Raw genomic sequence first — 52,529 nt, 5'->3', positions numbered from 1 at the left:
TTCAGCTTTATTTAGTTCTTTTAATAATCTTATTTCAGCCTGTAGCCTATCCCATTGTTCAATGTTAACTAAAGCAGCTTTTCCAACACCATTCTTAGTTAATATAATTGGTTTTCCTACATCTAAATCATCTAACACTTTAGAATAATTTCGCAAAATTGTTGCAGGTTGTGTCAGTTCCATAAAAATCACCTCGTATACTTATAATCTTATATAATTATATCATCATCAGCTGCAAATTTACAGCAAATGATTTTATTAAAGAATAAGTAAGTTAACAAGCCATAGATAGTTATTAGAGAGTAAGAGAATAATAATAGTAATTTAACAGCTATTAGAGAATAAATTGATAATGATAAGTTAGATAGCTGTTAGATAGTAAAACGGTTACTTATAGACAATAAAAAATCCCCTCAGTTGAAGGGGATTCTGTATTTCTATTAGGAACCTATATCACTACACATATTATAACAAACGTTTTAGTTCATTAATATCTTTTTCAAGTCTAATCTAGTCTTTGGCCTTCCTTTTATAGTCTTGCTACCCCCTCTTGTATCTTCTCTTGCAATTTTTTGTTCTCTAAATCTTTTTGCTCTAATTTCTTCTGTAATTGTTCTATTAACTGTTTTTGCATATCAATCATCTGATCTTGCTCATCAATTATTTGATCCCTTAATTCTATCAATTCATTCTCCATTACTCTATTCTCCAGTCTTAAATTCTAATTTTTATTTTTCCTTTTCTTACGTTTCATAATCCCTGTTAAACCTAAACTAGCAACTATACTTGCTAAACCTGTCGCAATCAAACCACTATTTCTCTTTTCTCCTGTTTGTGGTAACTCAGTTGTTACAAACTTAGATTGAACTTTCGCTTGTTTCTTAGGAGTTGGAAGCGTTACTTGTTGCTTATTAGAAGCAACAGCTGTTTCTTTATCTGGAAGTTTTGTATACTCTACTTCTACAGTTTGGCTAGTTGTATCATAAGTTACTTCTTCTTTTTGAACTTGATTGATACTTGATTTGTGTACCAGCATTTGAATCAACAGAATTATTAACTATAGGCGTTGTTGATTCTGTAGTTTGATCGGCAGTTGTATTTTCCTGAGTTGAACTTGAAGAACTAACTGTTGTTGGTTTAGTTGTAGTAACATCTGTCGCTGTATTTGGTAAGCTATCAGCTTTTGCAGTGTTAGCCCCCATATAAAGAGTTGTTGAAATTAAAACTGAAGCAACTCCTACACCTACCTTACGAATTGCGTAATGCGGAGTTCTATTAGCAGTTTGTTCCATCTTGTTTCTTATATTATTTTTAGAAACCATAAAAAAATCACCTCTAATATATTTGATATAGAAACTATAACTTGAATTTCAAAAAGTACCATTTTTATGACAAAAGCAACATTGTACTACATATAAAAAAACAGCCCAAATTGAGCTGCTTTTTCCTATTCATCAATCTCTTTAGCTTGAATATGGCTTTTTTGATTGAAATACATCATTCCTTGTTGAAGTTTTCCTTGTGCTTTTTGGAATGATTCTTTAGATTTTTGATATTGATTATTAGTCTTCTTATCCTTATTTAAATATTGATTTACATGCTTATTATTTTTAGGTGGTTGTGTAGGTTGTGATTTATTTACTCCATTTCCTCCGTCATTTTGAGATGGTTGAGAACCATTTACTTCATTATTCTGAGGTGGCTGTGAACTATTTGTTCCATTCTCTCCATTACTTTGAGGTGGTTGTGAGCCATTTATTCCACCATCTACATTACTACTTTGAGGTGGTTGCTGGTTACTTATCCCACTCTCTCCGTCATCTTGATTTCCACCATCATCTTTTGAAGTACCGCCACCTGTGTCATTTCGTTCATTCATTCTATTTAGGCGATTTGCTGGACTATTAGCTCCATCATTAGCTCCTGGTTGATAGTTCTTAGTTCCGTCAGGATTGTATGTCGTAGTAGCCTGATCTTCTAGTTGTTGCCGTTTTGCATCGTCAGAGGTGCCTGGACTATTAGACATTTTTGAAGTATCAGGCCCAGGGGGATCAGCTTTCCCTTTTAAAACATCATCAGCACTTGGAGAATTATTATTTACTGCTTTACTCCCAGATTTTACACCTTGATTGTAAGAATCTTTAATGCCGCTTCCTGATTTTTTAAACTGCTCAGCTTTATTAGAAATTCCTTTTGACGCTTTATTAAAGGCGTTAGTAGCCCCAGAAGACATTGTTTTTCCTAATCCTTGTTGAGCAATCTTATTACCAACACCTTGAGCAGCTCCTATGCCACCAGCTGCCTTATTTGCAAAGTTTCTTGCCATACCTGGTAAAGCTTTTGTACCTCTACTTACACCACTAGCAGCACTACTTGCAGCTCCAGCTCCTAAATGACCTAAACCACTTGCAGCTCCACCAGCAACACCAGCTAACATCATGGCTCCCATCATCTGTTGCATTTGTTCATTATGACCAGTTGAAACACCTAACCAGCGTTCAACAATTGTAATTCCTTGCATTGCACCAAAGAATATACCTAGATAGATGATAATTGCCATAATCCAATTTTGCCAACTTGATAGTCCGTCAAAAACTTTTAAGTTTGGTAAATCTCTTAGAATTTCAACTGTCATTCTTAAAGTTAAAACTTCAAAGAATATACCTGCAATTCCACCAACAACTGCACCAAGTAGTTCTTTAACTTTTTTATTTCCTTCTACTTCTGTATAAGCAATCAACGGAGCAATCACTGATGTAAAGAAAACTTCATAGATTGATTTTACAATTTTAATCGACATTGATAGTAATAACACAATTAAAACAATATATTGTGCATATACTGCTATCCAGTTAACTCGATAACGTGGATAAATATTTTCTAAGGCATTAGCACTCTTCATAAATCTATGTTCAGTAATTGCAATTACTTTATCGTCAGTTGAGTTAGGCTCATGTTCAAATAAACCTTTCAAGCCTTTATGAGCTTTATCTAAAGAATTTCCTACATCAGTATCAGAAACACCTAAAGACGCACTAAAGTTAACATTACCTACATAATCACTGGTATTTACCTTCTTCTTACTATCGGTTATATTATTTGCTTTTTTGATATTTTTTAAATAGCCCTTACTATCTAATGGATATGTTTTCTCGTCAAATCCATTTTCTGCTAATACCTTTAAATCAACTGTATTATTTCGAATAGGTTGAACAGCTAATGAACCTAGACTTTTAGATTTAATCGTTGTCCCAATATCTTTTTGAATTGCAGTACTAAATTGAGTGATTCCCCAGGGTAAAGCTCCAATTATAAAACTAGCTGTAATAAGTCTGACCATAATATCTTTATATTTAGGTCTGCTAGTAAATAAACTGATAATTATATACCCAACTAATAACATAATAAAAAGTGAAAGTCCTACAGTTTGTAAACCATGATAAACAGTGTAGAAAATTCCACCTTGTTTATTGTCACTAAGATAGCCAAATAATCCAAACAGGTTAAACAAATTCTCGTAAATATTTTCTAAGCCATTGACAAAACCATATAAAACTTTAGCTATCGTTCCTAATACTCCGTTTCCTAAAGCAATATATACTGGAGAAGCCTTTAAGTATTGTCCCCAGTGATTGTAATACCACAATGCAGCGTCAGTTGGAGGCCCTTCTTTTAAAGTCCCGTTAAACGAACCAACTGTCTTCATTAATTGATCAAAACTTGTGAAACCTGAAGTCTTGTCGGCTGCTAAAGCCGTTATTGGAGTAAAAATACCGAATATCAATAAAAATGCTAGTCCCAGCCATATAATCTTTTTATGCTTGACTTTAGGCAGCCTAATTTTATTAAATATTTTTCTACTCGATTTAAACTCATTTTTCACATTTGTCACCTCACATTCTTAATTAATACGTCAAGCATACCGTAGAAAATAAAATTTACTATTTTAATGACAACTATATTTAATTTGAAATAGTTAAACTAATTCATTAAAATTAGCTTTCTACAACAATGTTTTCAGGAATTTCTTCAATATCTTCTACGGTTTTTTCAGGTCTTTCTCTCAAATATTCCTGATAAAGATTTTTTCTAGCTCTAAGCTTGGCATTTTGAATATTTCCTAAATCACTCCGCCATGCCTTTAATTGCTCGTAAACATCTCTAGAGTCAAGAGCGACTTGTCTTAAATCAAGATTTCTATGCTTACTTTCAACAGGTATATCACTTAAAGTCATTGATTGATCAAACTCTTTATTCAAAAACATATATCTATAAGGCATTTCGGTTTTCCCATGTGCAAATATTGGATCTGGTGTAACTTTTTTACCATATCTATCCATTGTTTTAACTCCACGAATAATAACCATTTCCCCTGCTTGTAAATTTCTTAATTGTGTAACAGTCATTAAAGCTTGTTCTGGGTTTTCAGTTCTAATATTGGGATTAGCTTCATCTAAAATATTAGTTGACTTACCACGTTTGGTTATTGTCTTCTTACCTAACTGCTCACTATAAAAGCTTAGCGTATCTTTAACGATTGCTTTAATTAAAATGTTTAATGAACAGGCTGCTAAAATTCCATCAGCACTTTCTTTACCATACTTATCTACTAATTGAGTCAACTCTTGCACAAATAACATAAATTGAATATTTTGCCCCAATCCAATGTTTAGTTTTTCAGACATTTTAGGAATTGGTGGTAAATTACCAAATTCGTCTAGAATAAACTGTATTCTAATTGAAGTTTTCCTTCCTGCCTTTAAAGCTACTTCATAATTTGCATTAAAAAGTTGGTCAATCAATAAGGAACTCATTGAATTATATTCACTTCGGTTAGGAGGAGTTACTAAAAATAGTGCTGTTGGCTTATCTGAATAAATTAGATTAATATCAGTAAATTCATCTAATTCAAATAACCCCTGTGTACTTCGAATATCGACTTTAACGTCTTTTAATTCATATCTGCCAGTTATTTCATCTTTATCTTTGGAATAACGCTTGCGTCCTGCTAACTTGCAACGATCGTTAATAATCTCACGTCTATTATTGCGATCATTAAAGTTAATTTCGATAATAAATTTATCAGACAATGGTTTTTGAATAACATAATTCAAGTAACCATTTCCATCTAGCAAAACCTTATCGCTACGTACAAAATATTTACGTTTACCTTTGATTCCTACTTTAGAGCTATAACCTGTTTGATAAATGCTAATGTATGCTGCTTGATGTACATATAAGTTAGGCTCACCTTTCATACGACTAGATCTAAAATGCACTTGTAATCTTCTAGGATTACCAACCGATTCCAAATCTAAGGAATTTTTAGAGGTTAATCTAGCAATATTATCTTGTAGAAATAAATTAATTCCTGAAAGCATTGAAGAATAAATATTACCTTTAGTTTCTTCTGAAGCAAAATCACTATTTCTTAAATTAATGTCTGCCATTTCTCTAAATTTAGAAAACTCTTTATCATTAATTTTTCTAAGTTGGTCAAAATACAATGTCAATTTAGATTTAGTTTTATATCTAATTCTAGGATCTGGAGTTACTACTTCTTCTCCATTTTCATTAACTGGAACAATTTCTGAACCTAAATCTATTAGAAACTTAGCTACATTTCTAACAGTTACTGTATCCCAGGCGTCTTTTTCTTGATCACTATTATATGTTTCATTTGCTCTATCAATTAGTGCAATTGTAATAGCGTTAAATAATGAAATTGCTGTATCTTCCCAATATTTTTCATTTCCTTTGGTAAATCCACCTTTAGATTTACGATAAATTGCTTCTGCTACGGCATTTACTCGTTCTTGAACTTTTTCGTAATATCCATGTTTAGCTGCTTCTTTAGCTAAAGCTAATGGATCGTATGACATTGACCAATCCATATCTTGAAAAGATAGAACTTGAACGTTATAGCCACGTTTACGTAATGTTTTATACGAAGCTTGATAGATTTCACCTTTAGGGTCAGTTACTACTAATGAAGATTTCTTCTTAGCTCGACTAATAGTATCAATTGAAGGATTAACTAAACTTTCACCTTTACCAGATCTAGTTGTCCCATTGACGATAATATTAATCGGTTCTTTAACTAATAAGTAGATTCCTGTAACTAATTTTGAAACTCCTGTTTTTTGCATAAGATCTTGCAAAAAATCTGTTACTTTTTTACTTCGATAACGCATTAAAGTACCTAGAGTTAATCCTGCTATATTTTGCTTATTAAGATGTAAAATCGGAATTCCACTTTCTCCTGAATATTCTTTATGACGATCAGGTGCAAGATAATATTGACGTTTTACCTCACTTAATTTAGCAAAACGGTCGTCACCTGATTCGTTGTTATTGTAATCACGATATTGTTCCCAATTTATCCAAGCAGACTTCCATACAACCCATGCTCCTATTAGTGATAATGGTATTGCTAAAACTGGAGAAACCAAAAAAACACTTATATTAAACAGATTCGTCCACCTTAAAACCGTCCAGTCAAAATTCACCAAATTCTTTGGATTAAGAATATTGAGATAAATACATGTAATTATCGCTCTAATAATGCTAACAAGATAATCTGTTAATAAGATTATTCCTAAATTAAAACCTATTCCCATAGCGAAAAAGGATCTCCATGTCTTAAAGCGTAAAAATGGTTTCTTCTCTTTAAAAAATCTTCTACGTTGATGGTTAACTATTTTCAAAGGATAAACTATCCGTAAGGCAATATCACTAACTAATAGGATAATTAGTCTGATTGGCAACACTAAAAGATCTACAATTAATGTTCCAATTACTTTCGTTTTTCCTTTGTCTTTCGTTTTTTCTTGCCAATTTTGCCTTAATTCATCTTGTTTTCTTTGTAGTTTATTAATCCATACCCTAGAAAATTTAAACTTTTCTCTAAAGTTATTAATTATTTTAATAGCAAATTTGATTTTAAATCTGAATGACAACCAAACTAAAATTCCTAATAAACACCCTACCAGTAAGACCAATTCGGGTAAGTTTAATATCCATAAAATTTGTGTATTCCAAATTACTACTAACATAAAACTAAGTACTTGAAACAACGATATGATTGAAATAGAAATTAGATTATAAATTATCAATATTAAAGATTTAAGCACAACCCAAATTATTTCAAATATCAAATTTATCCCTTCTTTCTCTTTGTGAATAAAGGGGATCAGCAAAAATTACTGATCCCCTTCTCTTATTTACTACTGGTAGTATTAGCACTGCTGGTAGCTTGATTAGTATTATCAAAATTGGAATTAGAAGAACTATTAGCCTTTGTAGAATCAAGTTTCTTGCTATTTGCTTTAGCTTGAGAACTTGCTTTTTCTTTTTCTTTAATTGCCTTGTCTCTTTGGCTTAAAAGGACTTTATTCTGGGATTCTTGAGATTCTAGGCGATCACTAATTCTCTGAATAGCAGCATTTTGTTGTGCTAAATGTTGATTATATGAATAAACACCAAAAGACCCTGCTGAAACACCTATACCTAAAAATACACCTAAAGCTACTTTGCCTAAACTAGACCCAGATGTTGAAGATTGTTGTTTACCCACACTTTTTTCTTCAACAGGTTCTTTAGTTTCAAGAACTTTTTGTTGCGTAGCTTGAGCTTGAAATTCTTTTAACATATTAGCGGTATGATTTACTGTTTCTTGTTTTTGATCAATTAACCTTTCAGCAGCAGCCTGTTTTTCAGCTTGTAAACGTTGATTATCTTGTTTAAGTTTTTGTACTTCATTTTTCATTTGTTCAGAATGTTCTTTAGCTTTAGCTACCAAATCAATATTTAAAGCTTCTTTTCTAGCTAAATTATGTTCTGTTCTTGCAACCTGATGTTCTTGCAAGTAACTCTTTTCTAAATCGCCTAAACGACTTTGACAACTTTCAAATAATTGTTGCCCAACCTTTTCAGCTGTTTCAGTTTTTTCTTGATTTAGAAAATCTAATCTAGCACTTTTTTCTTTGGCAATCATAGCTAATCCTTCGTCTGCAATTTTTTGTAAACCTGCAGTCAATGCAAAATATTTCTCCTGATATTCATCATGAGCAATTTTATAATACTCACTTTCAATCTCTTTAGTTCTAATTTGCTTAGCTTCTTCATAGTCAGCCTTAGCTATACGAACTTTCTGCTCATACTCTTCTTTTAGTTCTTCCAAGTTGCTCTCATGTTCCTGTTTTAAGTTAGCTAAACGTGATTTTAAATCTTTGGCTTGGCGTTTCTTTACCTCAACTAAAACTTCTTGCTTTAAATTATCTCTATGATCACTTTTAGCAATCTTATGTCCTAATGCTTCTTTTTCTGTATTTTCAAAAGCTTCAATTGCTTGTGATACAGACTTTTTCGCCCAACGCAAATTAATTTTTTCTTGTTGTTCTAAAAAGTCATTCCATTGTTTCTTTTGTTCATTTAGTTTCCAGGCTGGATATTCCGTTTCATAAGGCTCATAACTAGACTTTTCAAAAGTAACAATTTCAAAGCGTGGAAAAGTAAAGGATAGTTCTGTAGTAGAAACTGGTATATCGTTTAATTTAACATCAACATTACCTTCGAAACTATTAACATTATCCAAATTAGTCAAGTGTTTATTTTGACTATTTGATTCCCAACTACTAGCTAAATCATCTAGCAAACTACCTGTTTCTTCATCATTTACTGTTGAATTTGAAACTTGTTGTGTAGTAGTCTGAACTTTTTTCTCTGGCAAAACTGGTGGTTCTTGCATTTCTAGAGAATCATTCAGCATAACATTTTGGCCATGATCTTCTTCTACTATTGGTTGCGAGTCAGATTGATTAATGTCTGAGTTTGGCTCTTCAGTTTGATTTCTTACTCCATTTAAGTAGTGATTTTCGTCAGGATATTTAATTTTTAACTTAGTATTATTTACTTTAGCTGCTGTAACATCTTCTAAACTTGGTAAGATTGGTATATCAGTACTATCTATCTCCAGTTCATCTTCATAAAATGGAAAAATATTTTCTTGAAAATATTCAATCTTTGATTCATATGTTTGTTCATATGGTTCTTGATCAAAAACTGGTTCATTAAAAACTGTCGCAACTAAAGGTTTCAATAAATTACGATAGTCTTTGTTAATAACTAATTTATTAACAAAAGCTTGATTTTCAATACTTGCTGGGGTCTCTTCATCTTGATAAACAAGTTGTACTTTGTCTATTACAATATAATCATCTTCATTGCTTAAAAGATCATCACGAATTAATGCAAATAATTCCTCAGCGTTCTGAATAGTAATATATGGAAAATCTTTAATAACACTTTTGTTACTTCGACTTGCATGTTCTTGGTCTATTCTTTCAACCAAATTTTTTAATGCGTCCGTCTTTAAATTAAAATCTTCATTCCAATCTATTCTTAAAAAGAGCCTATCTTCAATTTTAGTTCTTATCTTTTTCCTGAAAAACCTCATACTCCCAGTCCTTCCCCAATTCAATAATTCTTACTATTTTTTATGACCAGCCTTGTTGTGCTAAGAAACTTTGTAACCAAAGTACAGCTGCAGTTGCTCCGAAAACAACACACAAAGCAAGACCTACATCAATCCATTTCTTTTTAGAACCAGTCTTTAATTCTTGGCCACCAAAAGAATAGGCAATACCAGTTACAACTAATACCAATACAAAAACGGCAGTTGCAACTAATTTAAATTTACCTGTTAAGCCATCAAACAAACCTTTGGCAGAACCAAATGGATCTCCTGCAGCAAAAAACATTGGTAATGTACCTAGTTTTAACTTAGTTGCTACGGCTGAAGCAGCAAAACCATTTAAAAAGTTCATCTTTTTTCCTCCTCTTATAAAAAATATAGTTTCTTCTTCAAGAAACATATCTAGCATATAGGATTTAAAAAAAAATACTAAATTTATGACACGAAAAAAGCACTCAACAAGTTTTAACTCGTTAAGTGCTAAAATAATTTAGTTCTCAAATGAATGACTAAATACATCTTATACTTGAGTGATATTGAGTACAGTTTCATAATACTTTCTCTAAAAATAAATTTCTATTTTATGACAATAACAACTGCTTAACTAATTTTCTAAAGAAACAACTCTAAAAATCATAATCTTCTCTTCAATTCTATCCAACTTAAATTCGAACCAACTTATTAATCCTGCACCTGCCAGGATAAAAATTAAGTCTATTAAGAGCATATAATTAGTATCAATACCAAAATGACTATCTTCAACAAGAGTAAATAAAATCATTGATATGATCACTATGTTATAGATCTCTGTTATGGATTTTTTTTGTTTCTTTATTTTTCTATATGCCTTATTCAGTTGCTTTTTGTGTACAAATAATTCAGATGGTGTAAGTGAATTTAGATAAAAGCGATAATTACGGTACCTAATTGGTTCTTGTTTATTAGTTCTAATCATTTAGATCCACCAACTTCTTCGTTACTTCAAAATCTAAAGTTCTACGATCAAGCAATTCACTTTTTTCAGTTGGAGCTTTACCTTTAACCACTACTTTAAATATGTACTCAACATTTTTTCTCTTAGGCAAAGTCAAAAGTTTCCTTGATATAGGAGCTAGTACTTTACGATTAATTAGTCTCATTAGTGGTCTTGCACCATTATTAACATCAGTACCGTTAAAAGCTAAATAGTCCAATAATTCTTCATTATAAACTAATTTAGCTTTTTGTTTTTGCATACGTTGATCTAAAATTTCTAAGTCTTTAATTGCTATTTCTCTAATAACTTCCTCACCTAGCATTTTAAAAACAACTTTATGATCAATACGGTTAATAAATTCGGGTCTAAATTCTGTCTGTAATTCAATATCCATACTCTCAATAAATTGATTATATTCACGTAAAGATAAGTTTTCTATATCACCTTTCAATTCCTCATTTAATTTAATTTTATCTGCACCGATATTAGTTGTCATAATAACAATTGTGTTTTTGAAGGATATCAGTCTACCAGTTCCGTCAGTTAAACGTCCATCATCTAAAATTTGCAAAAGTAAATCATGAACCTCTCGGTCAGCTTTTTCTAATTCGTCAAATAAAACAATTGAGTATGGACGGTGCTTAACTGCTTCTGTTAAAACACCTTTTGTTTTTCTAGTTCCTATTAATTTTAAAGAAGAACCTGGCTGTGAAAATTCAGACATATCTAATCTAATCATAGCATTTTCATCATCAAATACGACTTCCGCTAGTGATTTGGCCAACTCTGTTTTACCTACCCCTGTTGTTCCTAAGAAAAGAAAAGTACCTAGTGGTTTAGTCTCATCTTGTAGTCCAGCTCTAGAAATCGTTACAGCGTCAGATACTTCTTTAACTGCAAATTCTTGACCCTTAACTCGTTTTGATAAGCGACTCTCAATATTTTTTAACCGATCCTCTTCAGCTCTTAGAATCGTAGTTACTGGAATACCTGTTCTACGCTTCAAAACTTCAGCAATCTCAACTTCACTTACATTTGTACTATTTTGAGAACTAGCAATAGTACTTGCTTCATCTAACAAATCCAAAGCTTTATCAGGTAAAAATCTGTCAGGAATATATCGAACTGATAGATTAATAGCTGCTTTTAACGCTGACTCTTTAATTTTTACTTGGTGGAAATTTTCAAAACTAGGTGTTACCCCTTGTAAAATGACTAAAGCTTGTTCTTTAGTTGGTTCGTCAATTTGAATATTTTGGAAACGACGTTGTAAAGCTCGGTCATTTTCGATCGTTTCATGATATTCATCAATTGTTGTGGCACCTATCATTTGAATTTCACCACGAGCTAAAGCTGGTTTTAATACGTTTCCTGCATCTAAGGCTTGGCCGTTAGCACCAGCTCCCATTAAAGTATGAATTTCATCAATAAATAGTAAGTTTTCACCCTTAGTTGCAACCAATTCTTCGATAATTGCTTTAAACTTGGCCAAAAAACTTCCTTCTACGGTATCACTCATTAAACTAGATAATTCTAAAGACCTAACCGTTAAATCTTGTAAAGATTCAGGAACTTGATTTCTAATAATTCTTAGTGCAACACCTTCAACAATAGCTGTTTTACCTACCCCAGCTTCACCAATAAGTAATGGCGAATTTTTAGTTTTTCGCATTAGAGAAATAATAATGTCTTCAATTTCTTTTTCTCGGCCATAAACTTCATAATCATCTGGCCTACTTTGAGCCTTAATTGATAAATTAGTTGTATATTGATCCAAATATGGTGTAGGAAAACTTGTTTCGTTGTTTTCTGTATCATCTTCAACTACGATATTTTCCAAATCATCAATTTCATCAAAATTATCAATATCGTCAAAAAACATTTATCTTTCACCCCGTTTTTACCTTTAATCTTCAGGACTTTCTTCAATACCACTTCCTAAACTTCCAGCTAAACTACCAAGCATTGCTTTGTTAGCTGGATTCAATGTTTTCGATTTATTTTTCTTAGAAAGCTCTGGCAATTTAATCATTGTTTTATTTTTTTCATTCTTGTTTGTATCATTTTTATCTTCTTTAGCTGATGATTCAGATTCTCCTGTTGCAGTTTCAACTGTTGGTTGATCAAATTGAGTAAATTCACTCTCTGAAACATCTTCTAAATTGCTATCTACTCGTATATCCTTAGAAATAGGAATTACATTATCATCTACGCCATATAGGTCTTTAAGTTCCTCATCTGTCAACTTCATTGGTAGCTGTGGTTTAGGTGTACTTACCTGAATTGTTTGACTAGGTACTTGTTCTATAGTTTCAGTAGTAGCTTTTGCTGCTTCTGGTTCATTATCTACATATCTATCTTTATTCTTTTGCCAATTTAAAGGGTAGGCTTCAATATCTAAGCCTATCGTAGAACCAATACTTAACTCTTCAATAACTCCTTTCTCAACAGGAAAAATAAATTCTATTCCGTTAACGTCCAAAGTTAATAAAAGTAGACTATGTTTCCAATTTTCTTTTTTTGCTAATTCAACGTGTTTAACAATTCCATATACTTCCATGCAAATCCCTCACTTCTTTGAAAAATCAAATATGACTTTATTTCTATCAGCTGTTAAATCAAGTTTTAAAGCTGCTGCGAAACTTCCACCGTCTTTTTTCTTAAAACCGTTTATTTTCTTTGTTTTACCTTTTTCAATTAATTCTTTAGCATTATTATTTGTTAGTTTCTTACCTGCAATAATTTGAGAAAATCCAAACTTACAGCCTTCCTTGTACCGATCACAACCATAAAAACTTCGTCTTGGCTCTTTTTTGTTTTCTCGATACACAATTTTCCCTTTTTTACATAAAGGACAAGTTCCAATGACTTTATTATTGTTATTACTATTTTCTTTAATCTGCGTCACTAAATTTTGATTATCTTTAAGTTTAGTAGGAACGTCCCCAACTAGCTCTTGGATAAATTGCTTTACATTAGCTAAAAATTGTCTTTGTTCAAATTCACCATGACCTATTAGTTTTAATTTTTTCTCCCACTCAGCAGTCATTGAAGCAGAAACTAAAGTTTGAGAACTAGCAGCTGCTTGGCACAAAATACTGCCTTTAGGAGTAACGTGTAATTTATTTTTACTGATTACCAAATATTCTTTCTTCTTCAGTTCATCAATAATATTAGCTCTTGTTGCTTCTGTCCCAATACCTTCAACATCTTTTAAAATTGATTGTGCTTCTTTATCATCTAAAGTTTTTCCCGCCGTTTTCATAGCCGTAATTAAAGTTCCTTCTGTAAACGGCTTAGGAGAACTGGTTTTCTTTTTTACAGAAACTAAGTTAGCTTTAACAACTTGTCCTTCAATTACTTCAGGTAAATGTTTCTCATTTTCAGTGACTTTAATCATCTCATGCCACCCTTTACTAATAGGTATCTGACCACTTGCTTTAAATGTTAAATTTCCTACTTTAGTTATAATTATGGTCTCATCATATAAATACGGCTCCATAAACATTGCTAAAGTTGTTGCAACTACTAATGTATAAATCTGCAGTTCTAATTTATTAAAACTCTGAATTTGTTCGGCAGTTGGAATATTACGTGTAGGAATAATCGCATAGTGTTCTTGAACTTTCTTGTTGTTTACATATCTCTTGTCTGGCTCCATCTGCGTAAACAATGAAACATTTTTATTAAATAAAATAGCGTAATTATCTATGTTCTCTTTTAGATATGCAAATTCAGCCTCCGTAATATAATTACAATCACTTCGAGGATAGGATAGCAATTTCTTTTCATATAAACTTTGAACAGCCTTCAATGTCTCACTGGCAGTCGCTTTATAACGTCTATTAACTTCACTTTGTAGACTAGACAATGAAAATAAGCGTGGACTAGCACTATTCTTTCGTTTCTTTTCGACACTTTGAATATAACCGCCTTGTAATCCTTTTTGAGCGTTATTAGATTCTATGAATGTAATTAGACTCGATTCATTTTCAAATTGCTTAGAGGGTGTTAATTTTGAAACAAATTTTTCTGAATCTGTTAAAATTTCACTTTCAAGTTCAAAATATGGAACTGATTTAAAATTTTTTATTGCTAAATCTCTTTCATAAACTAAATTTAAAGTTGGTGTTTGAACTCTTCCAACTGAAAAAGTTGATCTAATTCCTTGTTGACCTAAAGCACAAGTAAATAAACGAGTTAAATTCATACCTACAAGCCAATCACTCAGTTGCCTAGTTTGTGCTTCAACAAAAAAATTATAGTAATCTTCATCATCTTTTAAATTTCTAAATCCCTCAAGTACCACACTTTTTTCTAAAGAATTGATCCACAATCTTTTAATATTTTTTTGTTGATTAGTGATGTGAACTTGATTTAAAATCGACCAAGCAATATTTTCACCTTCTCTATCACTGTCAGTAGCTATTACAATTGTATTTGCCTTATTCAAAAGTTCTCTAACAATATTGAATTGTTTGTGTTTTCCTTCGGCTACTTCAAAATGAAATGCTGTAGGGAAAATGGGTAATTGCTTTAAGTTCCAACTTTTAGCATAATCTGGATTATAGTATTCAGGTTTAGCTAAAGTTACTAAATGGCCAAAGCAATAAGTTACAAAAGTTTCATCATTAAAAATAGGATCTTCTACTTTAAAATAACCATCATATTTTTCGTAAGAATTAAACGATTCAATATAATTCTTAGCTTGACTAGGCTTTTCCGCCAAAATCACAGTCGTCATATACGTTCACGTCCCCTCTTAATTTTGAAATTTTTTCTGGATCAAATATTTTATATTTGTATTTCTTTAATATTGCCCATTAAAAAAGCCCCCTTCTAAATTTTTTTATCAATTTTGAAGTGGCTTTCTTACTAACCAAATTACGCTTAGTATCTGCGTAAATAGGATTCTTGTACGGCGTGTTCCACTTGTTATAGCGTTTCTTTTTACGAAAGACAATTTTCATAGAGATACCTCCTCAAAAACTTATAGTATAAGTCTATCTCTATTTGCTGAAATTGCCTTTTTTGTGACACTATTTAAATGTTCACTGCTCTAACAGGTTCTACATTTTGTACAAGATTAATATTCTGTTGTTGTTTAATTGCGCTTAGACTACGATCAAAAATTTTAGAGAATTTATTAGTTTCTTTTTGAATTTGTTTTAAAGATTTATCAAAATCTGTAGCTCTCAAATCGTCTAAACGAGTAGCCCAATTACCAATAACACCTGGAGTTACATTATCATGTTCAATACCCAATCTTTCTTTTAACATATATTCTGTCATTGAACTTTTTAGATTATCAACTTTCTTTCGCTTAGCTACATGCTTCATTCTTCTACTTTCAATTCTAGGATCGTCACTATGACCTACTCTGGAGGTGCTGTCAAAGGCAGCTTCAGATAAAAGTTTAATCTGGGCTTTAATTTTTTGTTCAGGACTAAGACTAGAGTTTAGATATATTTTCTGTGTTTTTTGATCATATTTGCCTGATTCGCCTTTTTTCAAAATTCCTTCATTATCATAAAGTACTGGAACTTTAATAGATTTGGAAATCTCACCTAAACTTTGCTGCATTGCAACAATATGTTTAGGATTACTTAAATCTACCTTGTAATTATTCAAAACTTTATCATATCTATCCTTCTTCAAACTTGTTTGTTCAATTCCATAAACTGCATAATCGCTATAAGTAACTTGACCTTTTTCATTTCTAATGAAATTTACATATTCTTTCATTCCTTCTTTATACATTTCGCCAGTTGCTAGTTTCTCTAATTCCAAACTAGAAGCTTGTTCTTTAGGTCGACAAATTAAAGCACCATTACTATTTCTCATTAACTTACCTTTATCATCTAAGCGTGGTACTACAACTCGTGTATTAGGTCTAAAGCACTTAACCTTGCTCTTTTCTTTTTGGAGAACCGTTAATTTACGGTTTTTAATTAGGGTTTTACCGTTTCTGGAAACAAAATGCCCTTCAACATCTGCTTCAGTTATACCCTTTTCAATTCCTAATTCTTGCCACTGCTTATAAGTTAAAGCCATTTTAGTTCCAGGTAATTTTTCCTGAATTAAAGCTGCATTCTTATAGTTTGTTCCTGGATTTAAGCTCATATAATCAAGGTAATTCTTAAAACCTTCAGGATCTGTAGCATATTTTCGAATGATTTTTTGAGCTTTATCATTTAATTGAATCATATTCTCTTTAGAATTTCGAATGTTTTTCCAGTTAGGATCAGCTATAACAGGATTGTAGTTTCCATGCCTACGTTTAGTATTTTGCGGTTCTTGTTGTCCTGCTTTAGATTGTACATTTCTAGTTACTTTAGAATTATCTTGAGTTACCTCTTGTTTAGAATTTTCTTGACGAATGCTATCATTTTGAGGAATTTCTTGTTGTTTTGGTTCTTCTTTAACTATTTTTTCTTGAGTATCAGTATTATTTACAGCTTTAGTTTTTTCTTGCGGCTCTTGTTCCTGCAACATTTCTTTAGATTGAGACTCGAATTGACTATTACCAATAATTTGGGCTTGTCTTTTTTCTAAGGCAATTTGTTCAGGAGCAAACTCTACATTATCCAACTCTTGCTCTAATGGTTTTCCTGATTGTTTTAATGCTTTTAGATAATCATTCCAGTCCATTTTTTCTTGTCCCTTAGCTTTAGGCGGAACATCTAATTTAATCGGAATATTAGGATACTTTTCAGATAATTTCTTATATAACTCTAATCCTGCTTTATCATTGTCTACGGCTAAAGTAATTGTTGCTCCTGTCTTTAACCATTGTTCATAGGCATTTTCATAGTTATTGGCAAGTTCATTAACCTTTTCCATATATTGTGCTGTCTTTCCATCATACTTAGGTGCCATAACCATTTGAAAAGCCTTGCTAACAGTACTTTCTTTTAATCCATTCATTGAAACTAGCATAGTATCTTTAAGTTGACGACGATTACCTTTTAGTTCAAAATAACTCATCATATCAATGTTAGATTCACATAAAATAACATTCTTTGGTTTTCCAATCGAGATATTAGTACCAACATTTCCGTCACTATTAGTAACAATCTCTTTTCTTCTACCATGATGTGTACCATAAATTTCAGGGTGTTGATCAATTCCTTCAAGATAAGCTCCAACAAATTTTGCATTTTCATCAAAGTTCTTAAACACAATAACTGGTTCGTACAAGTTATGTGCCTTATCAAATCTTGTAGCTTGAGCTAAAATACCTTTTTTAGCAAAATATTCAACTACTTTAGGATTGATTCCTCTTGTTTCACTCAAATATTTAACTGCTTTATCAATATTGTTTTCATCTCTTAAAAGATACGAGAACTCTTTTTTAGGTGCGTCATAAATAACAGGCTTAGCTCCTGTAAATTTATTTTTCAATAAGAACGAAATTGATTGATTAAAGTTTAATGGATTAGGTGTATCTCTTGTCACTGCTTGAACTAATGCAATTGGATCCCCATAATCTCCATGTTCTGGATTAAACCACTTAAACGAATTAGTCTTAGGGAAGATTGTAAGGGAATCATGTTCTACCCATTGGTAAGTATTACCTTGCCTTTTAAGCTTCATACCTAACATTTCGGCCACTTCTAAAATATCTCTGCTTTTAGCTGTCTGAATTGCTGAAGCTCTTTCAAGACTTCTATTTCTTACTTTACGGTTTGTATAATTAATTTGATTTTTACGTGCATATTTGTGATAACCTGGTCTGCGATTTACTGGCTTCCAACCTGGTTGTAGTGGATTACCATTTTCATCTAATTGTGATGTCGTTTCAACTTGTGTTTGACTCTCTTCAGAAGATGGATTTATATCTAAATCTTGTCCTTCATTATCTACATTATTTTCAACTATTTTAGCACTTTCGATACTATTTTCAGTATATTCAGGAAATTCATTTACGTTTAAGTATTTAACCGCTTGTTGATAGTTTAGGTTTTCTCTATTTTGAACTAAACTAATAGGATCTTCTTTATATAAATCTTTAGATCCCCAGGTAAACGAATTATTTTCAGGATTAATTTCGAAAGTTGGCTCATCAGACCAGTGATATACTGTATCGTGAGTTAAATTAATACCTAATGCTTGAGCTACATTTAAAATATTTTGTTCTCTAGCAAAAGCTATTTCTTTTTCTGTTATTCTAACAGCTCCTCTTGGAATAATTGGCTCGTTTACTTTGGTTTCCTGATTAGCAACATTATTTTGTACTTCTTGTTTTGGTTCTTCCTTTTTAATAGATAGTTGATCTAACAGATTCTTGACTGCCTCTTGTTCTTCAGGAGTTTTAGCCACATATTTTTCACTAGGTTTAAACGTACCATCTTCATTTATTTCTAAGGCAACTGCAGATTTCTTAAGCTCTTTAATGAAGAATACATTTGGGTGTTTCTTCCATTGTTTGAGTTTACCTTCTTTTAACATTTGTTTAGCTGCCTTACTTAATTTAATAGAACCTAATTTAGATTCTTGTTTTAAGTTTTCTAATTCTTTGCGGTATTTGTTGATTGTAGCCTTAGAATAAGCAGATTCTCCATTATCAAACTTCTTAATTTCTTTTTCGATACGGTCAATATTATCTACACTCAACTCTAGGCCATTACCTTGTCGATTAAATCCTTGATTAATGAACTCTTGTTGTTTTACTCGTTTCTTTTGCTTCTCAACTTGTTCCATCAAACTTCTAACTTTTTTTCCAAGTTGTTCAGATTGTTCAAAGAATGCCCTATTATCACTAGGCTTTCCATTAACGGAGTTAAAATGATCAAATACTGCTTGTTGTGCTGATTCCAATTCTTGTTCTAATCTAGCTAGTTTATTCTTAGAACGGCTTAAAGCATAAGACTCTTTTGTTTCTCCGTTTTCTTGAGTTTCATTTCTTGAAGTATTTTCTTCTGATGTTGATGGTTCAATTTCATTCTTAGAATGACCATTAATATCTACTTCAGTTACTTTAGGAGTCTCAATTTCTCCGTTAATTGATTCTATCTTGACCTTATCAAAATCAAAATTAGGAATCTCGTTATCATTTAAATATAGAACGGCTTCTCGATAATTAAGGCTTTCTTTTGCCTCAACTAAACTAATTACATTTTTATTGTAGATATTTTTATCTTTCCAAGTGAAAAGTTTTGTTTTGGAATTAATTTCAAAACTTGGTTCGTCTACCCAATGATACGCTGCATTACGACCTCTAACTAATTCAATTCCTAAACTTTGAGCAACCGCTAAAATATCTTGTCCTTCTGCTTTACTAATCATTTCAGTTGTTATTTTTCTTGGAGGAGTTTCGATATTATTTTCATTTGATTCAACTGTTACATTTTCTGCATCGGTATTGATATCTTCATTATTTTTGTCACTCATTTGATCTGACTCAATTGTTGACTTCTCACTATCTTGAGAGATTTCTTGACCTGATTCAGATTGTCTCTGCAATTCTAATAACTCATTAACAATTTCTCGTTCTCTATCCGTCTTGGGAGTATATTTTGAACTTACTTCAAGCATACCTTGTTCATTAATCACAAGAGCTACGTTCCTTAAACCTTTAACAAAATAAATATTAGGACGTTTCTTCCATTGAGATAATTTCCCGCTATCTACTACCTTCTTAGCCTCTGGAGCAATGCTATCGGCTAGTTTAGCAGATTGTTCTAATTTAACTAATTCTTGACGATATTTTTCAATTGTTTTTTTAGAATAATTAGACTCTCCCTTTTCAAAACGTTCAATTTCTTCTTGGATTCTAGGTATATTATCTACACTTAACTCTAAACCATTGCCACTACGGTTCAAACCTTCTGCTTTTCTTTCAGCACTAGCTTCTAACCTAGCAACTCTTTCTCGTTGTTCCTTAATTTCGTTATTTAATTTAGAGATTTTTTCTTCTAATCTGTTAGCTTCGTTAAAGAATGAATCGCTATTGCGTTTGTCATTCATAGGTTGACCATTGGTTTGAGTATAATGGTCATTTAAGGATTGGCTAGTCTCTTCAAATTCTTTTTCCAAACGTTGAAGTTTTTCTCTTGCTTTTCTTAACCTATAGTTTTCAGTTTCAGGAGTTTTATTTTCTTCTTGTGTTTGATTATTATTTGTTTTTTCATTGTTAATATTCGGTTCAATCACATTAGAATAAATAGCTGATACTAAATAATTTGCAGCTAAACTTTCATTATTTCCAGGTAGGGTTAAAATTTGCTCATTACCATTAGAATCAATATAGCTTAATGTCACTCCTACAGGACGTCCAACACTATTTTCAAAATCTCTTGTTCCCTGCTCCTCTACAGTAAACTCTGTTCCTAAAAAGTTTACTTTGTCATCAATATCAGCATTATTAATCTTTCGTAAGATACCTAAGTTTCTTTCAAAATTAAGAAAAGTCCTGTCATCAAAAATCTCTGTTAATTCAATTTTTGTTCCTTTGGCTTGTTCTCTAGCTAATAACTCAAGGTTGTCTTTAGTAATTTCAGAAAATTCTAATTTTGATTCTGAATTATCTGTGATTTCTTGATTACCAGAGTCACCTTTCAAATCTTTCTTCACTGCATTTAATAGTTCTTCACGAGATTCATCAAGTTCTTGATTCAATTTTTCAGATTTATCATTTTTAGGTTCATCTGAAACATTTTGATTAGTTAAATCTAAATCTTGTTGTTCAACATTTTTAATTGTCTTAGTATCTGCTTCAATATTTTGAATTTGTTGTTGTTTCTTGCTTTCAATTAGAGCATTATACTCTTTAATTCTTTCACGATATCCAGGAAACTTATTATCAAAATACTCCGTTATCTTTGCTTTAATATCGTCCGTAAAGAAAGTATATTGTAGTTCATTTTGATAAGCAGACTTGTCAAAAATTAAAGAATTATCTAGTCCAGCTTCGGAAGAATATATTTCAAAAGCCCTAGCAAAAACTTCTGTTGGTACCTTAAAATAATTAGCTAACCGATTAGGGAAAAATTCTTTTCCAACCATTTTTTGATGATTATCAATTTTGTGCTGCACTTGATACAAGATATCACTAAAATCATTTTGTAAAGATGAACTAATTCCAACTTCATGGCTAGTATTATAGTCTAAAAAGTGTCCGTATTCGTGGATAAATGATTGAATGCCTGTACCTGCGGGTTGATATTCCGTTTTTGATTTAGAACTTCTAAAATCAACCGCAATCGTGTTATTGTATGGAACAAATAACCCTAATGCTTTATGGTTACCTAATTTACGTAACCTTAAAATTGGTTTTTCTCTATTGGTTGATTTTGGTAAGAAATTCATCATTTCTTGAAATGTAATTTCCGCTTGTTTAAAACGGTCTAAATCTACACCGTTATCTAATTCCAATGATTCAAATGGAATATTTAGATTAGAATTATTCATAACTTCTAAAGTAGATTTATTGATATTCTTTTTAGTCTGCCAACTTTTAGCGTGCGTTTCCTTGTCGATATCATTTTCATATTCTACTTGTAAGGTTAGGTTGTAAGTATCTTTCAAATACTTATTCAACCAGTCAATAGTACGATTTCGAGCTTGGTGCCGTTCTGCCCATTTTAGGTTTGTCTTACCCCACCTAACACTTGCCATACCATCTGGATCTTGTGCAGCTTCCTGTCTCATTTCTGGTGTTATTTCAAAATCATACATTGTGTCGTGAATAAAGCCTTTAAAATTTCTTTTATCAGCTTGTATCAACCTATCCAAGAAATAAAATACATTTTCTTTAGTAAATCCAGTAGGCTTTTGTTCATCAAACTTGTTAATAACATCTGAAAAAAGCTTGTCATAGCCAATAGCTCGATTTAAATTACCCATCATAAAACTCTTAGGTAAACCCTCAACTTCTATTGTTCTGTTGAAAGCATACATATGCTTAGTTCCAACTTTATTGTCGGAATCTAAAAGGATAGTAAACTCGTTTACTTTTTTTTCACCTTTTCCATTGATATAACTGTATTTTGTTAAATACATATGATCCTTAACGTTATCGGTTTTAAAGAGTCTTGTAGCTTTCAAATAGTCAGCCTGTTCTTGTGTAGGCTCAATTTTATTAACCTCTATTTCTTGAGGTTCTCGTCCCCAATAACTTTCCCTTCGTTCCAACATGCTTCTAACAGCTGTAAGTTCATCTTTTTTAGTCCATTCACCATGACGATAAATAAAGTCTGCCGTTTTTCTAAATAATGTAAATAGTGTATCATTTGTAGTTACATTTAAAGATTTTCCTGGTTGTTTAGAAATCCCATAACGCTTATTTAATTCGTTTTTAGCTAAATCATGAATTTTTTCTACCATTAATCTTGCACCTCCTCTTCAGGTTGTCCAAGATCACAATGAAATTCATAAATGATCTCCGCTAAAATATCTCTTACTCCTTGATTGTAGGAACTATTATCTGCTGCTTGATATTCTTTGTTTAAGCGACTTAACTCAGCAGCAAAACGCTCTGCATTAAATTCTTCTTTAACAAAGTCCCCATTCACTGATTCATCACTACTATCAATAATTGGGTTGCTTATTGCGTCTACTACTTCTGAATCCTCTGTATTTAAAGTAATGAAACTTTTTAATATAGGATTATTATTTTCTGCCATTTAAATCACTCCCATTCATTTTATGTACTGAGTGTAATTTAAATTTTGAAAATCTCTATTTTGATGACAGCAATTAGGGTAAACAAAAACTTCTTACAATTAGTGGTCAAACTAATCATAAGAAGTTTAAATCATATAATTATATGTAATTAGAAAAAGTCAGGACTATCAGCACTACCAGCTGGGGAAGCTAAATCCTCTTCTTCCAAATAATCTTCGTCTAAAAAGAACTCTGGAATAAAATCAGCAACTACGCTGGCTTTTTTTAATTTTTCTTTATACTCGTCTTCAGAAATTTTATGTTCACTTAATTCTTTAGCAAATATTTTTTTATTATGTTCAATATCTTCTAAATGAATTTTTTTAACTCTTTCATACTCTTCAGGTCTACTTTTATAGCCTAATGTAAATTGTAGGCCTTCATTTTTGCCTGTGCCAGCGTAAGTAAAACTTTTTTCATCATCATTCATTTCTGCTACGTCCCATAATGCTTCAAAATCAAAATTATTAATATCTTCACCAGGGAATACTAATTTTTTAACCATAACTCCTGCCTCCATACTCTTTTCTTTATACTATACCATAGATATTACATACTCAAATAAAAAATCCAACCTAAAAATAGGCTGGATCAAAATAGAAAAGACTGTTTCGTAGTTGTAATAACGATAAATAAATGTACACTCATTTTAGAGCATAAGCATATATAACGTCAATAATTAAAAAAATCTAGCCTAATATAGACTAGATTGAATTGATAATGTAAATAGCTTTACAAATATAAAAATAAAAAAGTGTTTTCTCGGTAGTTATATTATAAATACTAACTGTATAAAAAGTCAATGTAAGGCTCAACATACACCTAAAAATAAGCCTTGCTACGTCCTCAAAAGCGTAAGACTGTCTCAAATCATGCAGATACAAGGCAATGTTACAGGTTATTTGTGTGTATTCTAATAAAAGAGAAGGTCGTTTTCACTTCCTTGAAATTATTCTTTCCTGTAACAGTAGTTAAAAAGGATAAATCCTTCAGTAACAAAATTGCCTAAGTAGATTATTTGTTGAGTAATTTTGCTACTTATGGCTTAGCACTTTTTTACGAGTACTAAGTCTATATCGTTTATAAGAGATCCTAATTCATGAATGTATATTCATCAAACGATATTAACAGTTTAGTGACTTATTAAGGTCAAAGCAACTTAATTAATAATCAAAATTTATCTTACTTAAATTTTTACCTACTATATTAATAATTCTTCCAATTGCTTCTAAATTTTCTAAATTGGGGTAATACTCTGTTTCAATTTCACATTCCAAATCATTTTCATATATAATTTTAAATCCATTTCCTTTATATCTAATCCAAATATCGCTAAAATGCTGTTCTGTAAATTCTTTATCTACACCATATTCAAAATAATGATTATCACTTATTTCAAAATATAAGCCTTTAGTGCCATTACCATAATTATCTGGAAACTCTCTTTTTAATTCTGAAACCATAGCCTTAATGTTTTCGTTCATATTATCCCCCTCTCATAGACTATCTTTACACTTTGAACCAGTTTATCTATTTAATTTTTCCTGATTCAACTGATGTTAAATACTAAATTTATTATAGTTAGACTATTTTTACACTTCGATTTTAACTATTCTTCTTACTCTGCATTTCCTTTACTTTTGCTTCCGCCTCTTCTAATGAATTAGCAGCTATAATTATGTTTGTCCAAATATTGTCCATTTTGGTATCTATTAGAAAAAATTTTGTTTCCATTCTCATCTTCCTTTCAATTTATTTTAAAGCCCCAGGATAGCCTCAAATCTACCTGAATATTCAAATCTTTACATCTAGGGCAAGAGAGTGTTTTACAAATTTGAAAAGTGCGTGAAAAAAATCCACGCTTATAGTCTAGCAACCTTCGACAATTACTAGACTCATCAAAAATAGATTCTAGTTAGATACTCCTACCACGCTTTCTTTCTTCTCTTTGACGTTCTTTTTCCGTTCGATCATCATCTCGCCACTTCTTCTTAGCTGCTTCAATTTGTTCTCTACCATTTGCTTTAAGCATTAGATGTGCTGAACTAATCATATGTGGACTAAAGGGTTTATAGCTAAATTGTGATCTTTCTTGTTTGAAAGTCTCACTTTCTTTTTGTTGACTAGACCTTACTTGTCTATGAATTTCAGAATCTTTCAAATTAAAATTATCAAAATCAAAATTATTTGTTTGCCTATCACTTTCTGGATCTAACTTCTGATATAGCACTTTTAATTTCCCAAAATCTTGGCCATTTTCTTTTTTTAAATCAGAAATTTTATTCTCATCTACCTCATTTTTTATCTGTTCATTACGTTGATAAATTTCATACTTAGTTTTTAAAACTTCTTGTTCCTGTGTCAACCTGTTTAAATATTGCTTTTTCGTAGTTTTTGACCCATAAACCAAACTAAAGGTTGTATCACTTTGAGCTTGATTTGCCAGTTTAAGCTCCGTAGACAAAGTGTTTTTTCTCGCTAAATATACAGTTTTATCAACTTTAGTAATTGGAACTTTAACAACATCTAAATGTCTATTAGTTAATTTTTCAAGTTGCCTTTTTTCGGTATTATTCTGCTTATACTTTGGCTTTAATCTAATTTCTAACAATTCCTCTAGTTCTTTGTATTGTTGCATCTTATAATCAATCAACGGTTTATCAGTAGTCAATGGTTGGTAAGCTTTTAAAATATCCATTCGATCATTGATTTCTACTTGTCTTTCTTGCATATTCTTAACTTTAATTGCGTATCTATAAACACCAAATTCTTGTTTTTCAAGGCTAGTTAGCTTACGATCTTTACTTCCATCAACCAATTGTTCTAATTCTTCTGTAGTTAACCATAGGGCCTGATAAAGCTTTATCTTCGGCTTCGAATTTAAGTTTTTCTTTAGTTTAACCTGACTAATATCCCAGTATTTTTCTTCAATATACCTTTTATTAATATCAGGATTATTATTAGGTTTAACAATAGCTATTGGCTGAGCTTTTTCTGGTATTTCATATCCTAACCAGTCCCATTGTCTCTTTGTATAAATTGTACTTACTTCTGGCAACTGATTTTTGGCCATCTTTTGATTGCTTTTAGAGAATCTACTTAAATTAGGCGGCAAAATTTCTGTATCTCCTGGAGGATTAGACTGCAGATAATTTAAAACCTTACTACCTAACCTATCATGTAAATCTTGCATACGTTTTTCAACTAAATCATCCAAATTAAAGCCTTTAGTTTCAGCAATGGTTATCTTTTCGTTATTTAGCCAGTCTTTAGTTCTTTTCTCATACTCACGCCCTTCCTCTTCACTTGTATAAGCTTGTTTGTAATTAGCTAAATAATCTCTGGTTTCTTGTTTAAAAGCGTCATAATCTTCTTTTCCACCATGTTTTAAAAAGTGTTCTACATACTTGTTAAGATATAATTTAGCTACTTTGAAGTCCTTAGCATTAGAACGATAACGTATTTTTTTATTTTGTGGTAAATGGTTATAGGCTTGTTCTAAGAAGAATTTAGCTTTATAGTCATACTTATTATTAACTGAGTTCTCAATATTATCAGTTAAACTTTGCTTAAATACGCCTATTTTTTGTTCTTGACGAAGTAACCTTTTCTTTTCTTGGTCATTCAAAATTTCATGATAAATGGCACTTTTAAAGGCTTTAATTGTTTTTTGTGAAAAAGCCCCTTTATATTCCATCTGATCTCGTGGAGCAAAGTATACTTTGGGCCGATTAGACTCTATCTCTGAAAGTCCTAAATGAACATGTACATGTCTAGTGTTCAAATGGATATTCCCCCACCAAAAAGCAGTATCAGATAGTTCTTCTCGTTGTATTAAAGCAGGCATAGCTTGCCTAATTGTTTCTTTAATTGCTCTTTGATTTACCTTACCTGTTTCAGGATCATACAACCCTTGTTTAGCTAAAAATTCATTATCAAACGAAACTACGCCTTGCCACATCAAAGAATTATTTTTATATGCCTGTTTTAATTTATCCTTAGTTTCTTTAAGCCTTATTTTAGGTGCATTATTCTCTGTAGCAGTAAACATAGTTGTTAATTCATCATCTTTATTTTTAGTTGCATATCCCCGATTCATATAATCAACATAATCTTCAAAATCTAAGTCCATTTCAGGTAATTCTTGATTAATCTCTTGAATCAATTCTTGACTATACTCGTCTGAACGTTGGATTCCTAATTCATTATCTATATCTACGGCATTTTTTCGGTTTGTATAATTAACATGTCCTGGATCTGGTTTTCGATATTGAATCATAAATGTTATAGCTGGAGAAGTTTTTTGTTCCAATCTATCACCTTCTATCTAACTAGCTATTTGCTAACTTATTATCTAGTTAATAAAATATCAGTTATTCTAGATTTTTTACCTACACTAACTTTATGTCCCATTCGAGAACTACCACTTTTACTTAATGGCTTCAAGATATTATTTTTAATCACACATGGATTATGTGCTTTTTCTAACTCCGTACGATTCCACTTATTTCTAAGTGATCCCTCACTATAACCAACTTTTTTTGCAAAATCCTTAAAACCAAAACCAAGTTCCAAATAAGTTTCAATTCGTTCGTTGTTTCGCCTAACATCTTCTTTTTTTACAATATATCCTCTACGTTCACCATCTTCAAAATTATTAGCCATTTCTATCTGCCATTTCTGATAAAGATCTCGCATTTCTTCAATCTTTCTTTGCCATTGGATAGTATACGGTTTACCTGTATATTTACAGATCAGTTTTGACACTGGTTCAACAAATTTTAAAGTGACTCCATCAAATTCACCTAAATCTCCTTCAAAAGGGTCAATCAGCCCTTGATCTGAAATTTTTCTTAATTTCATTAAGTACTCTCTACTTTTTTTCTTGCTCACATAAATTCCCCCTCATTTATTCGATTTTTATTCTAACTCTTTTTATGTGAATCCTTAATTTCTTTGCCTCTAGCAGCGTCTTGTGTAACTAAATCTCCTATTTGTTTTAACAATTGATTTAGCTCTTCATTCTGAGATGTAACTGTAATTGATTCCAAGTCTGATGGCTGCCAACCTTCAACCGTTAATTTATTATATAAAGCTAATAATACATATAAATTAATATTCTCACTGGAACGTATGCTTCTAACTAAGACATCTATGTTTTGTAGTTGAGTGTTTTTAACCTTCTTTAGCTCTGCTATTCTTTCTTGAAGTGGTGTATCTTTAGGAGTAATCAAAAGATCATATAGTATGTCAATCATTCTATTTCCAAATTCTGAAAATGACTTAACATTGTCTTCTTTCTTAAATTTATTATATAATTCATTTAATTTTTGCTCTCTATCTTGTCTAATGTAAAAAAATTTCTTATTTTTGCTATTCTTATCCATGTTAAATTCTCCTCGTATTGTACTAATTTTTCTTCACGTTACCTGTTAAATGATTTACATTGTAATTATGTTCCTGATTGAGTACATAAATATTAAATTGAAATTGATTATCTTCAATACTTTTAGCTTGAACATGCACTCCTGATGGAATAGGATTTACACCGTTATAAATTATAGTTGCTTCATATCCTACACTATCATTTGTTTGGTTGATATAATCGCTAATTTTTTTCTGATACTCGGCTAATTTTTTACTCAGATCTCTAGTCGAAACAAAAGTATTATTTTTAGGAATCTCTTTCCCATCTTTTATTGGTATAACCATCTCTTTAGTCCAAACTTTCTGATTTTTTTCTACTGTCTTATTCCACCCTGCAATTCTCATATTTGTTTCTGTAATACTTGATTGAGGAAGCATATTTTTGTTGAATATTATTTTTCCGCCTCTTGACCTATTCAATAAATCTTTATCCTTTAATTCATACTTTAATTTAGATTGCTGTAAATCTTTCACATTTAAGTCAGATTGGTTTTGATTTACCACTATGATTAATTCATTATTATAGTCTTGTTCACTCAATCTTTTGTTTGTTTCTTTGGACATAACTTTGCCATTGGTATCTATAATTCCTAGTTGAGTTTTAAAATCTCTAATAGTAAACATATCTCTTACTTTCTGCCAAACATTCGGTTGTACTAAAATTATTAAGATAACTATTAGAATCGCGATTATACTTTTATTCTTTTTCATTACCCTGCTCACCCTCAGCCATTACTTCTGAAATAGTATCAAATTCAATCCAACCTTCAACCAAATCCTGTACTATTTTTAGTTCTTCCATAATTCGAAGATTATCAATATTTTCTTCTGTCAAAAATTGAGTAACTTTTGCTTGTTGTTTCTTAATCTCAACAGCTAAATTTGCTAGTTCAGAATCATAAATTGATAATCCATTATTAACGATTGCTGATCTGAAAATTTCGATAATATACTGAGAAAAATTAGCTGCTTTACTTTCCTTAGCTTGTAACTTTAGAGCAGACAATATTTCCTCTGGAATATTCTTTATATTTATTTGCATCTTAATTTCTACCCTCTTCATCTGTATATTCTAAAAATCTGGCATATTTTTCTGATAATTTATCAATTTCGTCTAATAACTTCTCTTTTGATTCCAACACATGTTTTAAGTTTTTGGTTAACTCTTTATTAGTAACAATAATTTCTTTCAAATATGTTGTTAAAATTTCTTCTTCATTTGATTTATAATTTCCTTGAATCACTTTTCGAATCTCATTCAATAAAAATTCATTCCTAGAACTGTAATTCTCCTTCTTTACTATGATATCTAATTGTGCAATTTCTTCTGAGGAAAGTCCTCTAATTTTCAACTCTTTATTACTAATTTTCATTGTTAAAATCACTCTCACTTTTTATAGTTTAAAGTCATTTTAAAAGTTCTAAAAAAAATTGCTAAATTGATGACACTGACAGTCTGAAATTTTATCGTTTACTCGTCAAAAAATATATTAAATATTCATGGTAGTAAACAACAGTATTATGTGGTTGTAAATAGCAGTAAATATATAATAAATAGTGGTAGTAGATGGTAGTGCTACATTTTAAGGTATGGTAGTGTTTGGTAGTGCATGGTTGTACTTGGTTGTATTGAATGGTAGTAAATAACAGTGTAGAGGTAGTAAATGGTAGTAAACAGTGGTAGTAGATGGTAGTGATACAATTTTAACAATGGTAGTGTTTGGTAGTGCGTGGTAGTATTTGGTTGTGTAGCATGGTAGTAAATAGTAGTATCATGGTTGCACTTGGTAGTATTACATGGTAGTAAATGGTAGTATCATGGTTGTATTTGGTAGTATACTGTGGTAGTACTTAGTAGCGTAGCGAGAAAATTTGGGGACAACGGAAACCCTGATACTATCAGGCTACCAACGTAGTTGGTAGAAGTTTCCCTTATGCTCTTTTCGAATAAATTGGCTTAAAAATGGCAATTTATTCGAAAATCGTCAAAAATAGAAATTTTATATTTCGTGATGTTGACAGACGCCTTTCTTTTTTGTCTTACTTTTTTACTTTAGCGAAAGAAAAAAGTAAGCATTTTAGCTTCAAAAACTCATCAGAATATGCAGCTTTTTGAAACTAAAATAGCAGATATTTTTTACCTTAAATCAGATAAAATGATCAACAAATTTTGATTTCAATTTTCATCAAAAATATCCCTGATTGAAGTCCAGAATCTAGCCACAATTTATGCCAAAACTTCTCTCCACATTTGATAAAAATAGCAGAATTTTTGTCCAACTTTTTTGTCATTTTCTCAATAAAATTTTGCTCCCTTTATGTGTATTTTCTGTTCACTTTTTTCTTCAAAAATAAAGCCAAAACTTTGTGCAAACTTCTTCAAAAAATTGCTTCTTTTCGTCTAAATTTTATCATCAAAATCCAATAAAATTTCACTGCAATTTCTGCCAAAATCACAATAAAAAAATCGTATGAAGTAGAGTATTTTTCTTACCTGATTTTCTCTAAATCCATACGACTTTCTCTGTTTACTTTTCATACTAAAAAACGTATAATATAATTATAAATAAAAAGAGATATGCGACTAACATATCTCTCGTTGTACAGCCGTTTAAAAGACGGTGACGAACTCTAGTTTCAAACTTTATATTATTTCAAAACCATCAGGCTCGCCAAAGTTACTGACGGTTTTTTATTTTGTCCTTTAAAGCTTGCCATTCATCGACTAACTTTCCCACTTCATGTAGCAAATGAGCTACTACTTTCACTAACAGAATATTACTCTGTAGAAAGCTAATAAGTGGTACGGCTATCAACACTGACAAGCCCCAAAGAACTATCCCTATGTTTTGCAACAAGGGCGTACGTGAACCTCCTTTCTTCAAGAAGTCTATAAGCACTTTCATAAGCACCACCTCTTTTCAAAAAAGATAGTTCACCACCGTCTTTATGTAACTTCTGTGCTAGTTAATTATAGCATATTTTTCTTCCAAAATTAGTCCTAATTTTCACCGAAAAAATCACTAAATATTCGACCGACTTTTTTATCATTTTCTCCATAAAATTTTACTTCCTTTACGTATATTTTTCTGTTCATTTTTTTCAAAATAAGGCTGAAATTTTGCACAACTTCCGTCCAAAATTTTGCCAAAAATCCCAATAAAAAATCGTATGAAATTTTGTCCTTCAAGGCTTGCCGTCTGTAACTAGCTTTCCCACTTCATGTAACAAATGAGCTACTACTTTTACTAATAGATATTACTCTGCGGAAAGCTAACAAAATAAAATTTTATTTACTTTTTAGTATACAGTTTGTATACTATATGTGTGTGTAGTACCAGATCGTATTTAGCGATTTATTATTATTTTATTATTATTTTTATGTTTCCTAACCATTAGACTTTTTAGAGTCCAGTGGCTTTTTTTATTTGTAATGAAACGTAGTTGACTGGAATCCTCCCGCTTGCGGGTTTAGTTAGTGTAGAAGGAGGTCGGAACTAACACTTCTCGCTATAGAAGATGAAATTGGGACAAAATAAAAAGGCTACTACAATTTTTGCAGCAACCTTATTTAATTTTACACCATACATTACATACCTACTTTTTTATTATTAATTCTTAAAATCGTTACTTTTCCTGGCTCTGTATCAAACTCTCCTTGTATTACTGGAAATTCTAGTTCTATTTTATTTTTATTAATTATCAACGTCTCCTTAACTATTGAGCCTTTAGGGTGCGTGCTATCAAAATTTGCTAGTATATAATTAAATATTTCATCTTCATAATCGCATATATTTTCTTCTGTGATACCAATATCTGCATTTTCTAAAGTAGTAACAAATTCTAACCAATTCATTTCTAATCATTCCTTTTCTAGTAGATTCTATTTAAATCTTTATCAACTTTAATAGTTCCAAATTCTGAAAGCTCTGGGTTGTCGTAATTATAAACATATGCCCACAAATAGCCTTGTTTAGCGTTTGCTAGTTCTTCTTCAAAATCTTCTTTATACTTAGATACTACAAAAATGTTGAAGAATGGGAATCTTGTTTGACAGGCGTAATATAAATTCCCTTCCGAACTTAATCTTTTAGCTAGTCGTGTATCATATACATCTATAAATTCTTTTGTAATTTCTTCATTCTCTCTCAATTCTTTGATATCGTACTTTTTACCTGTAATGATTTCTATCAGCTTGAGAGCATGTTGTTCTTGTTTTTCTTTTAATGTTGTCATAATGATTTACCTGACCTTTCATCAAAATATATCTTACATTTTCTTAAGTAGCGTAGCTTAAACAACCTTACAAGGATAGCTCTGCTACTTTAGACCGCCTTGTAAGGCTGGTTAAGATATGCTATCAAGTGCATACGCAATGAAAACGTAGTTGAATGGAGTCCTCCCGCTTGCGGGTTTAGTTAGTATAGGAGGTGGTCGGAACTAACACTTCTCGCCGTTGAAAATAGAATCTTAGGCAAAATAAAAAAGAGCTTAGTAGCCCTTTATTAATTGATTTATTTTTCTTCAAATAATACCTTTCTTCCATATTTAACTTTTTTAATACCCTTAAGCAAGATATGCCCCAAACGATTATCTTCTTCATCTTTAAAATCTTTATAAAATTTATCTGTTGCTTTCATTGTCGTAATTACATACTCACTAAAACTGTATCCATCAGAATGATCATATCTTCGTCTAATTTCATCTACATTTACTGTTATTTCAGTTGATTTATTGCCTTGTTGATATTCAATTTTTACAGTACGAGCATTATTAGCTTCGGATATTCCTTTGAAAAGGCTCAACAATTTCTTGTCATCATCATTTAAATTAATATTTCTGTAGAAATTTAATTTTGCTTGTCTGTAGATATAAGCTTCAATATTTACTTCAAAATTTGTTACATCTCTGTATTCAGGTTTATTAAATAAATATCTCATAGCCAAATCTTTCGCATATTTTTTGTCACTAATAAGCTTTGCGTAATCATACGCTGTTAACCTAAGTTCATATTCTTTTGTTTCTCCATAAACTTTTATACCTTTTTCAAAAAAGATTTCAATTCTTTGTTCTATAAAGGATTCCTTAAAATCACTGTTTTTATAGTTGTAATTTTCAATCTGCTTTTGAACTCTTAGGGATTGGTATTCTTTTTGTAGGATATTATCAACTTCTTTTACAACTAACCTATAAAGATTCTTAAAATTAATAGATCCTATTCCATCTACAACACTTTTTAATTCATCATTTAAAATAAGTGAATTTATTCTCTTGTGATAAAGCTTCTTATTTTCCTTATCGTAAATACCTAATAAATCTGTTCCATCACTGCAGCTATATTGGCTAAATGGTGTTACTCCTACAGGCCAATCTACACAACAAATGTAACTTATCCCTGGTATATTTACACCAGTTTCTTCATCAATCGCATTAATCTTCAATAAATTCATGCGATCCATTGCTAAAATTTGTCTTTCATTATCTTCTAAGAAATTTTGTAATTCGTTTACCGTAATCATATTTATTGCCTGCCTTTTTATTGAATTTGTTCTAAATATTTTCTTCCAGTTAGAATATCGTTAATTTGGATATAATAATCATTATTATCCGTCCTAAGTAAGACACACCAAGTATTGTCTTTATTTGCTAAAAACCACACTAGACTTAATCCATATTCGATAAAACCTTTATTTAAATCTTTTTCAATTTTTTTGACAACAAGGTCAAATAAAAAGTTATATTCTTCTTGATACGTTTGATCTTGTTCAAAATCTTCATCTTTTGTACTGTAACCGTAAAATTCTAAGAGTGTTACACCGTTGTTATTTAGAGTTTGTAATACCTTTTCTAATTTTGTCATTTTCACTCGCCTACCTTTTTAATATCTATTTCAGGAATTTCTACTGCGTGATACTTATTTAACATATATTGAGTTAATTCAGATTCGTTATTTAAGCTAAATTTCTCTTTTTCAACTCTAAAATCTTCCGTAACTAATGTGTACCATTCATTAAAAAATACTTTTTCTAAGTAATCTATATCTGCTAATAATTTGTTTTTCTTGCGTTGTGGGTGGTATTCGATTAAATCTACAAAATCCCAACCATCTGTTACTGTAATGTACGTAAAAACCTTATTTTTGTTAGTTAACCATTGTAAAAAATCATGGTCATCATCAGTTAATACTTCACTAAGGCAATCTTCATAATAAAAATTTCTTGCTAGTTTTTCGTCATAAGGCTTATTTTTCTGATTATGGTTATATCTACTCCATACTTCCTTTAATTTTTCCTTACTTGGTTGAACGAAATAATCATAATATTCCATTTTTCCAGCACTATTTATAATATCCATAACCGCACTGTATATATCTCCAAATGCACCACTTGAATAACTAGGATATTCATTTGTAACTACATACACACCTTGACTATTTAATTTACATGCAAAATTATCTGCAAAATCCATTTCTTCCACGACTACTAAAATCTCTTTGTTGATTGTATCTATAAATCTTCTCATATAAATTACTCCCTACCTTTAAAATGTAGCTTACATTTTCTTTGGTAGCATAGATTAAGCAGTATTACATAGGCCGACTTTGTCGCTTTAGATTGCCTTGTAATGCTGCTTAAGATATGCTATCAGGTGCATACGCAATGAAAACGTAGTTGAATGGAGTCCTCCCGCTTGCGGGTTTAGTTAGCGTTGGAGGAGGTCGGAGCTAACACTTCTCGCCGTAGAAAATAGAATTTTGAGTAAAATAAAAAGAGCTTAGTAGCTCTTTAAATAAAATATCTTATGCAATCTTTAAACTTTCCTCCATATCTTCTAGAAACATACCTGGATCGTCATTTAGACGAAATACACATATTCCTTTATTTAATTTTTTGTCTTCTTTGATGTATCTCATAACATCTTTACTAAATGATCTGAAATTTTTTTCTCGTATCATTTCCTTATTTTCTTCGTAAAATGCCATTAAATGTTCCTGCAATGCTTCTACTTCTTCTAAATCATCTAACTTGTAACCTATTTCTACTCCACACATAACTTTATTGTAATCGTTATATTCTAGATCAATATCATAATTTATTACCATACTTGTTTCGTACTTATCATTATATTTTTCAACTTGTAAATTAACCTCTCTTTCAACTAATATTTCATAACCTGGTTCATAATCCACGTATTCCATTAATATATTTTGACTAGCTTCATATAGTTTTTGTGTCAATTGCTTTTTATAGGGATTAAATTGACTTTCAAAATCATCACTAGCAAATACATACTTCAATGTATCTGCCCAGTTCCAGCGACCTTCTCCATTAAATCTCAACCATAACTCATCTTCTGTTAATTCTTCTACTTCTACGTAAGAAAAACCATACCATTCATATTTTTGCGGAGTTTGGTAAAAATCAATCCAGTTATCTATTAATTCTCTATTTTTTTCATAAAATGTTCTGTCAATATACATTCTTCCAAATGCTGTTGATATATTTGCCATAATACTCTCTCCTTAATTTTTGTTATAGTTAAATATAAAATGCACCTTCTGTATGTATTACTCGACCATCTGGGCTTTCGTAATTGTACATCTCGTCTAGTTCTTCAATTAAACCATCAGCCAAGCTTTCATCTTCGCCTTGACCCTTAGCAAAATCTTCTCTAGTTGGATAAACTTCGATAGCCATTGTTTTCCACTCTTGACTCCTGTATTTTTCAAAACTTTCTTCATACTCTACTAATTCTTGTGCTAACTTTGTTTCTGCTTTTTCTAACTCACTTAAATTATCGTATACTGTTGACTCATAACTCATATTTAGCTTTCTCCTTTAAAATCTGTATGATGTAAGTACGATTTTCCCTTCATTGCTCTCATAATGTAATGATCTGTCCCAACTTTCAATTAAATCATTTGCTAATCTCTCATAATCAATATAGTTAAATGGATTAGGTGCGCCTCTATAATCAGTGTTTTCTTTTTTTAGCCCTATTCCTACATACCAACCATCTTCTAACTCATACTTAGCAAACTCAACACCATTAGGAAAAACCATAAGGTTTTCGTTTTTCCATTCTTTATTCCAAGCATACCAAACTAACTCATCAGCTAATTTAGGATCTATTTTCTTCAATTGATTTAAATTATTATAACTTTCATATTCATAACTCATATCGTTTACACCTCTTTTTATAAGACTACTTGCGGTATATATGTTTTTGTAATCACGTCAAAATGGAAACAAGTTAACGGAATATGATTGTCAAAACAGTATTTAATCACTGCAACAGTAACAGATGTTAAACCTGTTACGTATAAATCTAGCCCCTGACTTAAATCTTGCTTGTCTAAGCTAGCAATTACATCAGCTGTTATTTTATTGATATTTCCTGGATCTTCAACCTTATCTAAAACAAAACCTACGACTTCTGGTATTTCATGGCGACCAGCTACACCACCTAATTTCAAGCGTTCCATATTTATTACCTGCTTTCATCAAAAATATATCTTACATTTTCTTCGGTAGCATATCTTAAGTAGTATTACATAGGCCGACTTTGTCGCTTTGGATCGCCTTGTAATGCTGCTTAAGATATGCTATCAGGTGCATACGCAATGAAAACGTAGTTGAATGGAGTTCTCCCGCTTGCGGGTTTAGTTAGTATAGGAGGAGGTCGGAGCTAACACTTCTCGCCGTAGAAGATAAAATTTTAGGAAAAATAAAAAGGAGTTGCCATAATATAGCAGCTCCCTTACTTCTATCTAACAACTAAATTTATAAAGTTTTGAAAGAAGACCAGTACGAACCTCTACTGCAAAATTCATTGCCTAAAAGTTGATAATCTAGCTCATCAAAAAACTCTAGTTCACTATAAACCCACTCATATTGATTAAGTTTATTAGCTTTCATTAAATAAAGATATACAGGCCCTGAATATGGGAAATTATCATTCTTCAATTTGTTACTAAATTCTTCAACGGTCATTTCCATTATTTTTAAATCTTCTCCCCTATCTCTGTGATAGGCTAGTGTATGTTCTTGTAGCTCACTATTTAAGGCTTGTTTCTCATATTCGCTTAGTCTTTTGTATTCCACACTCATTGAATATTCAAAACCATATTTTTTTACAAATGGGTGTACAGATATCTCATCACCTAAAGATGAAATTTCACCTAAATTGATTAAACTATCAACTTTACTAGGTTTTTGATAAGAGTCTCTTAAAATGGCTCCTACATAGTCTGGATATCCGTCCCAATGGCAATAAATTCCCCTTACCTTGTTATTATCCATTTTAAAAATCATTGCATTTGTACTCATGTTTATTACCTACTTTCATCAAAATATATCTTACATTTTCTTCGGTAGCATATCTTAAGTAGTATTACATAGGCCGACTTTGTCGCTTTGGATCGCCTTGTAATGCTGCTTAAGATATGCTATCAGGTGCATACGCAATGAAAACGTAGTTGAATGGAGTTCTCCCGCTTGCGGGTTTAGTTAGTATAGGAGGAGGTCGGAGCTAACACTTCTCGCCGTAGAAGATAAAATTTTAGGAAAAATAAAAAGGAGTTGCCATAATATAGCAGCTCCCTTACTTCTATCTAACAACTAAATTTATAAAGTTTTGAAAGAAGACCAGTACGAACCTCTACTGCAAAATTCATTGCCTAAAAGTTGATAATCTAGCTCATCAAAAAACTCTAGTTCACTATAAACCCACTCATATTGATTAAGTTTATTAGCTTTCATTAAATAAAGATATACAGGCCCTGAATATGGGAAATTATCATTCTTCAATTTGTTACTAAATTCTTCAACGGTCATTTCCATTATTTTTAAATCTTCTCCCCTATCTCTGTGATAGGCTAGTGTATGTTCTTGTAGCTCACTATTTAAGGCTTGTTTCTCATATTCGCTTAGTCTTTTGTATTCCACACTCATTGAATATTCAAAACCATATTTTTTTACAAATGGGTGTACAGATATCTCATCACCTAAAGATGAAATTTCACCTAAATTGATTAAACTATCAACTTTACTAGGTTTTTGATAAGAGTCTCTTAAAATGGCTCCTACATAGTCTGGATATCCGTCCCAATGGCAATAAATTCCCCTTACCTTGTTATTATCCATTTTAAAAATCATTGCATTTGTACTCATGTTTATTACCTACTTTCATCAAAATATATCTTACATTTTCTTCGGTAGCATAGATTAAGTAGCATTACATAGGCCGACTTTGTCGCTTTAGATCGCCTTGTAATGCTGCTTAAGCTATGCTATTAAGTGCATACGCAATGAAAACGTAGTTGAATGGAGTCCTCCCGCTTGCGGGTTTAGTTAGTATAGGAGGAGGTCGGAGCTAATACTTCTCGCAGTTGAAGATGAAATTTTAGGTAAAATAAAAAGTCGTTTTTTTTAACGACTTTTTACTCACATATTTATTTACTTAACCATGATTTCATCATAACATTGACTAATTTCTTCTGCTGTAAAAGCTGTTACAGCTGTAATACTATCAATAATTTGTTTTTTGTCATATCCTTGACTATCTAATTTTTTGATAGAATCAATAATATTTTCTTTTCTTCCTTCTTTTTTTCCTTCTTCTCTACCTTTTTGTAAGCCTTTTTGTAAGCCTTTTTGTTCAGCATAATATTCTCTTGTTAATAATTCTTGTTCATAAACCATGTAACTCTTCTTCCTTTCTGTGCTTTTCTTAAGTTCTTTTACTTTATCATCAATATTCTTGGTTAATTGATTACTAATTTTATTACTTTTTACATATTCCAAAAACGCATTTACTTCATAGCCTAGACTTGAAAAATCTTTTGCTCTGATATTTAAGACAATATTATGTTCTTTATTATCTATTACTTCGCCTGTTTCGTTAATAACTAGATTCGTTGTATATTTGGGTAAACCTTGCTTTCCAAAATCAAAATCGCAAATAAAGATAACATAAGTGTCAACTTTACTGACAAATGATTGTCCTTGGCGAACAGAACGACTGACTAAATTACTTTGATAATAAGACATTCTCTGTCCTAAATCATGATTGTTGGCAATCTGCATTTCAATATCATACATTCTGCCTTGTTCGTCTTCGGCAAAAACGTCAAACCTAACTCCATGAAAAATTTTATTTTTCTTTCGACTATCTTCATTTCGAATTTTAACAATATTAGCAATATTTAGTTCTGGTAAAATTATTTGTAATAACTTCAAACAAATATCTTCATTATCTGCTACTACCCAAGCAAAAATTACACCGTCTTTAAATGTTGCCTTTCGCCATTTTTCTTCACTTAGCCTTTTTCTCTCTTTACTATTCATTATAACGTTATTCTCCTTGAATTTGAATTAATAAACCATCAATATTACTTTAATAATTTATTCCCTTAGTTGTTTTACTTCTTCCCTGTTTTTCTGCAAATATTTAATTTCTTCAATATCCAATTTAATTAAAATATCCATTACATTCATAGCGTATCCTTACTTTTCCTTAAAATTAACTTACTCTGTTACCATTAATTCTTAAAATTTTTATATTCCCGGGTTCTGTATCAAACTCCCCCTGTATTACTGGAAACTCTATCTCTAACTTGATTTTATTAATCACTAATTCTTGTTGAATAAGAATTCCTTTGGGAAAAGTATTGTCAAAATTTGCTAGAACATGGTTAAATATCTCATCTTCATACTCACAAATATTATCTTCATTAATACCTACATTTGCATTTTCTAAAACTGTTACAAACTCTAACCAACTCATTTTCACTCATTCCTTTTCTAGTAAATTCTATTTAAATCTTTATCAACTTTAATAGTTCCAAATTCTGAAAGCCCTGGGTTGTCGTAATTATAAACATATGCCCACAAATAACCTTCTTTAGCATTTGCCAGTTCTTCTTCAAAATCTTCTTCATATTTAGAAACTACATAAATATTGAAGAACGGAAAGCCCGTCTGACAAGCATAATATAAATTACCTTCGGAACTTAATTTATCAGCCAACTTTAAATTGAACACATCTATAAATTCTTTCGTGATTTCTACGTTTTCTTTTAGTTGCTCGATACTATGTTTCTTACCTGTAATAATTTCTACTAATTTCAATGCATGTTGTTCTTGTCTTTCTTTTAATGTTGTCATAATGATTTACCTAACCTTTCATCAAAATGTAGCTTACATTTTCTTTGGTAGCATAGATTAAGTAGCATTACATAGGACGGCTTGCCGCTTTAGATCGCCTTGTAATGCTGCTTAAGCTATGCTATCAGGTGCATACGCAATGAAAACGTAGTTGAATGGAGTCCTCCCGCTTGCGGGTTTAGTTAGTGTAGGTGGAGGTCGGAGCTAACACTTCTCGCCGTTGAAGATAGAATTTTAGGCAAAATAAAAAAGCCGTTCTTCAACGACTTTTAAAATAACTCACTATGTGTACCGATAGCTAGTAAGTATACTAACTTTTCTTCTGAAATTCTGCAGTATATTAATAGATGATCTCCGTTGTGACCATCAAAATGTAAATCTAGTCCTGCAACTTCAATGTTTTTATTCTTTAAACGCTGTTTAATTTGTTTCTTTACTTGTTTTGTTAAAGTAATCTTATGCTCATAAAAATACTCTGGCAATTCTGTATCATTTAAAAAAGAACTAATCACATAATCCCAAGAACTTTTATTACTAAATGGTAAACTACCATTAAATATTTTTTCCATCTAGGATTGTTCTTAACTTTTTTAAACTGCTTTTTAAAACTAGATGTAGGAATAACCTCACTCATTTAATAAGCTCTCCAATTCAGATAAACTATTTGCTCGTTTCAGCTTAGGATCATTTAAATCATCTACCATTTCTAAAATAGATTGATTGATTTCAGGTGAAGGAATCCCCCAATTATTAGGTAAACCATTATTAGCAACAGTTGTAACTGCTATTCTTACAAATTCAGATAAAGTTAATCCATGTTCAGCTAAATATTTTTCAGCTTTTATTTTAATATCACTATTAATTCTAGTATTAATTCTACCATTTTCCATATCACTCACCTCTCTACTATTGTACAACTTTTGGCGTACAAATAAAATAATAATATTTTCACTACTATTTTTAACAAGAATTATCACAGCATATTTCATTATTATTACCTATCCATATATTCTTTAAAGTGTTTATCGTACCATTCATTACAAACATCACTATCATTGGTCAAAATGATTTTATAACTATCTTCTTCATTTAATATGATGGTATATTTTTTAGGATTTCTACCCAATATATTTTCATCTACTCCATAATAAATAAAATCTACAAAACAATTAGTATCAAATGAATATTTGTTCTCATATCTATCTATTAATTTTTCAATTTGTTCAGGAGCAATATTATTTAATTCGATCGTTTCACTCATTTATCAACTCTCCCCATTAAAAATCCTAATAATACAAAATATTTTCTTTAGCTAGTCTTGCACCATACTTTTTCTGCATGTATTTACTCAAATAAATATCTTCTCTACCATAAGCTAAGTAATAACCTGGTACATCTTCTATCACCTCCCCAATTTCTCCTTCTTCATTACTTTCGCAAATACTAACCCAGGAACTGTAAGCAATATCCTCCATGTATTCTCTGTCAGGATTCCATTGATTGTTAATATTATTACTCCAAACATAACAATAATCACCTTGAGCATATCCTCTTAGAAATTCATAATAAAAGTTATCTGTATTTTCTTTTAAAAAACTAAGAATTATGTCTAAATCATCATAGTCTATACTATTAAACCAGTCTGGTAGATAATCTTCTTTTAACCATGATAAAAAGTCTTCTTGATCAAATTCCATTTCATAGCCAGGTTCATCATAATATTCTTGCAAATATTCAAGCTTAGATTCCATTAGATTAAACCGATAGTTCTTCATAAGTTTCCATTTATTCTCTAGTTTTTTCAACAGTTTAATCATTTTTACTACTGATAAACTGTGTATCTCATCTAAAATAGCTTTCTTTTCCTTATTATCAAAATAATCAATAAAATGAAAACCTTCATCTTTTAAAATGTTAATTTCAAAATACCCATAATCTTCATTATTTATCACATTAAAGAATTTTTTTGTTTTATCGTTTACATATACACTATTATTCATGTTATTTCACCTCATCAAAATGTAGCTTACATTTTCTTTGGTAGCATACCTTAAGTAGCATTACACAGGACGGCTTGCCGCTTTAGATTGCCTTGTAATGCTGATTAAGATATGCTATCAAGTGCATTTGCAATGAAACGTAGTTGAATGGAGTCCTCCCGCTTGCGGGTTTAGTTAGTGTTGGAGGAGGTCGGAACTAACACTTCTCGCCGTAGAAGACAAGGTTTTAGGCAAAATAAAAAAGCCGTTTTTTAACGACTTCATGTTATGCCTTGCTACGTCCTCAAAACGTAAGACCAGCTCAAATCATGTGGATACAAGGCTTGTTGCAAGGTATAGACAACGGAAATATTATATGCAAGTGAGGTCGTTTCACGTCCTCTCAAATTTTATTTTCCCTTGCAACCTGTATTTAAAAAATAGTAGGACTGTAATACTTAATGGCATTACTATCCAAAATCTTTAGTTCAGCAAGATGTAGCCATTACTATTTTTTTGACTGAATTTTGACTAAATATAAATTATAATCAATCCTACATCTTGCCTATACCCTAGCTTGCTTTCAAAAACAAGTAACCTACTCAAATCATGTGGATCTAGGGCTTTAATGTATTAATCAAGGAGATTATATGTGCTGTTTTTTTGACGTAACTTTTAAAAGCCAATAGAGCTTTTTTTTGCAAAGAACAGCTTAACTTTGCTATGCCTTGTCACGTCCTCAAAACGTGTGATAGTTTCAAATTACACTAATACAAGGCTTTTATCATTCATACGTTATACTTCAAAACTATGTATAACTAGCATTCTTCCAATAATTCTATTGGAATTTCAATGTGTGTATTATCAAACTTTTTAACTAAAATTGACATTTTATGCTTACGTCTAATGACCGCTTGTATAAAATAATATTTATCTTTGTATTTGATTTTTTGTCCCTTTTTCATTTCCTACACCTTACTCTCATGAACTAATTTAATATATTAATTCATTACTGCGATTCTTAAAATAACTCTAACTTCAACTAACAATATTAGACTCACTACTATTTCGACAGTTATTTTTAATATTTCTAACATATTAATAACTTTTACCTTTTCTTTTTTCTATATTCTTCATTGTAGATATCCGCTAATATTTTAAATACCTCACTCATGTCTAAACCTAAACTTATACTTATTTTGCATATTACCTTCATTAACTTTCCAAGTGTTATATATGGGTCGTGTTCATCTTTACCAAACATTATTATCGGCCCTTCTACATTAGGTATTTTAACCGAAAGATATTCTACACCAATTCCACTTTGTTCTATTTCTTCAATTATTGCTTTAACAATTTTATAACGTTTCTTTTCTTCATTATTCATCTAATTTACCTCATTTAAAATTTTTGACTTCTATTACTTCTATCCTTTATTGTTTCAAATTGATAATGAACTTCTAAAGTTATAAAGAAAGCTGTTAATGCAGCAAATCCAAAATTCCATTGCACACTCAACTGGAGTAAAAAGAAAAATATAAAGAAAACTTGTAAGTAGTGATTAACTTTATTTCTTAAATTAGTCTTGTGCATTTACCCCTTATCCCCCTCATTTTTTCTAAAATCATTCATATCCATTTCTAAAACATCAGCAATTTTTTCTAATAGTTCAAAAGATGGCTTCTTTAGTCTTCCAGATTTCAAATCACTCAATGTACCTGTTGATATACCTGCCTTATTAGCTAATTCACGAGGTTTCATATTTTTTTCTTTTAGTCTTAACTCAATAATTTTATACATACTCTCACCATTTTCTTCTTGATTAATTCTCGTATTATCGAGATAATGTTTGTGGTAAACTTTTTGACCACAAATAAACATACATATGTCAAAAATCGCTATAAATATCCCTAATATTCCATACAATATATACAAAAGGAGCCTCCGATATGTTTAAATTTTTTAAAAATTTTGCAATACTTACAGATATGGATATCGAAAAAGTACGTTTCTTACAAAAAATATCTTTAATCTGCTTGTTATTAGCAGTTATACGTATACCACTTGCATCAGATATAAATCTTGTAGTTTCAAAATTAGTGCCGTCCAGTAGTTTTGTTGATAGTCCTCTATTTATCGCTAGTTTTAATTTATCTATAAAATTACTTTCTTTTTTAGATATTATTCTTCTATTAGTTTCTATACTGTATTACTACCTTATCAACGTATATTTTAAGGTGTTTTTTGAAGATCTTTTAATTAAAATAAATCTAATCTTTAACTCACTTATTTCAACTCTATTCTTTTTATTTGGCTACCATGAATTATTTAATATCATTAATGATATTCGCTTGTTTATCACTGTTACTGTTATCAGTTATCTGACTCTCATCACTACTTTTAGTCACGAGTCTAACCCTTATCATAGGAAAAGAATTATTTAATTCTGCTAATTTTTTCTCGTGTAATTTGTCTCTAATTTTCGTACTTTGATGGGCTGTGTAGCCTAACCAGAAAAACATTGCTCCAGATAAAATAATTTCTCCTACGAAAATTAGGGTATTTTTAATTAATTCTAAACCCATTACTCTTATCTTCCTTTCTAACTTATTAATCTTCTACATATTTAGTTACAATTATTTGTGGCTGAGGATTTAAGGAGTATCTACTTAGTAGGTCAAAGTACCATTTAAACTTTCCTGGTTTTCCACCAATATACGTAATTAAAACTACTTTTTTTGAACCTTCTTTATGTTTTTTTGTAGGTAACTTTTTGCCTTTTGTTAATTTTGCAGTAACCGTCAGATGTTTTCCATTTACAGTTTCAAGCTCATAGGTTTCAGGCTTATAGTCACCGGTTTCTAAATTAGTATTAACATAAGACTTAACTTCGATTTGTTGTTTATTGTAATTATTGGTATTTAATTCTGTAACAAAAAAAGCAATCATAATCACCAAAAAAATGGTGAATCCTAATCCTGGTTCTCTAAGTTCCCTATTAAATTCCTTCACTGCCTCTCGATAGCTTTCTTCTGCAGATGGTACTGCCTTTTTTCTAAAAATCACGATCATTCCCACCTAAAAAATTTCTTAATTAAAATCATTTTGAGAAGTTGATAAATCAAAGTTTCCATTAGTATTCTTAGAATCTTTAACTTTCTTTTCTTTATTCTTGACTTCAATAATTTTCTTAGCTAAATAATCCCCAACTTCCTCATATTCAATTTCAGGATTAGTTAGTTTTAATAAATTGATATACTGTTGACCTACTTTAACTAGATAGGCGTCTTTTATTCTTTTTTTCTCCTGCCTTAACTTACGAAGTTCATCATTCTTATTGTTAATTCGTTCTTCAATTTTGTCTAAATTTTCTTTTACTCTATTCATTGGTATCTACCTTCCTTATCTCATTACTTTAAATCATATGTTTTAATTGAATCGTCAAACTTGAATTTCCCTGATTTAATATCTTGCTTTTGCTTAGATAATAAATTCAGTCTTTGATCTAACTCTTTCAAACTTTTTTGTGCTGTTTCTATTTGCTGCTCTTTTTGACTGTTATCAGCTTTCAAACTATCTATATCTTGTTTGTTATTAGTTTCTTGACTATCCGTTAAATATTTACTTTTACTTTCTAAATCTGCAATGCTCTTATTATTATCCTTAATAGCTTGATGTAGATTAGAAACTAAAGTATCTATTCTCTTCTTTTCTTGTTTTTGTTTATTTATCTCTTTATTTATCGCTTCTACTGCAAAGCCTTCTCTTGTTAGATTTTTGACTCTTTTATTTTTTAAATTATCGCTATTTTCAGCTACTATAAATTGTAAATCATTGTTATCTATCTTCTCTTTCACTGATGGAGAACTACTACTATTGTTATCTGCAACATTAAGAGTTGGATCTTCTTGAGAAGTGTCTACTGTTTTGTTTTTTATATCAACAGCTAATGCTTGGAATCCAGGATCAACATTTCTAACTACTACTATAATTCTATTATCTACAGTAGGGATAACCTCCATCTTCATATTCTTAGAGGTTCTATTTTTTACATATAATTTCCATTTCAGTTTATTAGGATTTATTCCCGAACCAATATCGCTAGTTTTATCAACTGTTTCAAATTTTAGTAAAATAATCTTATTCTTTTTAGAAAAAGTTTGAGAAACTAAATTTACTTCACCCGTACCATTTCCAAAAGTTTGGTTTGTTTCCAATTGATTCTTAGAATATCTTTGTTGCTTAGGTGATATAACTCCTGTTACTAGAACAGCTAACCATATACTTAATAAACTAAAAAATATAATCTTCTTTCTGCCAATTACATGCTGATGTAAATACTCATGAATTATTTTGTATCTAGATGATATTTTTTCTAAGGTTGGTTTCATAACATTATAAATCTTTATAAAAAAATTCAAATTACATACACGCTCCTTAATTTTCTCTAAAAATATTTAAAAAACAAATAATATTTTCTTCACTTTATTGAATATAAACTTGTGCATAGTGTGCAACTTACATTGTGCATTATTTAAATATAAACCCTATTACTACAGTGTTTTTAGATATCTTTTATGCAAGTTTCAATGTGCATTTTATGAAAATAAAAATGTGCATTGCTAAAAATTTAATTTCTATTTTCTTTTAAAAAATTTAATACACTTCTTTTTGATCCATCATATCCCATTTTTTGAAGTCTATGATAAATTTCACTTCCTGTAATTTGTGGACTTTTCAATTGCAAATCCAATATATAATCTCGAAAAGCACTTAATTTTGTTTTTCTTCTTTTGCTATCTAGAAGTTCTAATTCAGAGTATGACTTGATCTTCAAATATCTACTAACTGTATTTCTATGAATACCAAGATTTTCAGCGATACTTTTACGTGAATACCCATTTTGACTTAAAATATGAATTTGACTATATAGAGTAAATTTATCTGAAAATGGCTTATCATTAATCAGGTCTCTCTTACTACTTGCGTTATTCAATTTAAGCAAAGATTTCCATTCTTTTTTTACTAAATTATATTCATCAATATCAAATTCTGTTTCTGGTTTTATTATCGTCAAAATAGGAATATCGCTATTTAAACTTTGACGATAATCACGTCTGAACTTATCTTTAGTAACAATCTTTTTCCTTATCTTGATAAAGGATAAGATTGGAATAACATTTCCTTCTACTTGATAAAATGCTTCACATATACTACCAACGTCAATATTGACTAATTTATTTCTACTCTTCTCAACTTTAAACGTATATGTTTTTCTTTCCTGTCCCTGATATGTCAAATAACAAGCTGTATAGAAATCATATTTCTCATATAACTCATCTATTTCTCCCATCAGCTATCCTCCCTTACTTAAAGCAATATCATTCTTCTAGCTTATTAATTTTCAATGGACTTTCATACTTAGTATTAAATTTGTTAGATTTACTTTCTTCAAAATTAAATTTCTTTTGTAAATATCTAAAACAAGCTGCCTTACTTTCGAAAATCAAATCTTGACCATTCTTATCTTTTAAATTATCTAAGGTTGCATAACTAAAGATTACATACTTCATTTATCTATATCCCCCTTACCTGCCTATTCTCTAAAAATAACTTTTAAGACCGACTTTTTACTCTCATACGTATCTCCTACTTTTTGTGCATATAAGTATCTATTAACTCTACCCTTTCTAAAAGTGATACCTGTTGCAGCCTTTCTCACACTATATGCACTTACCAAATTTCTTCCAACTTTACTATCAACATCAATAAAAAATGTCATATACTTAGAACCTTTTTGGTAAGTTAATATGTCTTTTTTAGCTGCTTTACAATAAGGGCAACCTTTTTTATAAAAAATAAGATTATAGTTTTCTGGATTCTTCTTCGAAATTATTTGTTCATAATTTTCCTCAGTATATTTTTGATTAGAGTACATATTTATATTTTTGTCCCAATTAGTTGTTATAAGAATACAACATATTCCTAAAATGACTCCTAAAATTTGTACTATAACAGTAAATTTATGTAGATACCTCATTGTTAATCCTCCATTTTGTTTTTATGATTATTTTTTTTGATTTTCTTTAAAGTTGCATTTTCAAAATCAAAGGATAAAGTTATCACTTTTAGTACAGGTTTGTGTATTCTCATCTGTTTGGGTGGTAAAGACAACATTTCCTGTACTACGGCATACACTTCTTTTCCACTAATATCTTTTACCAAAACCACTTGATTAATCATCAAGTCTGTAACTAATTTAGGAGAAATTTTGAAATAATAAGGTTTAGAATACAGATACAATTTCCCTCTATGTTTCTTTCCTCTAGCAGTCTTTAAGAACTTAACAACAACAACATTAGTTAAATTACTATTTAGCACTATATCCCCTCCAATGAATCATCATAGATATATATGTTATGGCAGAGTGGTAATTTTATTTTTTTAACTAATCACCCTGTATCTAAGGTGATTTCTTGATAATCATTCTTCGATTGATTCACATTCTTTAGAGTATCTAAATTAATACCTAGATACTCTTGTAATGCCTTTTTAGCCTGCTTATGATGATTCTTAATTTGATTAATCAATATGTTCTTAACTAAAGCTAAAATTACTCCACCATTTCGTCCTCTAATTGTTTGTACATTAATCTTATTGGTAGCCTTCAATCTCTTAAATAAAGCAGTTAAGCTTGAATTGGCTATTCCTAACCTATCAATTAGCTCCTGCCTTTTTATTCTTAAGAATGGCTGATTAACGTTTGTTTTATCATTTATTAATTGCTCTAAATCCTCAACCCATTCTTCATAATGACTTCTAACTCTTTCTTCTCTAGGTTTAGCAAATTTATACCAACCAGTTGTAGAAAATAAATCTGAGCTTTTTAGATCTCTATTCACCCATTCTGTACATAAAGTTGTTATAAAAGCTTTTGAAGCTCCTTTGTATTTTCCTGAGTAAGCTGAATTAACAGTACGCTCTAATTCATTATCACTTAAAGGATTTTCAAGACGATAGTTAAATTCTGTCAGATTATACAAGCAGTTTTCTTTACTTCTTCCAGAAGCATACATAGCAAGCGATAATGTTAATACAACATTATTACGTCCCATTGTCCCCTTTTCACCTTTAATGTCTGATTCATTTAACAGTAAGTTAAACCAGGGTTCATCTACTTGTTTGAATGATTTTACCAATTTCATCTTAGTTTTCTTCGGACTATCTTCTTTTTTCATACTCCAATTAATTAGAGTTGCAAAATTACAAAGATAACTTTTCTCAAAGAAGACAATATTAGATTTTTGAGGAAATCTGAAAATCCCAAAATGATTACACTTAGTGTCTACTCTTAAAGTTTCTCCTAGTGATTTTCTTAGCTGATTAGATACTTTTTTAGCAACTTCAATAGCTTTAAAATTACTTTTAGCAGTAATGAATACAGGCTTATCTAATACAAAATAAACTTGATATCCACCTGGTGTTTTCATGATTATTGTTGGTAAAAAGCCCATATCATAGCATGATAATAGTATCTCGGATTCAGTTATCGTATTATCATCAATATCAACTACAAATGTATTGATCTGTCTAAGGTTTTTTTCTTCATGACCTTTAACAATAATTTTTTTATTGTCTACGTATTTACCATATCGGTAAATATTAGGTGTCCAGTGGGTTATTTCTTTTTGTTCACTAACCGCTTCTTCTGAAGTTATAATGAATCCTTTACTATCTTGCATTAATTCTTTACTTCTAAATGCAAAAACTGATCCTTTCATATCCTCTGAATAATCTATGGGTTTTATTTTGCTGTTAGTAAACTTATATTTTCTCAATCCACCTTTTAAAATTAAGTTATATAGGTCATTCATCATCTATTTCACCTCCAATTGCAATAAAATAAACCTATGCAAAGTTTTAATAATTCTTTACATAGGTTTATTAATTTATGTTTACAATTTTTGGTTTCTTATTAATTAATTTTTACCGAGAAAAACTATATGCTTACACCTAAAATTTACTGGTTTGGCTAATAATTCACAAAAGCAATGTATCACTCTTGAAGCTATCGCCACTTTTGGTAAACGTCCTAACTGTATTCGTTACGGTTCTAGTGATGTTGAATATCATGGTTACACCACAAATAAGGTCTTTTGCCTCTCACCTGATCCATCTAAACCTCTTCGTATTAATTTACATAAACAAAGGGCAAAATGTCTAAAATGTGGTAAATCTTTTCAAAAAGAATCCCCTGAACTTGTCAAAAAATATAAAAATATCTCCAACCAAGTTAACCAACGTGTCATTAGTGAATAATTCTTGGATATTTTAAACGTTATTCTTTTAAAGTACGTTGCCAAGTAAAAACAGTTACAGTCGATATGAACGCAAGTTATGCTTCCTTAGTTAAAAAACTATTCCCTAATGCAAACTTATTATTGATCGTTTTCACATTATCCAAATGCTTAATAGAACTTTTAATAAGCAACGAGTACGGGTAATGAAACAATATCCTCATTCTACTTATGAGTACAATATTTTTAAGTGCTTTTGGAAACTTTTCTTGGTTGGCTATGCTTTATTAGATCACAAAATTCCTAAGTATCGTCGAAATCTTAAAACATTTCTTACAGACGCACAAATTGTCAGTGAAGCATTAACTCTTAACGATGAACTCTTCCTTTCTTATGAAATTGTTCATCGTATTCATAACTACATTATTAACCACGATGTTCTCAATTTAACACGTTTTTTCAATAAATTTGAGGAATTAAAACAAAATCTTATTAACGCTCGTCGTCGATGGACTTTAGAAAATAAAAATCGTGATTATCCTCTAAAGTTACGTAAATTAGACAATTATATTATCATAGCTTTACACACACTTACCTCTAAAACTAACAAGCAAGGTGTTTTAAATGCCTGTTCAAAAGAGTACCAACAATTTAACAATGGTGGTATAGAAGGAATTAACCGCCGTATCAAGCTAACTGAACTAGAAGGTTTTGGGATTACAAACCTTGACCATTTAAGAAAAAGATTAATTCTTCAGATAAATTATCGCGTGGAACGAAAAAAAGAATCTAAGAAAATCAAATAATTTCTTAGATTCCTTAAAATTGGGTGCACACAGGATTTGTGATAGCCCCACTTAAATACAAAAAGAGGCTAAACTTTTAAATTTAACCTCTCTTTTTATTTAATTATACATCTAAAACTAAGGACTAGCCTAAATCTTAGTCTTCACGCTTTTTACCTAAGCCCATGAATGATAATACTCCGGCAGCAGCTAAGGCTACTAAACCTAAAGTACTTTCATCAGCGTGGGTTTCTCCTGTTTGTGGCAATTCTTTGCTTGCATTTACTGCTACTTTGGCCTTTTCTTCAGGTTGAACTACTGGCTTGTTAGCTACGTTAATGACTACCTTGTCTGAAGTGCCAGCTTTAGTAGAACTTGTTGGCGTTTCAACTTCTGAGTCTGTCCCTGGGATAATGTTTTGAGAACCATCTTGACCAGATTCTGTAACTGTTTCAGTTACCAAATCAGTACCCGGAATAGTGTCTTGAGAACCATCTGGGTAGGTAATTGTTGCTGTACCGTCATTATCTACTTCTACCTTTGTTCCATCTGGGAAGTTATTAACTTCGGTTACCTTACCAGTTACTTCTTCTTTTTCACCATCTGTCAAGGACGTTGTATCATGCACTGGTGTCTTGTCCGGAATTAACGGTGTAATCACATCCGTTATTGGTAAGCTTGGTAAATCGTAACTTGGGGCATCACCTGGTACTGATTGTTCAATAACGTTAACCTTCACTGGAACTTCTTCCTTGGT

57 protein-coding genes and 1 pseudogene are annotated in these 52,529 nt (G+C 30.8%); 2 read left to right on the top strand and 56 right to left on the bottom strand.

Going from position 1 to position 52,529, the window contains the following annotated elements:
* The 55 genes from FC55_RS06740 to FC55_RS06485 form a co-directional block, all read right to left on the bottom strand.
* Positions 1–183 (bottom strand): type II toxin-antitoxin system prevent-host-death family antitoxin (locus tag FC55_RS06740; RefSeq protein WP_057704746.1); only part of this gene is annotated, 183 nt, incomplete at its 3' end.
* A 346-nt stretch (positions 184–529) separates the two neighbouring features.
* Entirely contained in the window at positions 530–697 is a 168-nt protein-coding gene (locus FC55_RS09915) for a hypothetical protein (protein WP_003699046.1), read from the bottom strand.
* A gap of 24 nt (positions 698–721) precedes the next feature.
* Positions 722–1,036 carry an LPXTG cell wall anchor domain-containing protein gene (locus FC55_RS06735; protein WP_003699045.1) on the bottom strand — a complete coding sequence of 105 codons (315 nt, stop codon included), beginning with the start codon at positions 1,034–1,036 and terminating at the stop codon, positions 722–724.
* The gene (locus FC55_RS06730; RefSeq protein ID WP_003699044.1) at positions 981–1,322 is read right to left on the bottom strand and encodes a YSIRK-type signal peptide-containing protein; all 342 of its coding nucleotides are present in this window, start codon (positions 1,320–1,322) and stop codon (positions 981–983) included. The genes FC55_RS06735 and FC55_RS06730 overlap by 56 nt, the downstream gene beginning before the upstream one ends.
* 125 nt (positions 1,323–1,447) lie before the next feature.
* Positions 1,448–3,784: a pLS20_p028 family conjugation system transmembrane protein gene (locus FC55_RS06725; protein ID WP_133174174.1), complete on the bottom strand. Its 2,337-nt coding sequence runs from the start codon at positions 3,782–3,784 to the stop codon at positions 1,448–1,450.
* A 211-nt stretch (positions 3,785–3,995) separates the two neighbouring features.
* Entirely contained in the window at positions 3,996–7,055 is a 3,060-nt protein-coding gene (locus FC55_RS06720) for a VirD4-like conjugal transfer protein, CD1115 family (protein WP_003699042.1), read from the bottom strand.
* 164 nt (positions 7,056–7,219) lie between these two features.
* The gene (locus tag FC55_RS06715; RefSeq protein ID WP_003699041.1) at positions 7,220–9,457 is read right to left on the bottom strand and encodes a hypothetical protein; all 2,238 of its coding nucleotides are present in this window, start codon (positions 9,455–9,457) and stop codon (positions 7,220–7,222) included.
* A gap of 40 nt (positions 9,458–9,497) precedes the next feature.
* Entirely contained in the window at positions 9,498–9,827 is a 330-nt protein-coding gene (locus tag FC55_RS06710; protein ID WP_035149221.1) for a hypothetical protein, read from the bottom strand.
* Positions 9,828–10,079: 252 nt separating this feature from the next.
* Positions 10,080–10,430, bottom strand: a complete 351-nt coding sequence (locus FC55_RS06705; RefSeq protein ID WP_003699039.1) for a hypothetical protein — start codon at positions 10,428–10,430, stop codon at positions 10,080–10,082.
* The gene (locus FC55_RS06700; protein WP_003699038.1) at positions 10,423–12,333 is read right to left on the bottom strand and encodes an AAA family ATPase; all 1,911 of its coding nucleotides are present in this window, start codon (positions 12,331–12,333) and stop codon (positions 10,423–10,425) included. Before FC55_RS06700 ends, FC55_RS06705 begins: the two co-directional genes overlap by 8 nt.
* Before the next feature lie 24 nt (positions 12,334–12,357).
* Complete coding sequence (locus FC55_RS06695; protein ID WP_003699037.1) at positions 12,358–13,011, bottom strand: hypothetical protein; 654 nt, start codon at positions 13,009–13,011, stop codon at positions 12,358–12,360.
* Between the two features lie 9 nt (positions 13,012–13,020).
* Positions 13,021–15,195 (bottom strand): type IA DNA topoisomerase, encoded by a 2,175-nt coding sequence (locus FC55_RS06690; protein WP_003699035.1) that lies wholly within the window; start codon positions 15,193–15,195, stop codon positions 13,021–13,023.
* 79 nt (positions 15,196–15,274) lie between these two features.
* Positions 15,275–15,421 (bottom strand): hypothetical protein, encoded by a 147-nt coding sequence (locus FC55_RS09910; protein WP_154645753.1) that lies wholly within the window; start codon positions 15,419–15,421, stop codon positions 15,275–15,277.
* 73 nt (positions 15,422–15,494) lie between these two features.
* Positions 15,495–22,778 (bottom strand): toprim domain-containing protein, encoded by a 7,284-nt coding sequence (locus tag FC55_RS06685; protein WP_003699034.1) that lies wholly within the window; start codon positions 22,776–22,778, stop codon positions 15,495–15,497.
* Positions 22,778–23,077: a hypothetical protein gene (locus FC55_RS10115; protein WP_003699033.1), complete on the bottom strand. Its 300-nt coding sequence runs from the start codon at positions 23,075–23,077 to the stop codon at positions 22,778–22,780. The genes FC55_RS06685 and FC55_RS10115 overlap by 1 nt, the downstream gene beginning before the upstream one ends.
* A gap of 149 nt (positions 23,078–23,226) precedes the next feature.
* On the bottom strand, positions 23,227–23,622 hold the full coding sequence (locus FC55_RS06675) for a hypothetical protein (protein WP_035149217.1): 396 nt from the start codon (positions 23,620–23,622) through the stop codon (positions 23,227–23,229).
* Positions 23,623–24,280: 658 nt separating this feature from the next.
* Positions 24,281–24,601 carry a hypothetical protein gene (locus FC55_RS06670; RefSeq protein WP_003699029.1) on the bottom strand — a complete coding sequence of 107 codons (321 nt, stop codon included), beginning with the start codon at positions 24,599–24,601 and terminating at the stop codon, positions 24,281–24,283.
* 121 nt (positions 24,602–24,722) lie between these two features.
* A complete protein-coding gene (locus FC55_RS10220) occupies positions 24,723–24,851 on the bottom strand; it encodes a hypothetical protein (RefSeq protein ID WP_258412936.1) in 129 nt (42 codons plus the stop codon).
* Between the two features lie 181 nt (positions 24,852–25,032).
* Entirely contained in the window at positions 25,033–27,429 is a 2,397-nt protein-coding gene (gene mobL / locus FC55_RS06665) for a relaxase MobL (RefSeq protein ID WP_003699027.1), read from the bottom strand.
* Between the two features lie 38 nt (positions 27,430–27,467).
* Positions 27,468–28,010, bottom strand: coding sequence for a hypothetical protein (locus FC55_RS06660; protein WP_050754568.1), 543 nt, complete (start codon positions 28,008–28,010; stop codon positions 27,468–27,470).
* Positions 28,011–28,042: 32 nt separating this feature from the next.
* The gene (locus tag FC55_RS06655) at positions 28,043–28,504 is read right to left on the bottom strand and encodes a hypothetical protein (RefSeq protein WP_003699024.1); all 462 of its coding nucleotides are present in this window, start codon (positions 28,502–28,504) and stop codon (positions 28,043–28,045) included.
* A gap of 22 nt (positions 28,505–28,526) precedes the next feature.
* The gene (locus FC55_RS06650; RefSeq protein WP_003699023.1) at positions 28,527–29,255 is read right to left on the bottom strand and encodes a hypothetical protein; all 729 of its coding nucleotides are present in this window, start codon (positions 29,253–29,255) and stop codon (positions 28,527–28,529) included.
* Positions 29,242–29,586, bottom strand: a complete 345-nt coding sequence (locus FC55_RS06645; protein ID WP_035149214.1) for a hypothetical protein — start codon at positions 29,584–29,586, stop codon at positions 29,242–29,244. The genes FC55_RS06650 and FC55_RS06645 overlap by 14 nt, the downstream gene beginning before the upstream one ends.
* Before the next feature lies 1 nt (position 29,587).
* On the bottom strand, positions 29,588–29,917 hold the full coding sequence (locus tag FC55_RS06640; protein ID WP_003699020.1) for a hypothetical protein: 330 nt from the start codon (positions 29,915–29,917) through the stop codon (positions 29,588–29,590).
* A 1,305-nt stretch (positions 29,918–31,222) separates the two neighbouring features.
* On the bottom strand, positions 31,223–31,402 hold the full coding sequence (locus FC55_RS06635; protein WP_133174175.1) for a hypothetical protein: 180 nt from the start codon (positions 31,400–31,402) through the stop codon (positions 31,223–31,225).
* A 731-nt stretch (positions 31,403–32,133) separates the two neighbouring features.
* Entirely contained in the window at positions 32,134–32,400 is a 267-nt protein-coding gene (locus tag FC55_RS06630; protein ID WP_003699013.1) for a hypothetical protein, read from the bottom strand.
* Between the two features lie 17 nt (positions 32,401–32,417).
* Positions 32,418–32,780, bottom strand: coding sequence for a hypothetical protein (locus tag FC55_RS06625; protein WP_003699012.1), 363 nt, complete (start codon positions 32,778–32,780; stop codon positions 32,418–32,420).
* Positions 32,781–33,058: 278 nt separating this feature from the next.
* Positions 33,059–34,063 carry a hypothetical protein gene (locus FC55_RS06620; RefSeq protein ID WP_003699010.1) on the bottom strand — a complete coding sequence of 335 codons (1,005 nt, stop codon included), beginning with the start codon at positions 34,061–34,063 and terminating at the stop codon, positions 33,059–33,061.
* Positions 34,064–34,080: 17 nt separating this feature from the next.
* Complete coding sequence (locus FC55_RS06615; protein WP_035149211.1) at positions 34,081–34,404, bottom strand: hypothetical protein; 324 nt, start codon at positions 34,402–34,404, stop codon at positions 34,081–34,083.
* 2 nt (positions 34,405–34,406) lie between these two features.
* On the bottom strand, positions 34,407–35,066 hold the full coding sequence (locus tag FC55_RS06610) for a hypothetical protein (protein ID WP_003699008.1): 660 nt from the start codon (positions 35,064–35,066) through the stop codon (positions 34,407–34,409).
* Positions 35,067–35,343: 277 nt separating this feature from the next.
* Entirely contained in the window at positions 35,344–36,054 is a 711-nt protein-coding gene (locus FC55_RS06605; protein ID WP_003699007.1) for a hypothetical protein, read from the bottom strand.
* A gap of 28 nt (positions 36,055–36,082) precedes the next feature.
* Positions 36,083–36,367: a hypothetical protein gene (locus FC55_RS06600; protein WP_003699006.1), complete on the bottom strand. Its 285-nt coding sequence runs from the start codon at positions 36,365–36,367 to the stop codon at positions 36,083–36,085.
* A gap of 15 nt (positions 36,368–36,382) precedes the next feature.
* On the bottom strand, positions 36,383–36,724 hold the full coding sequence (locus tag FC55_RS06595) for a hypothetical protein (RefSeq protein ID WP_003699005.1): 342 nt from the start codon (positions 36,722–36,724) through the stop codon (positions 36,383–36,385).
* Positions 36,725–36,741: 17 nt separating this feature from the next.
* A complete protein-coding gene (locus FC55_RS06590) occupies positions 36,742–37,029 on the bottom strand; it encodes a hypothetical protein (protein WP_003699004.1) in 288 nt (95 codons plus the stop codon).
* Between the two features lie 298 nt (positions 37,030–37,327).
* Positions 37,328–37,873, bottom strand: a complete 546-nt coding sequence (locus FC55_RS06585) for a hypothetical protein (protein WP_003699003.1) — start codon at positions 37,871–37,873, stop codon at positions 37,328–37,330.
* A gap of 297 nt (positions 37,874–38,170) precedes the next feature.
* Positions 38,171–38,716, bottom strand: a complete 546-nt coding sequence (locus FC55_RS06580) for a hypothetical protein (RefSeq protein ID WP_003699003.1) — start codon at positions 38,714–38,716, stop codon at positions 38,171–38,173.
* Positions 38,717–39,001: 285 nt separating this feature from the next.
* On the bottom strand, positions 39,002–39,892 hold the full coding sequence (locus tag FC55_RS06575) for an Rpn family recombination-promoting nuclease/putative transposase (protein WP_003699000.1): 891 nt from the start codon (positions 39,890–39,892) through the stop codon (positions 39,002–39,004).
* Between the two features lie 175 nt (positions 39,893–40,067).
* A complete protein-coding gene (locus FC55_RS06570) occupies positions 40,068–40,331 on the bottom strand; it encodes a hypothetical protein (protein WP_003698998.1) in 264 nt (87 codons plus the stop codon).
* Between the two features lie 17 nt (positions 40,332–40,348).
* On the bottom strand, positions 40,349–40,711 hold the full coding sequence (locus tag FC55_RS06565) for a hypothetical protein (protein WP_003698997.1): 363 nt from the start codon (positions 40,709–40,711) through the stop codon (positions 40,349–40,351).
* Between the two features lie 269 nt (positions 40,712–40,980).
* On the bottom strand, positions 40,981–41,280 hold the full coding sequence (locus FC55_RS10110; protein ID WP_003698995.1) for a type II toxin-antitoxin system RelE/ParE family toxin: 300 nt from the start codon (positions 41,278–41,280) through the stop codon (positions 40,981–40,983).
* A gap of 57 nt (positions 41,281–41,337) precedes the next feature.
* Complete coding sequence (locus FC55_RS06555; RefSeq protein WP_035149398.1) at positions 41,338–41,601, bottom strand: type II toxin-antitoxin system RelB/DinJ family antitoxin; 264 nt, start codon at positions 41,599–41,601, stop codon at positions 41,338–41,340.
* Positions 41,602–41,705: 104 nt separating this feature from the next.
* Positions 41,706–41,972 carry a hypothetical protein gene (locus FC55_RS06550; RefSeq protein ID WP_003698992.1) on the bottom strand — a complete coding sequence of 89 codons (267 nt, stop codon included), beginning with the start codon at positions 41,970–41,972 and terminating at the stop codon, positions 41,706–41,708.
* A 25-nt stretch (positions 41,973–41,997) separates the two neighbouring features.
* Positions 41,998–42,711 carry a hypothetical protein gene (locus FC55_RS06545; protein ID WP_003698990.1) on the bottom strand — a complete coding sequence of 238 codons (714 nt, stop codon included), beginning with the start codon at positions 42,709–42,711 and terminating at the stop codon, positions 41,998–42,000.
* Between the two features lie 1,087 nt (positions 42,712–43,798).
* Entirely contained in the window at positions 43,799–44,077 is a 279-nt protein-coding gene (locus tag FC55_RS06540) for a hypothetical protein (protein ID WP_003698987.1), read from the bottom strand.
* A 14-nt stretch (positions 44,078–44,091) separates the two neighbouring features.
* Positions 44,092–44,283 carry a hypothetical protein gene (locus FC55_RS06535; protein WP_003698986.1) on the bottom strand — a complete coding sequence of 64 codons (192 nt, stop codon included), beginning with the start codon at positions 44,281–44,283 and terminating at the stop codon, positions 44,092–44,094.
* Complete coding sequence (locus tag FC55_RS10105) at positions 44,284–44,625, bottom strand: helix-turn-helix domain-containing protein (RefSeq protein ID WP_225356300.1); 342 nt, start codon at positions 44,623–44,625, stop codon at positions 44,284–44,286.
* Positions 44,626–45,014: 389 nt separating this feature from the next.
* Positions 45,015–45,275: a hypothetical protein gene (locus FC55_RS06525; protein WP_035149205.1), complete on the bottom strand. Its 261-nt coding sequence runs from the start codon at positions 45,273–45,275 to the stop codon at positions 45,015–45,017.
* Between the two features lie 25 nt (positions 45,276–45,300).
* Positions 45,301–45,756: a hypothetical protein gene (locus FC55_RS06520; RefSeq protein ID WP_035149202.1), complete on the bottom strand. Its 456-nt coding sequence runs from the start codon at positions 45,754–45,756 to the stop codon at positions 45,301–45,303.
* Positions 45,757–45,780: 24 nt separating this feature from the next.
* Entirely contained in the window at positions 45,781–46,077 is a 297-nt protein-coding gene (locus FC55_RS06515) for a hypothetical protein (protein ID WP_003698980.1), read from the bottom strand.
* Positions 46,078–46,100: 23 nt separating this feature from the next.
* The gene (locus FC55_RS06510; protein ID WP_035149198.1) at positions 46,101–47,111 is read right to left on the bottom strand and encodes a hypothetical protein; all 1,011 of its coding nucleotides are present in this window, start codon (positions 47,109–47,111) and stop codon (positions 46,101–46,103) included.
* Between the two features lie 209 nt (positions 47,112–47,320).
* The gene (locus FC55_RS06505; RefSeq protein ID WP_003698976.1) at positions 47,321–48,043 is read right to left on the bottom strand and encodes a helix-turn-helix domain-containing protein; all 723 of its coding nucleotides are present in this window, start codon (positions 48,041–48,043) and stop codon (positions 47,321–47,323) included.
* Positions 48,044–48,071: 28 nt separating this feature from the next.
* Positions 48,072–48,263, bottom strand: a complete 192-nt coding sequence (locus FC55_RS06500) for a hypothetical protein (protein ID WP_003698974.1) — start codon at positions 48,261–48,263, stop codon at positions 48,072–48,074.
* 23 nt (positions 48,264–48,286) lie between these two features.
* A complete protein-coding gene (locus FC55_RS06495; protein WP_003698973.1) occupies positions 48,287–48,730 on the bottom strand; it encodes a thioredoxin domain-containing protein in 444 nt (147 codons plus the stop codon).
* Positions 48,731–48,732: 2 nt separating this feature from the next.
* Entirely contained in the window at positions 48,733–49,071 is a 339-nt protein-coding gene (locus FC55_RS06490; RefSeq protein WP_003698971.1) for a hypothetical protein, read from the bottom strand.
* A gap of 71 nt (positions 49,072–49,142) precedes the next feature.
* Complete coding sequence (locus tag FC55_RS06485; protein ID WP_003698970.1) at positions 49,143–50,567, bottom strand: primase C-terminal domain-containing protein; 1,425 nt, start codon at positions 50,565–50,567, stop codon at positions 49,143–49,145.
* Between the two features lie 151 nt (positions 50,568–50,718).
* On the opposite strand from FC55_RS06485, the gene FC55_RS09900 reads away from it, so the two are divergent.
* Both FC55_RS09900 and FC55_RS06480 read left to right on the top strand, forming a co-directional pair.
* Positions 50,719–51,009, top strand: a complete 291-nt coding sequence (locus tag FC55_RS09900; RefSeq protein WP_003698968.1) for a hypothetical protein — start codon at positions 50,719–50,721, stop codon at positions 51,007–51,009.
* A 65-nt stretch (positions 51,010–51,074) separates the two neighbouring features.
* Positions 51,075–51,793: pseudogene (locus FC55_RS06480) on the top strand (transposase).
* A 136-nt stretch (positions 51,794–51,929) separates the two neighbouring features.
* On the opposite strand, the gene FC55_RS06475 reads toward FC55_RS06480, so the two are convergent.
* Positions 51,930–52,529 (bottom strand): LPXTG cell wall anchor domain-containing protein (locus FC55_RS06475; protein ID WP_155512829.1); only part of this gene is annotated, 600 nt, incomplete at its 5' end.

Source organism: Ligilactobacillus salivarius DSM 20555 = ATCC 11741, from assembly GCF_001435955.1.
Classification (GTDB): domain Bacteria; phylum Bacillota; class Bacilli; order Lactobacillales; family Lactobacillaceae; genus Ligilactobacillus; species Ligilactobacillus salivarius.
The sequence above is the reverse complement of the archived record's forward strand: the minus strand, read 5'-3'. Positions and strand labels throughout refer to the sequence as shown.

Coding starts and splice junctions, on each gene's coding strand:
- FC55_RS06600 (WP_003699006.1), bottom strand. CDS start 36,367: ATGAGTTATGAGTCAACAGTATACGATAATTTAAGTGAGTTAGAAAAA.
- FC55_RS06550 (WP_003698992.1), bottom strand. CDS start 41,972: ATGAGTGAAACGATCGAATTAAATAATATTGCTCCTGAACAAATTGAA.
- FC55_RS06700 (WP_003699038.1), bottom strand. CDS start 12,333: ATGTTTTTTGACGATATTGATAATTTTGATGAAATTGATGATTTGGAA.
- FC55_RS06720 (WP_003699042.1), bottom strand. CDS start 7,055: ATGTTAGTAGTAATTTGGAATACACAAATTTTATGGATATTAAACTTA.
- FC55_RS06565 (WP_003698997.1), bottom strand. CDS start 40,711: ATGACAACATTAAAAGAAAGACAAGAACAACATGCATTGAAATTAGTA.
- FC55_RS06640 (WP_003699020.1), bottom strand. CDS start 29,917: ATGAAAATTAGTAATAAAGAGTTGAAAATTAGAGGACTTTCCTCAGAA.
- FC55_RS06625 (WP_003699012.1), bottom strand. CDS start 32,780: ATGACAACATTAAAAGAAAAACAAGAACAACATGCTCTCAAGCTGATA.
- FC55_RS06620 (WP_003699010.1), bottom strand. CDS start 34,063: ATGATTACGGTAAACGAATTACAAAATTTCTTAGAAGATAATGAAAGA.
- FC55_RS06715 (WP_003699041.1), bottom strand. CDS start 9,457: ATGAGGTTTTTCAGGAAAAAGATAAGAACTAAAATTGAAGATAGGCTC.
- FC55_RS06585 (WP_003699003.1), bottom strand. CDS start 37,873: ATGAGTACAAATGCAATGATTTTTAAAATGGATAATAACAAGGTAAGG.
- FC55_RS06540 (WP_003698987.1), bottom strand. CDS start 44,077: ATGAATAATGAAGAAAAGAAACGTTATAAAATTGTTAAAGCAATAATT.
- FC55_RS09915 (WP_003699046.1), bottom strand. CDS start 697: ATGGAGAATGAATTGATAGAATTAAGGGATCAAATAATTGATGAGCAA.
- FC55_RS06685 (WP_003699034.1), bottom strand. CDS start 22,778: ATGGTAGAAAAAATTCATGATTTAGCTAAAAACGAATTAAATAAGCGT.
- FC55_RS10115 (WP_003699033.1), bottom strand. CDS start 23,077: ATGGCAGAAAATAATAATCCTATATTAAAAAGTTTCATTACTTTAAAT.
- FC55_RS06500 (WP_003698974.1), bottom strand. CDS start 48,263: ATGAAGTATGTAATCTTTAGTTATGCAACCTTAGATAATTTAAAAGAT.
- FC55_RS06690 (WP_003699035.1), bottom strand. CDS start 15,195: ATGACGACTGTGATTTTGGCGGAAAAGCCTAGTCAAGCTAAGAATTAT.
- FC55_RS06695 (WP_003699037.1), bottom strand. CDS start 13,011: ATGGAAGTATATGGAATTGTTAAACACGTTGAATTAGCAAAAAAAGAA.
- FC55_RS10110 (WP_003698995.1), bottom strand. CDS start 41,280: ATGGAAAAAATATTTAATGGTAGTTTACCATTTAGTAATAAAAGTTCT.
- FC55_RS06605 (WP_003699007.1), bottom strand. CDS start 36,054: ATGGCAAATATATCAACAGCATTTGGAAGAATGTATATTGACAGAACA.
- FC55_RS09910 (WP_154645753.1), bottom strand. CDS start 15,421: ATGAAAATTGTCTTTCGTAAAAAGAAACGCTATAACAAGTGGAACACG.
- FC55_RS06655 (WP_003699024.1), bottom strand. CDS start 28,504: ATGGATAAGAATAGCAAAAATAAGAAATTTTTTTACATTAGACAAGAT.
- FC55_RS10220 (WP_258412936.1), bottom strand. CDS start 24,851: ATGGAAACAAAATTTTTTCTAATAGATACCAAAATGGACAATATTTGG.
- FC55_RS06525 (WP_035149205.1), bottom strand. CDS start 45,275: ATGGGTTTAGAATTAATTAAAAATACCCTAATTTTCGTAGGAGAAATT.
- FC55_RS06630 (WP_003699013.1), bottom strand. CDS start 32,400: ATGAATTGGTTAGAATTTGTTACTACTTTAGAAAATGCAGATATTGGT.
- FC55_RS06705 (WP_003699039.1), bottom strand. CDS start 10,430: ATGATTAGAACTAATAAACAAGAACCAATTAGGTACCGTAATTATCGC.
- FC55_RS06485 (WP_003698970.1), bottom strand. CDS start 50,567: ATGATGAATGACCTATATAACTTAATTTTAAAAGGTGGATTGAGAAAA.
- FC55_RS06675 (WP_035149217.1), bottom strand. CDS start 23,622: ATGGTTAAAAAATTAGTATTCCCTGGTGAAGATATTAATAATTTTGAT.
- FC55_RS06495 (WP_003698973.1), bottom strand. CDS start 48,730: ATGAGGTATCTACATAAATTTACTGTTATAGTACAAATTTTAGGAGTC.
- FC55_RS06515 (WP_003698980.1), bottom strand. CDS start 46,077: ATGAATAGAGTAAAAGAAAATTTAGACAAAATTGAAGAACGAATTAAC.
- FC55_RS06645 (WP_035149214.1), bottom strand. CDS start 29,586: ATGCAAATAAATATAAAGAATATTCCAGAGGAAATATTGTCTGCTCTA.
- FC55_RS06570 (WP_003698998.1), bottom strand. CDS start 40,331: ATGAGTTGGTTAGAGTTTGTAACAGTTTTAGAAAATGCAAATGTAGGT.
- FC55_RS06710 (WP_035149221.1), bottom strand. CDS start 9,827: ATGAACTTTTTAAATGGTTTTGCTGCTTCAGCCGTAGCAACTAAGTTA.
- FC55_RS06595 (WP_003699005.1), bottom strand. CDS start 36,724: ATGAGTTATGAATATGAAAGTTATAATAATTTAAATCAATTGAAGAAA.
- FC55_RS06580 (WP_003699003.1), bottom strand. CDS start 38,716: ATGAGTACAAATGCAATGATTTTTAAAATGGATAATAACAAGGTAAGG.
- FC55_RS06615 (WP_035149211.1), bottom strand. CDS start 34,404: ATGACAAAATTAGAAAAGGTATTACAAACTCTAAATAACAACGGTGTA.
- FC55_RS06650 (WP_003699023.1), bottom strand. CDS start 29,255: ATGAAAAAGAATAAAAGTATAATCGCGATTCTAATAGTTATCTTAATA.
- FC55_RS06535 (WP_003698986.1), bottom strand. CDS start 44,283: ATGCACAAGACTAATTTAAGAAATAAAGTTAATCACTACTTACAAGTT.
- FC55_RS06670 (WP_003699029.1), bottom strand. CDS start 24,601: ATGAACGAAAACATTAAGGCTATGGTTTCAGAATTAAAAAGAGAGTTT.
- FC55_RS06590 (WP_003699004.1), bottom strand. CDS start 37,029: ATGGAACGCTTGAAATTAGGTGGTGTAGCTGGTCGCCATGAAATACCA.
- FC55_RS06575 (WP_003699000.1), bottom strand. CDS start 39,892: ATGAATAGTAAAGAGAGAAAAAGGCTAAGTGAAGAAAAATGGCGAAAG.
- FC55_RS06735 (WP_003699045.1), bottom strand. CDS start 1,036: ATGCTGGTACACAAATCAAGTATCAATCAAGTTCAAAAAGAAGAAGTA.
- FC55_RS06545 (WP_003698990.1), bottom strand. CDS start 42,711: ATGAATAATAGTGTATATGTAAACGATAAAACAAAAAAATTCTTTAAT.
- FC55_RS06610 (WP_003699008.1), bottom strand. CDS start 35,066: ATGAGAAGATTTATAGATACAATCAACAAAGAGATTTTAGTAGTCGTG.
- FC55_RS06730 (WP_003699044.1), bottom strand. CDS start 1,322: ATGGTTTCTAAAAATAATATAAGAAACAAGATGGAACAAACTGCTAAT.
- FC55_RS06555 (WP_035149398.1), bottom strand. CDS start 41,601: ATGGAAAATGGTAGAATTAATACTAGAATTAATAGTGATATTAAAATA.
- FC55_RS06505 (WP_003698976.1), bottom strand. CDS start 48,043: ATGGGAGAAATAGATGAGTTATATGAGAAATATGATTTCTATACAGCT.